Consider the following 57,671-nt stretch of genomic DNA (forward strand, 5'->3'; position numbering starts at 1 on the left):
GTCTTAACTTAATGACATTGCGCACAAACGCTTAATCCTCTTTTTAATTACAAACTTAATCAGTATATTGATCCAAGATTGCATTCAATTTTTCTTTTGGGGTGTAACCAGTCAAACGGTCAACAATCTTGCCGTCCTTCTTGATAAGCAAAGTTGGAATAGCCATAATACCCAACTTCTTAGCAGTATCTTGGTTATCATCAACGTCCATCTTAGTAAATTTAACATCTTGACGTTCTTCAGCCAATTGATCAATAACTGGTGATTGCATCTTGCATGGACCACACCAAGTTGCCCAGAAATCAATTAAAACAACGCCATCTTTAGTTTCATCTTCAAAATTTTGGTCAGTAATTGCATCAACCATCGTTTTTACCTCTCTTAATCAATAATCTTTTTTCTTTATAAAAATACTATAGCAAGTTTACTTACTTTTTACAAGTTGATTGCTTGCTTTTATTTTAAATGGACAATCGTTGCACCATTGCCGCCTTCATTAGCCGGTGCATAATTAAAACTTTTAACGTGATTGCTTGAACGCAGGTATTGCCATACACCTTTACGAATAGCACCTGTCCCGATTCCATGAATAATTGTGACATAGTCAAGTCCGGCTAGCAAAACTGAATCAATATAACGATCCAAGTTCGTCATTGCTTCATCATAACGCTGACCACGCAGATCGAGTTCGCTATGAGCATTATTTCTTCTCAAAGTACCACTGGTTGCACGTACTTGCTTCTTTGGCGTGGTTTTTTCACCCGTTACTTTTTCAATATCGCGATCGGAAACTTTGGTCTTGATAATTCCAATCTGAACTTCATATTCATGCTCAGAAAGTTTCTTGGTAATCGTCCCAGTTTGCCCATATGAGAGGACTTTTACCTTATCGCCAACATTCACATGGTGGCGACGCTTCTCACGCTGCAAGACTTTATTATGGGCTAAATTGTTTGCCTCCTGCCGTTCAAGCTTATTAAGCTGACCTTTAGCATCAATAATCTCATTTTCTTTAATATGTTGCCGGCTGTTTTCGAGCTGCTTAATAATTTGATCAGCTTTTTTACGACGCTTAGCAACAACTTCATTAGCTCGTTCCTGGGCAAAATCAAGCTGCTTTTGAACTCGCTGATTGTACCAGTCCAGTGCCTCTTGCAGTTTTTCTTCTAATTTTTGACTGCGATCCAAACTAGTTTGCAGCCGATTACGGGCCGCCGTTGCAGCCTTTGTTTGTTCATTCAAGCGTTCAATCATCTTATTGATGTCAGAGTCACTGTCTTTCATTAATCCTTGGGCATTTTGAACGACGTCTTCACGCATCCCCAATCGACGTGCAATAGCAAACGCATTACTATGCCCCGGAATACCGATCTGCAAATGGTATGTCGGCGACAGCGTCTTGAGGTCGAATTCCATTGAAGCATTTGTTGTTCGCTCGCGATTGTAGCCATACAGTTTTAATTCAGGGTAGTGCGTGGTAACCATGATTTTGGCATCTTTTTTGCGCAAAAAGTCCAAAATGCTTATTGCCAAACTAGCCCCTTCTTCTGGATCAGTTCCCGCACCAATTTCATCAATTAAAACTAAAGTATCGGCATTGACATGCTTCATAATGTACACAATATCGTTAATGTGTGAAGAAAAAGTACTCAGTGATTGCTCAATCGACTGTTCATCACCTATATCAGCATAGACCTGTTTAAAGACGCCTACCGTGCTGCCTTCTTCAGCTGGAATAAACAGACCAGATTGCACCATTAATTGCAACAGTCCGGCAGTTTTTAAAGTAATAGTTTTACCACCAGTGTTGGGGCCAGTAATCAGCATTGTATCAAACTTATCACCTAAGCGAATATCATTTGGTACTACCTTTTCCGGATCGATTAATGGGTGCCGCGCTTTAAGCAAATTCAAAGAATGATCTTTGCTCAGTTTTGGCTGCGAGGCCTTCATTTGCTTTGCCAACTTCGCTTTAGCCTGCAAAAAATCTAATTCAGTCAGAGCTGAAGCAATCGCATTTAAGCGATCAATTTCAATCCGTGCTAAATTTGAAAGCGACTTTAAAATGCGGTGAATTTCTTGTCGCTCTTGCGCTACCAGATTTTGCTGCCGATTATTTAAATTCAAAACTGCTTCTGGTTCCACAAACAAAGTTTGACCACTGGCACTTTGATCATGAACAACGCCACCAAATTTTCCACGATATTCTTGCTTGACTGGAATAACATAGCGATCATCACGGATAGTTACAATTCCTTCAGACAAGTACTTACTAGAATTGCCTTTGGTGTAGCCTTCCATTTTTGCTTTAATTTCTTCTTCATTGCTGCGGATATCATGACGCAGTCTGGCTAAAGCAGTAGAAGCTGTATCCAGTACTTCACCGTCATAGTCGACCGACTTTTTTAATTCATGAAACAAAGTCTCCGGTACATCAAGTTCTGTCAAAATTTCGTCAACTGAACTTAGATCAATTTCATCATCGACTTCTTCCATAAAGCCGTTAACATCATTAGCTAAAGTCAAAACCAGCAACAAATTGCCTAATTCTTTTGCATTTAAATTTGCTTTTACACCTAATCTTTTGGTACTTGGACCAACATCTTCAAAGTCTGTTAATGGTAAATTGCCCTTCACTCTCAAAAGACTGCTTAAAGCAAAAGTTTGATCCAATTGTTTTTGTACCTGCTCATAATCACCACTTGGCAATAATTGTTCTGCCCTCTTTTTAGCAGGAGCTGTGATTGCCAAACCCTTTAAACGAGCAGTGATCCGTTGAAATTCAAGTATTTCTAAAATTTTTTTGTTCATCATAGCTATTTATCTTTACATTCCAAGTAAGACAAAAAGAGACTGGCAATGCCAGTCCTTTTTGTTTTATTCACCACTTAAACGATCATCGCTCAAGAATGTATTCAATACTCCTTGAACCATATCCCATTCTTCATCTGATTCAATCTCATGCAAGTCGCTGCTTGTAACGTCGCCTGCATCATCAGCATCATAACTAAATGCTTGCACTTCAATATCGTCATCATCACCTACTGCTGCAGGATACAGAAGTACGTAAGACTTATTGTAGTCATCAGAATGGAAAGTGAATAAGATCTCATATAATTCTTCATTGCCCTGATCATCAATCAAGGTAATTTGACGGTCCTTATCACCATCACCATTAATGTTTGCTGCCATTTTAATCCTTTCGGTGTAAGTCTAAATAATTTTGCAAGATAAGTACTGCAGCCATCTGATCAATTACCTGCTTACGCTTCTTGCGATCATGAACGCCAGCTTCTTCAACTAGAACTCTTCGTGATTCCACTGTTGTTAATCGTTCATCATCATAATAAACAGGCAGATTAAACTTCTTTTTCAGACGTTCGCCATAAGCCTTGCTCCGATCTACTGAATGCCCACTTGTTCCATCCATGTTCTTTGGCAGACCTAAGACAAATCCTGCAGGATCATATTCGCGCACAATTTTCTTCAGTGGACGCATTCCAAAGTTAAATTTACTTTCATCAATTGGAATCGTCTCTAATTTTTGCGCAGTAATCCCCAATTCATCGCTGACCGCAACTCCAACTGTTTTGGAGCCGATATCTAAACCGATTAATCTCATTTACTTATCTTTGCCAAGGTAGCTCTTTACAAGCTCCTCAATAATTTCATCACGCTCATGCTTAAGAATTAAATTACGAGCATCATTATGCCGTGGGATATAAGCAGGATCCCCAGAAAGCAAGTATCCAACAATTTGATTAATTGGATTGTAGCCCTTTTCTTCGAGCGCATTGTAAACATCTTGTAGAGTATCATACACGTTTTTGCCTTTATTTTGGTTAAAGTCAAAATGCATGGTTTTATCTAATGAACTCATAATTATTCCTCCTGTCACAATTCTACTTGAAATAAGAGCCAAACTCAATTATTTAATTCTTAGAAATTTCACTAATTACAGTCTTAATAGCCTCATCGATGCCCTCTGGCTTCTTACCGCCGGCTTGAGCCATGTTTGGACGGCCACCACCGCCACCACCAAAGATTGGAGCGACTTTCTTAATCAAATCGCCAGCCTTAAGACCTTTATCAAGAGCCTTCTTATTCAAGCTAATAATCATGTTAGCCTTGCCATCATTCTTGGCAGCCAATACCAAGACATCAGACTTGTTGCCACTTTTCCAGCTATCGGCAAGTTCACGCAAGTCGTTCATACCGCTAACGTCTGCTGTTGCAGCAATAACTGTTAAATCGCCAGCCTTTTGAACATTGTCAAAGATTTCTCCAGCCTTTGCTTGGTTGATCTTCTTAGTTAAACCTTCAACTTGCTTTTGGGCATCATGCAAGCTGCTTTCAAGTGAATCGATCTTGTCCATAATGCCATCTGGCTTAGTAGCCTTAACATGTTCTTGAATATCATCAAGTAAAGTTGAGCGGTAAGCTAAGTATTCATAAGCCTTCTTTGAAGTTACGGCTTCAATTCTGCGCATACCTGCACCAACAGCGGATTCAGAAGTAATCTTGAAAATACCGATTTGGTTGGTATTGTCACAGTGAGTACCACCGCAGAATTCTGATGAGAAGTCACTTACTTGAACAACACGAACTTTATCACCGTATTTGCCATTGAACAAAGCTAAGGCACCCATCTTCTTGCCTTCTTCTGGTGTAGTGACAGTAGTCTTAACTTGAATTGCTTCCCAGATCTTTTGGTTAACCAATTCTTCAACTGATTTAATTTCACGTGGAGTCATTGGTTCCATAGCTGTGAAGTCAAATCTCAAGTAATCAGGTTCAACAAGTGAACCAGCCTGGTGAGTATGTTCACCTAAAACTTGACGAAGAGCTGCGTGCAATAAGTGAGTTGCAGTGTGAGAGTGACGCAAACCTTCACGACGTTCACGATCAATCTTTAAAACATATTCTTGGCCCTTTTCAAGTGGCAAAATGATATCAACAAAGTGCAAGTTTTGATCATTAGGTGCATGTTGAACATCTGTAACTTTAGCAACTAATTCGCCATCTTGGTTGTAAATATTACCATGATCGGCAACTTGTCCACCACGTTCAGCGTAAAATGGCGTCTTATCAAATACTAAAGTTGCTTCTTCACCATCAGCCTTGTTGACCAATTTGTCATTAACAACAATGTCAATCAATTTAGCATGGTCTTCTTCATACTTGCCATATTCAAATTCTGACTTGTCCTTGATATTCATCAAGGTTACATCTTGACGACCCATTGATTGCAGGTCACCACGAGCTTTACGAGCACGCTCTTTTTGAACTTGCATTTCTTTATCAAAGCCCTTCTTGTCAACCTTAAGACCTGCATCTTGAGCTGATTCGAATGTTAATTCATAAGGGAAGCCATAAGTATCAAACAACTTGAAGGCATCCTTGCCTGAAATAGTCTTATTGTCTGACTTCTTAGCCTTGGCAATTAATTCATTAAGCAAAGTTAAACCAGAATCAAGAGTTGCTTGGAATCTTTCCTCTTCATTTTGAATAACATTTTCAATGAAGCCTCTTTGATCCATAACTTCTGGGTAGTGGCTTTGCATAATTTTACCAACAACTGGAACAAGTTTGTAAAGAAATGCACCTTTAATGCCCAAACGTTGACCATTCAAATCAGCACGACGAATTAAACGACGAAGAACGTAGCCACGACCATTGTTAGAAGGAAGAGCACCGTCAGCAACAGCAAAACTTACGGCACGAACGTGGTCGGCAATGATCTTGAAAGCAGTAGTATCTGCTTTGTTAACGCCGTATTTCTTGCCTGGAGTCATCTCTTCAGTTGCATGAATAATTGGCAAGAACAAGTCAGTTTCAAAGTTTGTTGGTGCGCCTTGCAAAATTGAGAGCACACGTTCAAGACCCATACCAGTATCGATATTCTTATGTGGCTGATCAACATATTTGCCATTTGGAAGGTGGTTGTATTGTGAGAAAACAATGTTCCAAATTTCAAGGTAACGAGCGTTTTCACCACCTGGGAAGTTTTCAGGGTCATCTTCAGCAACATCATTGTTTTCTTGACCACGGTCATAGAAAATTTCAGTATCAGGACCACATGGACCTTCACCAATATCCCAGAAGTTGTCTTCTAACTTAACGATATGATTTTTAGGCATTCCTGCCTTTTCCCATACCTTTTGTGAATCAATGTCTTTTGGATAAACAGTACAATAAAGCTTGCTCTTATCAAGGCCTAACCACTTAGGACTTGTCAAAAATTCCCAAGCCCAAGTAATAGCTTCATTTCTGAAGTAGTCCCCAACTGAGAAATTACCAAGCATTTCAAAGAAGGTTTGGTGACGAGCAGTTTTACCAACGTTTTCAATATCATTAGTTCTGATTGATTTTTGTGAACTAGTAATTCTGCGGTTCTTAGGAACAACTGAACCATCAAAGTACTTCTTCATTGTGGCAACACCAGAGTTGATCCAAAGAAGAGTTCGGTCATCTTGTGGAATAAGTGATGCACTTGGCATAATCATATGGCCATGTTCTTTAAAGAAGTCTAAGAACATTTGCCGAAACTCTGAACTTGTTAGTTTCTTCATTTTTATCTCCTAATCCAAAATAAAAAACGCCATTGCAGTTTCAAGGACGCTACGTGCGCGGTACCACCTTGATTGCAACAGTGTTTGTTACCTCTTGATTATCTTTAAAATTAATACTTAAAGGAGCATCCCCTAAAGCGAATTAAGCTTTTCTCACCAATTAGCTCTCTCTTTGAAATTCAACTTTAAAAGACATATCTTAAGCTGAAAATAATTGTACTACTTAGACGAAGTTTGTCAACGTCCCTGCTCACGCCGACGGCAACGTTGCCGCTTAGCCTTGCGAACCTCATGCCGCTGTTCAAGCTTGCGCTTTTGACGATTGTCTTCTTGAATAGCACGTTTGATTTTCTCCTTGTAGCCTGGCTTGCGTTTACGTTTTTCTTTTTTAACATAACCAACCAGTTTTGTATCAAGGTTGCGATTCTTAGCTTCACGGTTGTCGCGACGGCGATAATGTTTACGAGGAACCAGTTCGCCCTTTTTAATTTCAACAAAATCAAAATGAACGCCCATCTTTTCCAGCTCTTCAATTCGGTTCATCTCTTCTTCGCGAATCAAAGTAACTGCATGACCTGGCAAACCGTTGCGACCTGTTCTGCCAATCCGGTGAATGACGAATTCCAAATCGCGCGGAACTTCATAATTGATAACTAAACTTACGCCATCAATGTCAAGACCGCGGGCTGCCAAGTCGCTGGCAACTACATATTGGAATTGCCCCTGTTCAACTTGGCGCAAAGTCCGTTTACGCTCACGTTCAGTGATGCCACCGTGAATTTTAGCGACCTTTAATCCTTGATCCTGCAAAAACTTGTTTAATTCATCAACTTTTTGCTTTGTATTGGCAAAAACCAAGGCCAAATATGGCTGCCCCATCGTTAATAATTGATAAAGAACGTTCTTCTTATCTTTTGAACCAACATCCAAAAGATCGTTTTTTATTGTTGGCGCAATAATTGCTGGATTATCAATGATAATTTCGTCAGGATGCGCCATATACTTACATAAAAAGTTGGCCAGCTTCACTGGAATAGTTGCTGAAAAGGCTGCAAAAAGCACATCCTTTGGCAACTTAGCAGCTACTTGATCGATATCATTTAAAAAGCCCATATCCAAAGTCATATCAACTTCATCAATGATAAAGTCCTTCACGGCATCAACAGCGAAGATCTTCTTTTGGACAAAATCCAGCAAACGACCTGGCGTTGCAATAACCAGTTGCGGTTTTTTATTTTCGATTTTTTCTAATTGACGTTCCCGGTCAGTTCCTCCAGCCAGGTGCATGATTGAAATATTCAATCCTGAAGCCTTGCGCAGGCTCTTGGCAACCTGATAAAGCTGATCGGCTAATTCGCGACTAGGTGCAGTAATAATTGCTTGAACATAGTCAGAAGACAGATCAATATCATTAAAAACCGGTACTAGATAAGCATGCGTCTTACCAGAACCTGTTGCTGACTGTACAATCACATTTTGCCGTGAAAGCATGGTCGGGATAACTCGTTCCTGAACTTTAGTTGGCTTAGTAAAATGAATTTTTTCAAGTCCGGCCTGCAGTTCAGGTTTAATTCTTGAATCAGTAAAAGTATTATTCATGTTCTTCCTTGTATTTCTTAGTTACTTCAACAACTTCGGCGAAGATTTGCTTTACTTCATCCATATCTTTGGCATTAGCGCCTGAAGCCAAAGCATGACCACCGCCATCATGTTTTTCAGCTAATTTGTTGATTACAGGACCCTTTGAACGGTAATGAACGCGGAAAGTACCATCTGGTTTTTCAACAAAAACATTCCAAGCTTTGATATCTTTAATTCTTCCTGGAGTAGAAACAGTAACTGATGCTTGATCATCAGTAATGCCAAGTTTCTTCAAATCTTTTTGCATTAAAACAGCATAAGCTGCGCCGCATGGATCAACTGTCATATAGTCAAGAACGGCAGCTTGAAGTTTAGCTTGAGCAAAGGTAACATCACTGATATTACGAGCAATCTCAGTAATATTAATGCCTGTTCTGGCAAGTTGAGCTACTACATCAAAAGTATGAGCGGAAGTTTCTGGATACATGAACCGTCCTGTATCACCAACAATTCCAGCATAAAGCGGATAAGCAACTTCTTCAGGAAGAGGCAATTTTTCAGCATTAATAAAATCAACAATAATTTGAGAAGCTGCTGGTGCATCTGGATCGACATAACTCATATCGGCATATGGATCGACATCAGGGTGGTGGTCAATTTTAATTAAGAAAGAACCTTCACGGTAAAGCTTGTTGGAAATTCTAGTGGTGTTGGCAGTATCAGTTGTAATTACCAAAGCACCTTCATAATCTTTCTTAGTGACCTTATCCATAGTATTAATCCAGGCTAAATCTCCTTCGTCATTTTCGCCGGCACACAAAATACGTTTGTCAGGGAATTTTTCTTGCAAGCTTCTAGCAAGACCAGCTTGTGAACCAATTGCATCTGGATCAGGACTGGCGTGACGATGCAAGATAATAGTAGGATATTCTTTAATTTTTTCGTAGATTTCATCAAAAGTACTCATAATCGTTAACTCTCCTTAATTTTCTCACCCTCTAGTGTAACAGACAACCGTCTTTTTTATAAAGTTGAAAACAGATTAGTTTCACGATAAGTTTCTTGTTCCAAATTGGTAGCCGAGATACCGAGCAGCCGAATTCCTTGATCTAAAAATTCCGGCAAAGTCTCAAATAATGCCTTTGCCTCACTATAAATCAACTGTTCATCCTGCGTCTTTTGCCGCAGCATGCGTCGCCGGGTAACCGTATGAAAATTGGTATTGCGCAATTTTAAGACGATGCAATTGGTTTGCAGATTTTTTTCTTTAAGCATCTGACTGACATCTCGTGCATAATTTCTTAATAAAGTCAGCGCTTGCTGCTGGTCAAAAATGCTAGGCTCAAACGTCCTTTCCTTGCCAATCGACTTCCGTTGTCTCTTGGCTTCAACTGGACTTAAGTCTATGCCACGTGAATGCATTGCTAATACGTAACCCATCTTTTTAAAATGATCAATTAAAAATTTGACGCTTTTTTGCTGCAAATCGGCACCAGTATTGATCCCCATTTCTCTTAAAACGGCCTGCATCTTTTTCCCGACTCCAGGGAACTTCTTGATATCCTGCTGTGCTAAAAAGGATTGGGCTTCACTGGGCAAAATGACCGTTTTTCCAAATGGTTTGGCATATTCAGAACCCATTTTTGCCAAAAACTTATTATAAGTCACGCCATATGAACAAGTTAAACCAGTCGTGCGATATACTTTTTGCTGCATGTAATTGCCTAACTGAATTGAAGAGTAATCGCCTAGTTTATTCTTCGTAATATCAAGATATGCCTCATCCAAAGAAACTGGCTCAATGATATCTGTTACTTCGTGCATAATGGCATGGACTTGATCAGAAACCGCATGATACTTGTCAAAATTGGGCGGAATAAAGACTAATTTATCTGTTGGAATAAGCTGCACTGCTTTAATTGCCGGCATAGCACTGCCAACGCCATATTTGCGCGCGATATAATTTGCAGTCGTAATCACGCCATGACCATTGAAATCCCGCGGATCATGAGCAACAACTACTGCCTTATTTTTTAATTCGGGATGGTCCCGCATTTCCACTGAAGCGTAAAAAGCATCCATATCCAGATGAATAATCCGGCGATGGATGTCGTTTTTAGGTAATAAATTCTCGTTATTATTCATAAATCCAATGTTCAGTTGGAGATTCAAAAATATGGTTGCTTTCAGTTGGCCCCATCCGATATGGTGCGTATTGGATGATATCTGGGTTGCCAGCTTCGTTTTCCTTTTGCCAAGCATCTTCTATTGCATCAATGAACATCCAGTAACGTTTTAATTCGCTCCAGTGGGTAAAGTTAGTGGAATCATTGACAAAAACATCATGGAGAAGGCGTTCATAACCATCTGGCACTTCTGCTAATTCAGACTTAGAGAAAGTGTAGTCAAGCTTTTCTCTTCTAATTCCTTCTTCACTAATCTTTTTACCGTTGATGGTAATAAAAATTCGACTTTGTGGATCAATTTCAATCGTAATATTGTTGGAATAAGCTTGACCATATGGAGTGTTGATATGCTTTAGCACTATGTCAATTCGGTTCTTCTTTTCTTTGAATTCCTTACCAGTTCTGAAGTAAATTGGAACACCGGCAATTGGTCCTCTTTCAAACTTAACCTTTCCTGCGACATATGTTTCAGTTACAGAATCAGGGTTTACCTTCGGTTCTTTCTTATAAGCAAAGGTGGTGTCACTACCAGCATATTGGCCTCGAACAAAGTCCTTTTTTACTTGTTCAGCATTTGGAATAATCAAGCTTTCCAGCAATTCTTGCTTTGCCTTGTGAATGGCTTCTGAAAAAATATTCTCTGGTTCTGGCATTGCCAATAAGGTAATGATTTGGAAAATATGATTTTGCACCATATCACGCAAAGCACCTGAAGTTTCATAATATTCACCACGAGCTTCAACGCCGAGTCTTTCAGCAAAAGTAACTTGAATATTCTCGATATTGTCCTTGTTCCAAATATTCTTAATCAATGGATTGGTAAAACGCATTGGCAAAATATTTTGAATCATTTCCTTGCCAAGGTAGTGATCGATTCTAAAGATTTCATTTTCAGAAAATGAAGCGATAATTTGCTTATTTAATTCTTCAGCACTCTTAAGATCACGACCAAATGGCTTTTCAACAACAATCCGGTTAAAGCCGCTGCCAGTCAAATGCTGATCGTTAATATGGGTGGCAATTGTTCCGAAGAATCTTGGTGCCATGGCCATGTAGAACAAGCGATTTCCTTGGGCACTGTAACGATCGTCCAGTTCTTGAGCCAATTCTTTTAAAGTAATATAGTGTTCAACATTAGTTACATCATGAGATTGATAGTAAAAATGACTTGTAAAGTCTTTGACATCATTTTCATCAACTTCAGTATGAGTTTCATGAATTGCATCGCTTACTTGTCCACGTAAGTATTCATGCGACCAAGGACGACGTGCAGTTCCAATAACAGCAAAATTGTCGTGAATCAAGCCTTGTTCATAAAGATTGAATAATGCAGGATAAAGCTTACGGTGTGCCAAGTCACCACTACCACCGAAAATAATCATGACAACTGGAATATTTTTCATTTTGTACCTCCACTTCATAGTCAACACATTTATTTTACAACAAGGAATTTTTTAGCAAAATAAAAAGCGCCTTTCAAAGGCACTTTTATTCATAAAATTATCTTATGATTAATCTTTCTTTTCTTCTGAATTGTCATCTGCTGGCTTTTCAGTTTCAGGCTTTGCTTCAGGTTCTTCCTTAGTTTCAGTCTTTTCTGCTGATTTTTCTTCTGCAGGAGATTCTGACTTTTCAGTTTCAGCTGATGCTGGCTTTTCTGCTGCGGCTGGCAAAACTTGACGAATAGCCATTCTGTTGAAAGTCAAGTAGATACCATCAGCGTCAATAACAACAGTATTGTCTTTGCCATTGATTGAATCAACTTTTCCGTGCAATCCGTCAACTAAAACGACACGGTCGCCCTTCTTCAATTGATCCATCATTTGCATTCTCTTTTGTTGTTGCTTCTTTTGCGGGCGAATCATGCCAAAGTACATGAATCCGATCAAAATAACGAAAACAACAATCATCATAATATTGCCGCTGCCACCTTGAGCATTAGCCAAAAATAAAGTATTCAAATTTTTCACCTCATAAAAATATCAATGTTAATGTCAATTACTTTTATTATACAAAAAGCAGACCTAAGATGCACTCTAATCTGCCTTATTCTTCATTTGGATTTGGTAATCCTAATTGAGCATAAGCTTTGTCAGTTGCCATTCGACCACGCGGCGTTAATAAAATAAAGCCATGCTGCAGCAAATATGGTTCATACAAAGATTCAATCGTATCAATATCTTCACCGACATTTGCTGCTAAAGTTCTGATGCCAACGGGGCCGCCACCATAGCCTTCGATCATCGTACGCAAAAGTTTGCGGTCAGTCAGATCCAGGCCTTCATCGTCAACCTGCAATTGCTTCAAAGCATGCTCCGTTGTCTTTAAAGAAATGGTATCTTCACCTTTAACTTCGGCGAAATCACGCACCCGTTTTAACAAACGGTTGGCCACTCGTGGCGTTCCCCGAGACCGACGAGCCAATTCATGAGCTGCTTCAGGAGCAATAGAAGTATGAAAGACATCGCCGGATCGTTGAATAATCTGCTCTAACTCATCTACAGTGTAATATTGCATATGCTCAACAATACCGAAACGATCACGTAGCGGCGCTGAAAGCTGTCCCGCCAAAGTAGTTGCCCCAATTAAGGTAAATGGAGGAAGTGGAACATGAACGGCATGCGTCGTTTCTCCCTCACCGATCATAATATCGACATAGAAATCTTCCATAGCAGAATAAAGTACTTCTTCAATCGGTTTAGGCAAACGGTGAATTTCATCAATAAACAAAACATCGCCAGGATCCAGTTCTGATAAAAGTGCCACCAAATCACCGGCTTTTTCAATCGCTGGCCCAGATGTACTTTTAAGATGAACGCCTAACTCATGCGCAATGACAAAAGCCAATGTAGTTTTACCAAGACCTGGTGGGCCATAAAGCAAAACATGATCTAATGCTTCATCCCTTTGTCTGGCTGCCTTGATATAAACTGCCATTTCTTTTTTTACTCGTGCTTGTCCCAAATATTGATTCAAACTTTGCGGACGCAGCGACATTTCAACTTGTTCTTCTTCCGCATCTTGCGCTTCACTTAAAGTTATCGCGTCTTCCTTGTCTACCACAAAATTCACTTCCTCACTTTTTACAAACTAATGTTCATTATAACATTACTTCTTTAATAAAAGGGCCAATCCCTTCTTAATATATTTATCTGCACTATCGGTATCAATTTTTTCCAGTTTCGGAGTAATGCGATCGACCTCTTTTTGAGTGTAGCCTAAGGCAATCAAAGCTAATAAGGCATCGTGCAATTCTGGTGAAATCTCTTCATTATCGGCAACCGTCCGATCCAAACTATTAACATAATCGCCTAACTTTCCTTTCAAATCAAGCACAATTTGGGAAGCCGTCTTTTTGCCCACGCCCGGAAAACGCGTCAAATACTTAACTTCACCCTGCTCAATTGCTTCAGCCAAGGAGTCGCTGTCTTCAGCCGCCATGATAGCTAAAGCAGACTTGGGACCAATTCCGCTGACACTCAACAATTTCAGGAAAAGACCTTTAGCATTTTTGTCTTGAAAACCATAAAGAGTAAAGCCATTGTTATCTGAGAAATTCTGCTCAACATAAACTCTAGCCTTTTGCCCTTGATGATAAGCAAAAGGAGTCGGACTGAAAACTTTATAGCCAACGCCATTAACATCAACGACGATATAGCTTGGCGAAATTTCAGCAATCGTTCCATCTAAATATTCAAACATCTTTTATTCATCCTTTTTAAACATCTTCCGCAAGTCATTTTGACTTATTCTGACTAAAACAACTTTGCCATCGGCGTCATGATATGGATCACTGCTCTTGCGCAAATCCGCTAGAAGACTGACATTTTCTCCAGCCGATAAATCAACATGACCGGTAATTTCTTTTCGAGCCTGCAAAGCAGCAATTTTAGCAAACAAGGTCGTCTCAGTCTGGTGTGCGACCGTTAAATAGCTATCCAAAATTCTTCTAACTGAGCCTTCAACATCACCATGAATCCATGTTGGATAGGAGCGCATAATAAAACTGTCTTGACCAAAATCTTCCAGAAAAATTCCGATTTTTTTAATCTCGTCAATTTTGCTTTTTATCTGTAAAAAGTCCAAGTTGCCAAATTCAAGAACCAAAGGCGTTAGTAAACCTTGCTGCACAATCTTTTTTTCAAGCAGTGTCTGATAGATTTTTTCATAAGTTAAACGGCGCCGTGCTGCTAACTGATCAATCAAAAACAGATCACCATTATCTTCAGCAATAATATAGGTTTTAGTTTGACCCAAATATTGCAGTTCTGGCAAATTGGTAGCCAGCGTTTCATCCCCAGTTGAAATAACTTCCTTGTCAGACTTGCCTTTGCCAAAGGGCGTTAATTGTGTTTGTTTGGCAATATTGTCTGCCCATGTCGTGGTAATTACGTAACGATCATCCTCACGTGGAATACTTAAATCCACGTATTTCGTCTTAGCCTTTTTAGGTGTTAATTCAGTTGGCGTTACTTTTTCATGAATTTCTGGTGTTGGTTGCCTAGTGGTATTAACCACGTTCTGGTTTAAATTAAACTTTAATTGATCAACCAAGGTCTCCTGCCGATTAGTTTTTAAATTGGCAAAAGCATCGCTTTGTTCGGGATGACTGATTAAGTTATCGCTAATAGCGGCCGTGATCAAACGGCTTAGTTCTTTTTCTTTAGACAATCTTACTTCTTGCTTAGTTGGGTGAACATTGACATCAACTAATAAAGGATCGACCTTAATTGCAACCACCACAATTGGATAATGACGTGCAGTTAATTTGGAACCATATCCTTCCATAATCGCCGTGTTCAGGTGAAAGTTCCGAATATAGCGACCATTAAGCAAAATGGAAATAAAATTGCGGGTTGAACGCGTCAATTCGGGACGAGACATTAAACCCGAAACCTGAAAATCACTGTCTGCATTTTTAAAGGGAATCATCTTTTCAGCAATATGGCGGCCGTAAACATTAGCTACGGTTTGGGCTAAATTGCCATTACCCGGCGTTCTCAATAATACTTTGCCGGCATTAGACAAAGTAAAAGAAATTTGCGGATAGCCTAGTGAAATGCGGTTGACAATATCGACAATTTTCATCATCTCAGTTCGCGGACTACGCAAGTATTTCAATCGCGCCGGGGTATTGAAGAACAAATCTTTAACTGTTATATTTGTTCCTTTTCTTGCAGCTGCATCTTCTTCAGTCTTTTTATTTCCGCCCACAAAAACTGCTTTAGTACCAATCTCATCAGCAGCTGTCGTAATTATTTCAACATGAGCAACCGCAGATATAGAAGCTAGTGCTTCTCCTCTGAAGCCTAATGTAGAAACGTTAAAAAGATCACGCTCATTATTGATTTTGCTAGTTGCATGGCGAGTAAATGCCAAATCAATCTGATCGCGTGCAATTCCTGTACCATTATCCTGAACAACGATTTGCTTTAAACCGGCATCCATAAAATCAATTCTGATTCTGCTTGCACCAGCATCAATTGAATTTTCAACCAATTCCTTAACAACACTAGCCGGTCGCTCAATAACTTCTCCGGCGGCAATTTGATTAGTTAGGGTCTCGGATAATTCATGAATTTTAGGCATTTTACTCGTTATCCTTTAAATCTTGTTGCCAATCAGCAACCATTTGCATTATTTGCAGTGGTGTCTTGTCTGCTAAATAAAGGTTAGAAATTTGATCCAGCACATCTTTTTCAGCATTTGAAACTGTTTCTGCTTCATCGTCAGTTGTCTCTTCTGCTTCTGGAGCATTTTCCATAAACAAATTCAGCTGTTCACTGGCTGGTCCCAATTCGCTTGCACCCTGTGCTTCAAGTCGTTTAAGCAATTTAGTTGCTTCACGCAAAACGCAATGCGGCAAGCCAGCAAGTTGAGCAACGTGAATCCCATAACTCTGATCGGCTGCGCCAGGCAAGATCTTGTGCAGAAAAATCAATTTGCCATTTTCTTCAGTTGCTCCAACATGAATATTCTTCAAGTGATGCAATGTCTTGTCTAAATCAGTCAATTCATGGTAGTGCGTGGCAAATAAAGTTTTCGCACCGACTTTATCATGCAGGTATTTAACAATGGCGCCGGCTAAAGCCATTCCATCATAAGTGGCTGTTCCACGACCAATTTCATCAAATAGTACCAAACTGCGTTTGGTAGCATATTGCAGTGCTTCATTTGCTTCACTCATTTCCACCATGAAAGTACTCTGACCAGAAATCAGATCATCGGCCGCACCGATTCGCGTAAAGATTTGGTCAAAAATTGGCAAGTCTGCACTGTCAGCTGGCACAAAGCTGCCCACTTGCGCTATAATCGCAATTAATGCCATTTGTCGCATATAGGTACTTTTACCAGACATATTTGGACCAGTAATCAAATAAATATCCGTACCATCGGCCATTTTGACATCATTAGGGATGTAAGAACCAGCCGTCATTACCTTTTCTACAACTGGGTGGCGGCCACCAACGACGTCGATATTCTGGTTGGCACTGTGAAAGCTTGGGCGACAATAATTATTTTCTTCTGCAACGGTAGCAAAGCCTGTATAAACATCTAACGCAGCCAATTGATTGCCCAATTTTTGCAGAGCTGGAATATACTTTTTAACTTCTTCACGCAATTTAACGAACAAATCATATTCCAAATCAGTTGAACGAGTCTGCGCCTCCATGATGAGGTTTTCATGTTCTTTCAATTCAGGCGTGATATAACGTTCGGCATTAGTCAGCGTCTGCTTGCGAGTATAACGATCCAAGGGGACTTTGCTCTTATTGCCATTAGAAACTTGAATATAGTAGCCAAATACTTTGTTATAGCCTATCTTCAAGTTCTCAATTCCGGTTTTTTCTCGTTCATCAGCTTCCATTTGTGCCAGCCACTTTTTACCGTTGTTCATCGCATCACGGTAACGATCAAGCTGAGCATCTACGCCATCCTGAATTAAGCCGCCTTCTGTTGTTAAAATTGGCGGATCCTTAACTAAAGTGGTTGATATCAATTCAGCAACACCTTTGAGTGGATCAATTTCATCGGCAAAATATTTTAATTCTGTACTGTCTGATTGCTTTAAAGCATCTAAAATCACTGGTACAGCTTGCAAGGAACGTGATAATTGCAAAAGTTCACGAGCATTGACATTGCCAAAAGCAATCCGTCCGGTCAATCGTTCAAGGTCATAAACGCCTTTTAAAGCATCAATAACATTTTCTCGGGTAAAGTAGTTGTCTAACAAGGATTGAACCATCTCTTGCCGCTTATTGATTTCTTCAATTGAAAGAAGCGGACGCGATAGCCACTGCTTAAGCAAACGACCACCCATTGCCGTATGAGTTTTATCCAGCACCCAGAAGAGCGAACCCATCTTTTTACCGGTTTTTGCAGAAGAGATTAATTCTAGATTATTCTGCACAGTATGCGACATTTGCAGATATTGATTTACTTCATAGCTTTTTGCAATCTGTAAGTGGGCCAGGCTGCGTTTTTGTGTTGTTAATAAATAACCTACTAATTGTTCAGCTGCCTGTCTTTCTGCATGATTCTTTAAGTTTTGTTCAACGTATGAAATTTCGGCATGTTCGCCTTCAAGCGGCGTTGGTTTAGAAACCGTGATATTTGACTTGTGCATAAAATCTTGATTTTGTGCCGTTAATGGTCCGTTATACACAACTTCACGCGTTCTTAAAGATAAAAGTTCGTTTGAAACTGCTGCAAAATCTTTTAAGTGGGTAGTATAAATTTCACCTGTGGACAAATCACTATAGGCTAAACCAAATCCACTATTGGTCGTCACTACAGAAGTTAAGTAATTAGACTCTTTTGCCTCATTAGGTCCTTCAGCCATCATAGTACCGGGCGTAACCAACTGAATGATCCCTCGCTTCACCATGCCCTTGGCCTTTTTCGGATCTTCTAGTTGTTCACAAAGTGCAACTTTGTAGCCTTTTTCAACTAAAGTATTCACATATGAATCCACAGCTAAGTGAGGCACACCTGCCATTGGAATTGGATTTTTAGTTTTATTAGAACGGTGAGTCAAGGTTAACTCAAGAATCTGCGCACCTTTGACTGCATCGTCTTCAAATAATTCATAGAAGTCGCCTACGCGATAAAAAAGGAAGGCATCGGGATATTGCTTTTTTATGTCATAATATTGCTCCATCATAGGAGTAGTACTGCTTTTAGCCAAATGAAATTCCTCTTTCTTTTTAACTCTTTTTCACTGTTAACTATTATACGCTAAAGATGTGGACAAAAGAAAAAAGACCGCAAATGCGATCTTCTTTCTATGTGTATAACTTTTATTGCAATGTTTTAAATTATATTCTCAAACATAAATGTTTGAGAATTGAATCTCTAAACGCTAAAGCTTTAAGAGATGAACTAGATCATTTCATGATCTAGAAATGTATCCGTAAGCGCTAAAGCGCTAACGGCTACATTCCCATATCTGGAGCTGGAGATTGTGGCTTATCTTCAGGAATATCAGCTACAACAGCTTCAGTAGTAAGAAGAAGTGCAGCAATAGATGCAGCGTTTTGAAGGGCTGTACGAGTTACCTTAGTTGGGTCAATGATACCTGCGTCAACCATGTTTTCCCACTTATCAGCAGCTGCGTTGTAACCAACTTCATTGTCTTGGTGTTCCAACTTATCTAAGATTACTGAACCATCTTTACCAGCGTTTTCAGCAATTTGACGAACAGGTGCACTCAAAGCTCTCAAAACAATGTTGATACCAGTTTGTTCATCAGCTGAATCACCCTTAAGATCCTTAACGGCCTTTTCAACGTTAACAAGTGCAGTACCACCACCGGCTACGTAACCTTCGTCAACAGCAGCACGGGTTGAGTTCAAAGCATCTTCGATTCTGTAACGACGTTCCTTAAGTTCAGTTTCGGTAACAGCACCAACGTGAATAACAGCTACACCACCAGTAAGCTTAGCAAGACGTTCTTGCAACTTCTTCTTGTCGAAGTCTGAAGTAGTTTCTTCAATTTGCTTTCTGATTGAGTCTTCACGTTCTTGAATAGCATTCTTTGAACCTGCACCGTCAACAATAGTAGTTGAATCCTTAGTTACAGTGATGCGACGAGCTTGACCTAATTGATCAATCTTGGTGTCCTTAAGTTCAAGACCCAAGTCATCAGTAATAACTGTACCGCCAGTTAAAGCAGCGATATCTTGAAGTTGAGCCTTGCGACGGTCACCAAAGCCAGGAGCTTTAACAGCTACAACATTGAAAGTACCACGAATCTTGTTCAATACAAGAGTTGGAAGAGCTTCACCAGAAACATCATCGGCAATAATCAACAATGCCTTGCCTTGTTGAACAATTTGTTGCAACAATGGCAAAATGTCTTGAATGTTTGAGATCTTCTTGTCGGTAATTAAAATGTATGGATTATCAAGGTCTGCTTCCATCTTATCGTTATCAGTTACCATGTATTGTGATAAGTAACCGCGATCGAATTGCATCCCTTCAACTACTGATAATTCAGTGTTGATACCACGCGAATCTTCGATTGTGATAACACCATCCTTGCCAACCTTTTCCATTGCATCGGCAATCAAATCACCAATTTCTTTTGATCCTGATGAAACAGCAGCAACTTGAGCAATTTGATCCTTTGAAGAAACGCTGTGGCTAATCTTGTGAAGTTCATCAACAGCAGCCCTAGTGGCTTTTTCAATACCGCGACGAATACCAACTGGGTTAGCACCGGAAGTAACGTTCTTCATACCTTCACGAACAATTGCTTGAGTCAAAATAGTAGCAGTAGTAGTACCGTCACCAGCAATATCGTTAGTCTTTTGTGCAGCTTCAGCAACAAGCTTAGCACCCAAGTTTTCAAAGTGATCTTTTAATTCAATGGACTTAGCAATAGTAACACCATCGTTAGTGATGTCTGGGTTGCCATAAGTTTGTTCCAAAACAACATTTCTACCCTTAGGACCAATAGTGGTCTTAACAGTATCAGCTAATTTATCAACGCCCTTTAAGAGTGAACGTCTTGCGTTTTCTGAGAATTTAATATCTTTAGCCATAGATTATATCCTCCTTATTTCGATTTATTTTAAAAGATTTGACTTATCTAATTACTTAACGATTGCTAAAATATCTTTTTCGCGAAGGACTAAGTACTTTTCACCTTCATATTTAACATTAGTGCCAGAGTACTTATCGTATAAAACTACGTCACCTTTCTTAACCGTCATTGGCAGCTTTTCGCCATTTTCAGCATAAGCGCCGTTGCCAACTGCAACAACTTCACCTTCAGTTGGCTTTTCCTTAGCATTGGAAGCAAGGACGATGCCTCCAACAGTCTTTTCTTCTTCTTCTTTAACTTTTACGATCACGCGATCACCGATTGGTTCTAACACGTTTGTCCCTCCTATAATATTAGTTTTTTAATTTTTATTATCATATTTGTGAGTTANNTAACTCACAAATATGATAATAACGTGTTTTCAATAAAAAAGCAAGAAAAAATTAGCACTTTTTATAAAAGAGTGCTAATTTTACTTTTTCTTTATTTTTCTAGAGGAGTATAAGATTTTTTAATTATGAGCAGTAACAGCGATTAATTTATCACCATGCTTAACGCCTGCATCGCTAATTCTTTGAACGTTAGCATAGTTGGCAGTATTAGTAATAATTTCCATTACTGTTGTATCATAGCCAGCCTTCTTGACGGCTTCAAGGTCAACCGTACCCAACTTATCTCCTTTGTTAATACGTTGTCCTTGCTTAACAAAGCTTTCAAAGTGCTGACCCTTTAAGTTAACTGTATCAAGACCGATATGAATCAATACTTCAGCACCTTTATCAGATTTAATGCCATAAGCGTGCTTGGTCTCATAAGCAATAGTAACAGTACCTGTCACTGGTGCGTAAATCGTGCCATCACTAGGAACGATTGCTGCACCGTCACCCATTAATTTAGCGGAAAATACTTTATCGTTTACTTTAGTTAAGCTTTCAGGCTGTCCATCTACCGCAGCCGCAATAACTTCATCCTTTAAGCTTAATTGTTCTTTAGATACCTTTTCGGCTTTTTGATTATCTTCAGCAATTGAAGTTGCATCATTAACTGGAACATCTTGACTAGCAACTTCTTCCTTCAAATGACCTTTACCGTAAACATAAGTCAAAATAAAGGCAATGACAAAACTAATTGCAACGGAAACAACCCACATTGGAATCGTCTTTGGATAAATTGAAAGGAAGCCCAGGAAGCCGGCTGAACCTAAAGCAGCAGCAGTAACATGCATCAAGCCCGCAAAGGCAGCAGCAACACCAGAACCGATTAAAGCACAGAAGAATGGGAATTTGTACTTCAAGTTAACGCCGAAAAGTGCAGGTTCAGTAATACCAAGAAGTGCAGAAACAACAGCTGATGAAGAAAGGCCCTTCATCTTTTTGTTCTTAGTTAAGAAGTAAACTGCGAAAGTAGCAGCACCTTGAGCTACATTGGCCATACATGCGGTAACGAAGATAAAGTCACCAGAGCTTGCACCGTGAGTTTGAGCAAATTGAGCCAAAAGCTGAGTTTCAACAGCTGGAAAGCTTTGGTGCAAACCAGTAGTAACAATTGCTGAGTAAGTTAAACCAAAGACACCCATTCCGAAGGCACCAGTTGTATTGTAGAGCCATACGATGGCATTAGTAATCGCATCAGATACGCCTTTAAAGACAGGACCGATGATCGTGTAAGTAAGAAAACCGGTAATCATCAATGACAGAAGTGGTGTGAAAGTAAAGTCAACGGCTGATGGCAGCCACTTGTGCAATCTCTTTTCCAGAATAGAAAGTACCCAAACAGCAACCAATACTGGAATAACTTGATATTGGTAGTTGGTTTGAGCAACATGCCAACCCCATAAGTCCCAGAACTTAGCTGCACCGCCTAAGTTAGGCGTGGTCATAATCATACCGACGGCTGCACCTAATAATTGGTTAGCACCAAATCTCTTGGCTGCCGACATACCAACCAAAATTGGCATAAAGATAAATGGAGCAGCGGACATAATTTGAATCATACTTGAAAGTCCGGCAATATTTGGTGCCATTTGAACAACTGACTTGGAGCCAAACAAACCTGGCGAAGTCAAGAAGTTGTTCAATGCCATAAGCAAACCACCAGCAACTAAAGCTGGAATAATTGGAACAAAGATATCAGACAAGAGCTTAATGAAGTCCATTACTGGGTTCTTCTTTTGACCCTTGGCAGCAGCCTTCTTTAAATCATCAGTTGATAATTCTTTCAAGCCAGTAATTTTGATTAATTCATCATAGACGTCATTAACGTCCCCTGGCCCAATAATTACCTGATATTGACCATTAGTCTTAAATGTCCCTTTAACATCAGGATCATTATCTAAGGCCTTTTGGTCAATTTTTGAATCATCCTTTAAAACCAAACGCAAACGAGTAGCACAATGCGCAGCGGCAATGATGTTATCTTGATGAACATCTTTGATAACTCGTTCTGCTACTTTCCTGTGATCCATAATTTTCCTCCCTCAAAATTATGTAAACGCTTTATTTCTGAATTCACTAATTATGATAGCGTATTCTAAAAATATGTCAATCGTTTATCATATATTTTCATCTTTTTTGCTATGATTTTGTATAAGCACTGATTCTTTAGCAATTAGCTTAGCTGATAATCGTTTGACATAGCTTACTGTTTTTAATAAAATAGTCTTAAAAAGATACCGCTTTCATGGAGGATATTATTATGGAATGGACTCGAGAAAAACGTTACTTGCCTTATAATCAGTGGAGCGCTGAAAAACTATTGGATTTGCAAGCAAAAGCAGCCAATTCGCCTGTACAGATGCATTATCACTTGCATCCCATCTCAGGATTAATCAACGATCCGAATGGCTTTTCTTATTTTAATGGCGAATATCACCTCTTTTATCAATCCTATCCTTTTGGGGCCGTTCATGGTTTGAAATCCTGGTGGCACTTCAAGTCTTCAGATTTAGTTCACTGGGAAAATTTGGGTTTGGCAGTTAAACCTGACTGTAAAGCCGATTCTCATGGGGCTTATTCTGGTTCTGCAATGCAAATTGGCGATCGTCTTTTCTTAATGTATACTGGAAACCACCGCGATGAAAACTGGATAAGAACGCCATATCAAATTGGAGCTTGGATGGATAAAAATGGCAATGTCAGTGATAAGCATGTTTTATTCGAAAAACCAGCAAACATCACTGAGCATTTCCGTGATCCACAAATTATTAAGAAGAAGGGACATTATTATGCAATTTTAGGTGCACAGGATCAGGCAGAAAAACATGGACACATTGATGTTTGGAAATCTGACAATTTAACTGATTGGCACGAGTTAGGATTTTTACATTTTACTGATCAAACAATGGGCTATATGATCGAATGTCCAAACATCGTCAACGTTGACGGCAAGGCTGTCGCCATTTTCTGTCCTCAAGGACTAGATCAACAGGTCGCAAACTACCGCAATATTTATCCAAACATGTATGTAATTGCCGACCAAGCTGATTTTGAAAACACGCAATTAATCAATCCTGGTCAATTGCATAATCTCGACGAAGGCTTTGATGTTTATGCCAGTCAAGCATTTAATGCACCAGATGGTAAAGCTTATGTTATCAGCTGGGTAGGCTTGCCCGACACAACTTATCCAACCGATAATGAAGAATGGGCTAACTGCTTGAGTCAAGTTAAAGAACTTTCCATTAAAGATGGCAAATTGTTACAGCAGCCTGTTTCTTCAATTAAAAGTTTGCGCGGTCAAGAAGAACAAACCAACTCACAATTAATTAAAGAAAAAACCAACGGACAATATGAATTAGCAATTACCATTAAAGCTGGTCAAAATGGTAAACTTTATTTAGCAGCAAGCGACGATTTAAGTCAGAATGTCACTCTCAGTTTTGATACTGCCAAAGGCTCATTAACTTTAGATCGTTCACATAACGCTCAATCCGTTTCAGAAAAATATGGTCAAACACGTAGCATTTTGCTAAAGCAGGATGCTGATCTTAAACTAGACATTTTTGTTGACCATTCTTTAATCGAAGTATTTGTTAACGATGGTGAACATGTTTTAACCGGAAGATTCTTTAATGATCCTGACAAGCAAAAGATTTGTTTCGATCACAAGATTGACTACACAGGCCACTTCTGGGAAATGAGAACCATCCTTTAAAGTAAAGGTGATCAAAAAATGGCAGTAAAACTCATCGATGTAGCTAAAAAGGCCGGAGTTTCTGCAACCACAGTTTCGCGTGTAATTAATAATTACGGATATTTAAGCGAAGCAACAAAAGAAAAAGTATTCGCAGCTATGCGTGAATTAAATTACCAGCCCAATTCCTTGGCTCGCTCTTTGCAAGGCAAAAAGATGAAGCTAATCGGTGTAATTTTTCCAAGCATTGCTAACCCATTTTTTGCGGAATTGATTCAAGATATCGAAGCTGAACTTTTTAAAAAGAACTATAAAATTATCCTTTGCAATGCCGGTAAGGATAAAGAAAAAGAACGTGAATACATTAAAATGCTGTTAGCTAACCAAGTTGATGGCATTATCGCTGGTGCCCACAATTTAGGAATTGATGAATATCAACGCTTAGGTTTGCCAATTGTTTCTTTTGATCGCAAGCTTTCCGATAATATTCCGATCGTTAGCTGCGATAACTATCAAGGCATTCAATTGGCTGTACATGATTTGATTCAAGCCGGCTGCAAAAATATTTATTTCCTGGGAAACAAATTAACTAAAGGCAATCCAACGGACAAACGTCTAAAGGCTTATTTGGATACGATTAAATCATTAAAAATGACGCCTCATCTTTGTTCAGTAGCATTTTCCGATTCTCCTCTTTTAAAAAAGATGACAATCCATAAAATGCTGACGCATGATCATCCGGATGGCGTAGTTTGTACAGATGATCTAACGGCAATTTTGGTTTTGCAAGAAGCAGTCGAGCTAGGTATCCAGGTACCAAAGGATTTAAAAGTGATTGGTTTTGATGGGACAAAAGAAATTCAAACTTATCATTCCGAATTATCTACAATTGCTCAACCGATTTCGGACATGGCTGTCCTGCTTGTTAAATTATTGCTAGAACGCATTAATGATCCACAAAAACCACTTAGCCAGCACCAATATCAACTACCCGTTCGCTTAATTAAAAGTAAAACCACAGCATAAGAAAAACGCCTTAGCAATGCTAAGACGTTTTTTAATACCTTTAATTACCAAAGCCTTCAATCTTGTAGACTCTATTCTTTAAAGTCTTAAGATCACTCTTTCTATGATATGCGACAGTCAAATAAATTTCATTTGGACTTACGACCTGTACACTCTCAAATTCGGTAACATAGCCCAAAGTATCAACTGTATGATCATGATCAAGGTTGGCTACTTCCCATTCATCAGGATTGCTTGAACCCCATGGAATCTTGACAATCTGACGTGGATGTCCTTCTTTAGCCATCCCTAAGAAATTAGCTTTTGGCCCTAATTGACAAGAAACATAAACATTGTTGTCTTGATCAATATCATAGCCCTGAATTGATGGAATTGTTTGATTAAAACTAGGAATTGTAAATGCACCTAAACAATGCAAATTTTGAATATTGACATCAGACGCACTAGATTCGGCATTATCCAAAGCTTCATTAACTTCATTCAAATCATAAAGAGCAAAATGACCTACATGATTTAAATCAATGCTTGCAATCAATAAACGCTTGTAATCAGGGGAAATGGCTGCCTCAAGACGTTCTAGCTCTTTGCCTGGGTAAGCAACGCTGCCATCGCCAAAGCCTGAACCGACACGGTTTAAATATGACAGACGTGGCAGTTCGGTATTGCTGTCATACTGAACGCTACCGCCATTAATGTTTACTCGTGCAATTTGCGTATCCCATAAGATATGACCATGTTTCTTAGGCTTGGTTCCGATAAAGTAGTTGCCTGGCTTTCCTGAGTAAACCCAAGTCTGGGTATGACCGCCAGCCATCCCTGATAAGCAAACAATTGGATTATCTTCATCAAAGAAAATGTGCTTCCGGTTTGCTTCTGCTTGATAGACAATGATATCTGTTTGTTTATGCAAAAGCTGCAAAGCAAAGATTTGATTATTGACTAAATTAGTTGCTTGCACTACGACATGATGCAAATTTTCCAATTCATACATTAAGCTTAGATTGACGTTTTTTTCGATCATTAATCTGCTCTTTCTATATTTAAAACAAATATACCAATATTATATTCTAAATGTATCTAACATCAATATCGCTCATGCTAGCACGCCCTTGAATAATCAAGGTAGGACCGCCACCATTGGAAGTTCCCTCAATTTGAATATTGCCAAATGTTTTACCCAAGTTGTCTTTTACCTGCCAAGACAAAGGCACATAAATATTCAGTTCAGTCATTGTAACGTTTAAATCCATTACTACCGTATCACCAGCAGCCTGTGCATCATCTAAGTAGAGGTTGATATCACCCAACTTGCCATTGACTTCAATCGTCTCTAATTCTTTTGAGTGAATGTAGCGCGAAGTATCGGATAAAGTCTGATCAACAACCACGTGAGACCCTTTTTCGTTACTCACCGTATCAGTAAAGATATGATCTGAAATACTTTCTCTTTTGTTCCTAAAGTCCTTAATTTTCTTATTTGCGTAAACCACCGTATGAAATCGATTGCGAAAAATAATCCCCAATCCGATTGAAATAAGAACCGCGGCAAGCAAAATCGTCCATGGTACTAAACGTTCAATATGCAATGGCTTAGCATAAACTATCAATAAAAAAGCAATAGAAAAGACGCCTTCCGTAATTCGCCGATTAATCACGCTGTCAATTAAGCCTAAAGCAAAAATAATTGTTCCTACAATAGCCCAAAAACCAATTTTGTAGCTCAAAATTCCCATTTGGTTAACAACTACCAATGCTGCAGCTGCTAAAAAGAAAATGCCCCAAAAAGAGCGCCAAAGCTTGTTTCTCATGATAATTGCCTTCTTTCTTCTAATCTGTCTCTTAAGTCGCGATAATAATGTCTTGAAACGTATACTGTTTTATATGAATTTTGAAACCTAATCTGGCAATTTGAAATTGATCTGGTTAAAGAATATATCTGATCTAAATTTAGAATTGTAGATTTAGCAACACGCATAAAATTGCTGCCCAACAGTTGTTCTAGTTCATATAATTTATACTTTACTTGATACGCTTGCGTTGTAGTATGCGCTATCACGACCTTGCTATCAGTCTCAAAGAAGAGAATCTGATCTAGATTTAAATAATAAGAAGTATCGTCCTTAGTCGCTTCAAGCTGTTCAGGAGATTCCTCATCTGCCTGCAGCCGTTTGTACAAGCGTTCAATTTTCTCATTCATTTTAGGCGCAGTGATCAAAATCTCAGGTTCTTTTTGATTAGGATCGATTTCCAATCTTATTTTCAAATCTTCTCCCCTCCTTTTTTCGACTTGATGATATTAAAACAGCTTTAATCATGGAAAACTAGCCTTTTAAACTAAGTGGTCATTTTTATCAACCAAGTGGTAAAAAAAAGACCGCCAAAAGTTTGGCGGCAATTTTTATTCAATTTTAAAAGTCACTTTTCTTGGCTTTATCAGAATCCAAGAAATAGATTAAAGTTTGCAATTCAGTTGCCAGGTCGACATTTTGTACTCTGACATCAACTGGTGCTGATAATCTAATTGGCGTAAAGTTCATAATTCCTTTAATTCCAGCCTCAACCATATCATCCGTTGTCTTTTGCGCAGCTGATGATGGCACTGTCAATATAGCAATTGAAATTTGCTGATCACTTAATTGCTGCTTTAAATCGCTCATATCGTAGACGGGCACGCCGCTTAAGATATGACCGGTGATTTCTTTATTAATATCAAAGGCACAAGAAATTCTAATATTATTGCTGCGTTTAAAGTTGTAGTTCAGAAGAGCTCGACCCAAGTTACCAACACCAACCAAAGCTACGTTGGTTAAAGTGTCTTGGTTCAAAATCTTCTTAAAAAAGGTCAGCAAGTTTTTTACATCATATCCGTATCCACGTTTGCCTAAAGCACCAAAATAAGAAAAGTCGCGTCTGATAGATGCGCTGTCGACTTGCACAGCTTCAGATAATTCAGTTGATGAAACTTTTGCCTTGCCTTCTTCATTTAAAATGATCAGGTAACGGTAGTATAACGGCAATCTCTTTGCTGTTGCTTTAGGAATTTTAATTTTGTCCATTAATGAAGCCCCCAATGTGTTTCATGTTTGTGAATGAATAATCAAACATCTATATCATACGCGGAAATATAGGAACTTTGCAAGTGGATTTTTCACAAACAAGCTTTTTTCTGCTTATGGTAAAATAATGACAGGTGAAGAATTATGATTATTGCACAAGGGCACGATCTTGAACAGCAATTCGGTGCCAATACTTTATTTAAAAACGTTAATTTCTCAATTGATTCAAATGCCAGAATTGGCTTAGTCGGTCCAAATGGTGTCGGTAAAACTACTTTGCTTAAAATTATGACCGGTCAGCAAGAGCCAACTCATGGCGAATTTACTGTTAATAAAAACATTGAGGTCGGTTATATTGCTCAGGAAAATGCATTAGATGAGGACAAAAGCATTTGGGATGAAATGGAAACCGTCTTTTTGCCATTAATTAATCAGGGCAAAAAATTAACTCATATGCAAGAACAAATCGCTGATCATCCTGAAGACAGCGACCTGCTTAAACAATATGATCAAATGCAGTTTCAATTTGAACAAAATGGCGGCTATACTTACCAATCAGATATTAAAAGTATTTTGAATGGGTTTAAATTTCCAGAGGATACTTGGCAAAAGCAAATCGGCAGCCTCTCTGGTGGTGAAAAGACCAGATTGGCATTTGTTAAACTATTGCTGAAAAAGCCGCCATTGCTTCTGTTAGATGAACCTACCAACTATCTTGACTTAGATACTTTAGACTGGTTGGAAAGCTTTCTTAAAAATTATGAAGGCGCAATCCTTGTCGTTTCCCACGACCAATATTTTTTGGACCATCTGGCAACGCAAATCTTTGAACTTGAATTTGGCAAGCTAACTGCTTTTAAAGGCAATTATTCTCAATACCAGGAGCAACGCCAAGAACGCGATAAAGAGCAAGAAGCAGCTTACGAAAAGCAACAAGAAGAAATCAAAAAGGACGAAGAGTTTATTCAAAAGAACCTCGTTCGGGCTACAACCACTAAGCGAGCACAGAGTCGGCGCAAAAAGCTGGAAAAGATTGAACGAATTAAGCCGCCAAAACATAAAAACAAGGTTAGAATTCGTTTTAGCAGTGATCGCCCATCCGGAAAAGAAGTCTTGATTTTAAATAATTTAACGATTGGTTATCCCGAAAAGACCATGGTGCAAGATATTTTCTTCCAAGTAAACAAGGGAGATCGCGTAGCGATCATCGGTTCTAACGGTATCGGCAAATCAACTTTGCTTAAAACAATTATGAAGCAGCTCAAGCCTAAGGGCGGTTCAATCAAATATGGTGCTTCCCTTGACATTGGCTACTATGATCAGGAATTGCAACGTCTTGATCCTGGTAAAACAGTGCTAGATACTGTGTGGGATCGCCATAAGACAATGCCAGAGCGTGATGTGCGGTCAATCTTGGCTAGCTTTCTTTTCACAGCAAAAGATATTGATAAGACTGTCGGCCAGTTATCTGGTGGACAAAAAGCTCGACTAACATTAACAGTGCTTTCACTTGAGCATGACAATTTTCTGTTAATGGATGAACCAACGAACCACTTGGACATTGAAGCCAAAGAAGTGCTCGAACAAGCCTTAAAAGATTACGATGGCACCCTGCTCTTCGTTTCTCACGACCGTTACTTTATCAATCAACTGGCAAACAAGATTGTTTCCGTTCGCTACGGTCATGCTAAAATCTATGAAGGAAACTATTCTTACTACCTTGACGAAAAAGCAAAACAAAACGCAGGACTAACTCCAAAACAAGATGGAACCACTCCTCACGAAACTGAGCCAGTAAAGAAGATCAGTGAGCAAAAATTATCTTATCAAGAACAAAAACAGCGTGATTCGCAAAAACGTAAATTGCAACGCGCGATGGAAAATGCCGAAAAGGAAATTGAAAAACTGGAAAAAAAGCAACAAGAGATTCAAAATGAAATGGCGAAACCAGAAATTGCTACTAATTTTGATAAATTAGGACCTTTGCAAGAAAAATTATCTGCAATCCAGGAAAAACTTGATCAAGCCAATAGTGATTGGGAACAAGCAATTACAGATCTTGATAATTTTGAATAAAACAAAAACGACTTCACTTCTGAAGTCGTTTTTGTTGTCTAAAAATTAGTTCAACATACTATCAGCATATGGCAGTTCAAGCGATGGATCAGCATTCAAAGTTAAATCCGCGAACTTGCCAGCATTGTAAAGATTGTAAGCAGCCGCTCCAATCATTGCTGCATTATCGCCACAAAGCTTAATATCTGGCAAAATCACCTTAGGCTGCATTGTCTTTGGCAACTTGGCAATTTCACTACTCATCCGGTCGCGCAAACCATGGTTGGCGGCAACCCCACCACCCATAATGAAAGTCTTAGGCCGATATTGCTTCAATGCCCGAATGGTTTTATGAGCTAAAACATCAATTACTGATGCTTGGAAACTTGCAGCTAAATCATACTTATTCAATTGTTGGTGAATTTGATCAGCATGGTGACAAGTGTTGATAAAAGCACTCTTAAGACCTGAGAATGAGAAGTCATAATCATCGTCTTCCATCATTGCACGTGGAAAATGGAAAGTATCTTTGCCTTCGTGAGCCCAAGCGTCAATTGTTTTACCTGCTGGATAGTTAACCCCAAGTACACGACCGATCTTGTCATAAGCTTCACCTGCTGCGTCGTCACGGGTATCGCCAATGATTTCAAAATGAATTGGATCTTTCATTAAAACAATCTCGGTATGACCACCAGAAACTTGTAAAGCCAAAGCTGGATATTCAATTTCATCTTTTAATTGGGCAACCATAATGTGTCCCATAATATGATCAACACCAATTAAAGGAATACCAGTTGCCATTGAAGCTGCCTTTGCTGCACTAACGCCAATTAACAAAGCCCCAACCAAGCCGGGACCATAGGTAACGGCAATTGCATCAATATCATTCCAACTGGCATTTGCTTCAGCTAGAGCTTCTTTCGTAATTTGACTAATAACTTCAATGTGGTGCCGACTAGCGACTTCTGGAACAACGCCGCCAAAACGCTGGTGACTTTTAATCTGCGTAGCAACGATTAAGCTCTCAATTTCACGACCATTTTTGATAACCGCCGTTGAAGTTTCATCACAAGAACTTTCATAGGCTAAAATGCGAACGTCTTTTTTCTCACTCACATTGTAAACTTCCTTTTTCTAATTCGATGAGGTTTTAACCATAAAACCATATTGACTGCATCGGTATGAGTATCCTGATAATAATTTTTTCTAACAAAAGTTGCTTCAAAACCTAATTCTGAATACAGTCTTTTGGCCCGATCATTATCAATTCTTACTTCCAGACTAACACATTCACAGTTATTCTGTCTTGCCCTTTCAATCATTAATTCCAATAGCATATGACCAATGTGCTGGCCTTGATATTTAGGAGCGACCGCAATATTGGTAATATGCGCCTCGCGGGGATGGAAACGCGCTCCGATAAAGGCAACTAAGGTTGAGGCCTCATATACAACCAAATAGAGTGAATTTTTGCGTTTTCTTAATTCCGTTTTAAAGGAAAAACTGCTCCAAGGGGTTTGACCAGAATAGACTTCTTTTTCCAAAACCAATAAGTCCGGAATATTTTCATCTGAAGCTAGCATTACCTGTAGACGATTATTCCCTACTGTCGTGACAAAAGGAGTAAAATCCATCGAGATTTGATTGCTTTCCGGATGAAAGAATTGGTTTAATGTTTTAAACTTCTTCAACATAATCACTATCTGGACCGAAAGGCTTCCCCGTCTTCTTATGCCAATCTACTTCAGCTTGCGTTCTGCGCAAGTATTTCGGCAACAATTTATCAGGGTCAACTGGCTCTGCAGTTTCAGCTAATTGACCAATTAAACCAGCATGAACACCATTTTGCTCATCTTTACCATAGGCAAAATCAACGCCTAAGGCTTTAATTTTATCTTCCTGCTTATCTAAACCGCTGCCTAGCAACAAAAGATGCCTATCGTTTTCCTTCAAATAATCCTTAATGGCTTGCAATAAGGTATCAATATGATAATGACCATCTGGAATTACATTTTGCGGAATTTGATTTTTATCTAAAACATATGCACCGGCAAAATAATTATCGTTGCGGGCATCAAGTGCAGTCACAATTAAATCATCGCCAGAAGCTGACTTGGCCAATGCTTGCAAAGTGGAAATACCAACAACATCCTTATGCAAGATGCTGGCAAACATCTTAATGGTTGTTATTCCGATTCTCAATCCAGTATATGAACCTGGCCCAATTGCAACAGCAAAGCGGTCGATATCTTGCAAAGTTAACTGATTATCTTTTAAAATTTCATCAATTAGCGGATCAAGGTGTTCGCTGTGGTTGCGCTTATCTACTTCATTTTTTTCGACAATAATCTTTTGACTGTCATTTAAAGCAACGCTCAAATTGCTGGTTGCTGTAGAAACACTTAAGATTTTCACATTATTCTTTCCCTTTTATTTCTAAAATCACTTTTTTATTTTAATACGAGAAACGGACTGCAAGACAAAGTAGACGACGATCATTTGAATCCAAGGAACGATAATTTCTTTAGGGGCGCGCTGAATCAAAGCTGCCTTAAGATCCAGGCCATACATTATGTGAATCCACATTGTATTCATGCCAATATTGACAATGAGGTCAACTAATAAAGTCGCAACTATAATCCGCCAGATTTTCACTGGCTGCTGGTAGAAAAACAAACCATATATAAATGGTGCGACCATTGCTGTTAGCGTAAAACCAATAAAGAAGCCGCCCTGATCCCCAAAAATTGCGGAAGCAATCAAGTCACTAATACCGCCACCAACGGCTCCCCAAATTGGGCCAAACAGATAAGCAAGCAAAACACTGCCGATAAAACCAAGACCGACTTTTACCGTAGCTGGGCCTAATGAAAATCGTGTCAAAACAACTTGCATGGCTACGATTAATCCCAACAAAATCAATTCACGCAAATCGATCTCAAACCATTTTTTAATACTCATTGTTGGCCATCCTTTTCATAAAAAAAACATAACCATTTTATCATGCTTTAATTTAATTATATCTTACGCCAGCCAATTTCGCAAACAGCTTGCTCTTTCCCGTCCTCATTTTCAATAGCGTGATAGGACTTAACTGGCTCTTTGCTTAGTGTCATGCAGGAATAAGGTACTTGACCATAGCGAACTTCTTTATCAAATTTAATGTCAATTGTCTGAATCAGATGCGTTTTTAAAAAGTCGCGATCAAACATATCGATAAACCAGTTAAAATAATGGCTATTGGTCAAGTGATGGTTTGTATCCAAATCATCATAACGTACGCGATACTGCCGCTTTTCATCATATTTATCTAATGGACGCAGGCGCGGAAAACGTGGCATCTTTTGCAGAAGCGGAACGTCAAAATCATGCATCATTTTCTCATCAGCCACAGTCAGCTTTCGCTTCTTCAAGTCAAACATGACCCATTGGCTATGAACTTGAACTAGAGAATTGCCATCTTGATCAGCAATCCCGAAATCACGATATTCAAAAAAGTGGTTATAACCGACTGCTTTGGTGCTCAAAATTACATGTTCGCCTGGTTTGGGCAAAGAAGAAATCTTAATTTGATATTGAGTTACTACCCAACCTAGTCCGCGCTTGCGCAAATCCTCAGTTCCAGCGTGTCCTTTATCAAGCTGATGTTCGGAAACCTGCATCAACAAGTCGATCATGACGGGAATTTTTAAATGCTGATTTTCATCGCAATCACTATATTCAATTTGATATTTTTCCGTGTACTTCATTTTTCCTAGCCTTGATGATATTGATCATACAATTCGTTTTTAGAAACATGATGCTCTTTGGCAACTTCCTTGATCGCATCTTTCTTGCTTTCGCCTTTTTGTACCAAATCATTAACTAATTTGATTAAATCTGGCCAAGAAAGCTGTTTAGGAGCTTCAGTATTAGGTGAGATCAAAATAACAAACTCGCCTCGTGGAGCATTTTCGGCAATATAGCTGCTAACTTCCGCAACTGTGCCGCGAATAAATTCCTCATGAATTTTCGTCAGTTCTCTAGCAGCCACAATTTGACGCTCTGCTGGCAAAACTTCCGATAATGTTTTCAAAGTTTTTGCCAAACGATGCGGTGCTTCATAAAAAATAGAGGTTCCACGAAAATCCCGCATTTTTTCAAAGTAGCCCTTTTGCTCCGTTGCTTTGCGTGGCAAAAAGCCATAATAAGTAAACGGCTGCGCATCAAAACCAGAAGCAATCAACGCCGTAGCAAACGCAGATGGTCCTGGCAAAGGAACAACGGGGATATTATTCTTAATGCACTCTTGCACCAAAATATAACCAGGGTCGGAAATGACCGGCATCCCTGCATCACTAATTTCCGCAATCGTAGCACCATCTTGCATTAATTTAATTAATTCAGGCGCTCTTTCTTTTGAATTATATTTATGAAAAGAAATCATATGATTGTGGACACCAATTTTTTCAAGCAAAATGCCACTCGTTCTCGTGTCCTCGGCTGCGATGTAATCTGCATCCGTTAAAACTTTTTTTGCCCGAATCGTGATATCTTCTAAATTTCCAATTGGAGTCGGTACTAAAAAAAGTTTACCGCCATCTTTGGTATAACTACTTTGCCGTTGCATTGTCTCCGTCCTTTTTAATGCTTCTTCTTTTCACCAAAATTATCTAGAATATCTAAACAAAACATGCAGTCCGAACTAGGGTCACGGTGAGAGCCATAGTACATATTGCAAATATGGTAACCTGAATTATAAATTTGCTTTAATGATTCAAGTCCACTTTGCGTTTTTGCAACTGGTTCGCCACGTTTGGCTATCAATTTATCTAGTTTTTCACGTAAAAGCTGATTTTCAACTTTTAGTTCTGTGTTTTCCTTCAGCGTATCTAACATATCATTTTCAAGGCTTTCAATGGTTTTGGTCATTTTTTCCATTGAATCGTGGAGCTGCTGCAGCTTGGAATATGGATCCATTCTTTTCAACACCTACCGTTTCCACTGTAAAGCAAGATAATCTAATGAATTGCGAAAATTCACGTTACTGAACCGCATTTTATCAACTTCCATCAGCCATTTTAGCATACGTGTACCAGCCAATCTGCTGCTTTCGCTTTGCAAATCCTGCTGGGCCATAATCTTGAGCCGCAGCAAAATATAATGCTGATAAGTAACTGTATTAGCTTCATCTGCTAATTTATGTGCACTCACTAAAGCAAGACTGCTGCGTTCAAGCATTTCTTGATAAAAATACTTCACTTCTTGATCAAGCTTGGTCGTATCGCCTAACTCTTCAATTTCTTCATTGGTAAAACCATTGTCTAAAAGAATGGCAGTTTTACCATGAACCTCTTCGCCCTCATTAAAGTTAATGATCTGCGTTCTTGAACGCACTGTTGGCAATATTTGATCCGCATTATTTGTGATCAAAATTGAAACTACTGGTGCGATGGGCTCTTCAAGCAAATTAAGCAAAGCATTAGCTGCTGGCAAAGTTAATTTTTGTGCTTCATTTATGAAGAAAAAGCGACAGGTGCTCTCAACCGGACTTTTTGCCAGTTCTTCCTTTAACGGACGAATCTGGTCGATACTCAAAGTTTGTTTTCCTTCAGTTTGAACAAGCAAAACGTCAGGATGGTTGCCTGATAAAATCTGCTTACAGTTGCGGCAAGTGCTATCGGGCTTTTTTTCACCAGTACAATTAAATAAACATGCCAGCCAATATGCAGTATTTAATGCACGCGTTTCATCTTTATCCACAAATAAATAGCTGTGAGCAAGCTGCTTTTTTTGATAAGCTTCGCGTAAAAAGGTCGCTTGCTTTTGGCCAATGTTTTTTAGATCTACCATTTAAAATCGTTTAAACTCATCTACATTTACGACAAAGCAAGTTGCTCCGCCAACTGTTACTTTAACCGGAATACTTATGTCCATGTCGTTAGGAATTAAATTAGGCCGAACATATTCTTCTCTGGCCTCAGATTTAGATTTGATAACATCCAAAACCTGCTCCACTTGATCATCTGGTGTTCCGATTAAGAAAGTGGTATTTCCTTCGCTTAAAAAACCACCGGTTGTTGCCAATTTAGTCGCACGAATATTTGCCTTAATAAAAGCGTGCTGCAATTTATTGGAATCTTCTTTTTGAACTATGGCAATTACTAATTTCATATAATCATTCCTTTAAAAAAGATCAGGCAGCCGTTTTTTAATAATAGCAATTGTTTCAGCTACCACTTGATCAAACGGCTGACTAGCATCAATTTTTACAATTCTGTCAGGATTCTGGCGAGCAATTTTTTGATAACCAGCATAAACCTTTTCATGAAAGGCTAGTTTTTCTTGTTCCAAGCGATCTTCCTGATCAGGACGCAGTTTTTGAATTCGGGCTAAGCCAATTTTAGGATTGAGATCAAAAAACAGTGTTAAGTCTGGTTCTAGTCCTCCTGTTGCAAACTCATTAATTTGCTTAACTTGGTCAATGCCAAGATCACGACCGGCACCTTGATATGCTAAAGAACTATCGACAAAACGATCTGAAAAGACAACTTTGCCTGCTGCCAAAGCTGGCCGTACAATTTCTTCCACATGTTGGCTTCGCGCTGCAGCATACAAAAGTGCTTCGGTACGATCATCCATTTTTACATTGGCAGGATCCAGAATGATTTGCCGAATCTTTTCTGCAATTCGTGAACCACCTGGTTCTCTAGTCACAAGATATTGTGTCTTCAATTGTGGTCCGATTTCATTCAAAACCTGCTCTAATACACTGCTTTTCCCCGCACCATCGGGACCTTCAAGACTAATAAAATAACCTTTCATAAAATCCTCCATGCCTTTATTTTACAGGAGTTAGCTTTGGAATTACAGTCCCAGTATTTGATTAAAGGAAAAAATAAAAAGCTTGCCCAACGGGCAAACTTTTATTGCGTAATAGCATTTGTGATACCACTAAATCTTGTATGACGATAACGTGCCTCGCTATACAAAAAGCTGTACTTAGCGCGCAGGATTTCGTTAGCAACCACATTATCATCTGACAAATCTAAAGTAGTTTGATCTAAATCTTGTTGCAAAGCAATTTGATTTTGCAATTTTTCAACGAGAGTGATCAACTTTTGGTCGCCCTCTTCTTTGATCTTATCTCTTTTTCTTTTAACCATTATAATGATGTTCTCCCTTGTACAGCACGTTTTAAAGTAATTGAATTAGCGTATTCAATATCGCTGCCGACAGCTAATCCAGCTGCCAGACGGGTAACTTTAATTCCAGCCGGTTTAATCAATTTGCTAATGTACATTGCAGTTGATTCACCTTCTGGAGTTGAGTTAAGCGCTAAAATTACTTCTTTGACTTGATCCTGCTTTTGAAGACGAGTAATCAGCGACTTAATATTAATCTCTTCTGGACCTACTCCATCCATCGGTGACAAGACACCATGAAGGACGTGATATAAGCCGTTATATTCGCCCATTTCTTCAAAAGCCATGACATCTTTTGGCTGCTCAACAACCATAATCGTTGTTTGGTCACGCTCCGGATTCGAGCAAATCGCACATGGATCCTGTTCCGTGATATTGCCACAAATTGAACATTGATGCAAATCCTGTTTGACTTCCGTCAATGATTTGGCGAATTCTTGCACATCCTGTTCAGGCATATCCAACGTATAAAAAGCTAAGCGAGTAGCTGTTTTTTCACCAATTCCCGGCAACTTCATGTAGGAATCAATCAAATGAGCAATTGGTAATGGATATTGCAATTACATCAAGCCTTTCGTATATTTGCCCAAACTTGCTTGAGTAGCTTCATCAATTGCAGAAAGTCCTTTGTTAACTGCGTCGATGACCAAATCTTGCAACATATCTGGGTCATCAGGATCAATTGCTTCTTTATCAATCTTTAATTCTTTTAACTTGCGATCACCGCTAAAAGTTGCAACAACCATATCATCTGCAGATTTGCCAGTAAATTCTTGAGCTGTGATATTTTCTTGCTCTTCTTGCATTTGGGCTTGAAGCTTCTTAGCTTGCTTCATCATTTGTTGCATATTCATGCCACCCATACCACCAAAATTAGGTCTTCTACTCATTTTTGTTTTCCTTCTTTGTTTTTCTTTTATTTTAATCCTTAATATGAACTGCGTCGCCAAATAAATCTTTAGCTTTATCGATTATCTTGGAATCAGCCTCTGACTGAGCGTCATTTTTTTCTTCTTGAATTGCTTCAATCTTCTTTTTTTTCTTAGCCAACAGCTCTTCTTTGTGACTTTGCACAAATTCTTTTCTGACTTCAAGCCAATCATTATCTGGCACAAATACAATACCATAAGAATGTTTGGCAAATTTTTCAATATAGCCAGTTAACTTATCAAGCAAGTCACTGTCCGAACTAGCCTTTTCAAACCATAGAGCATACTTGCATTTCATTACTACTTGCTCGGGACTGGCAGCAACTGGTTCAAGCACGTCCAGCAATGCACGTTCAGAAACAGCCAATACTGACTGCAAATCCGGCCAGACATTCTTGATTCGAGTAAGATCTTCACGAGTAGCATTCTCAAGAACGTGATAAACACGCTTGCGATTTTGCTGATCGCTTTCTTTAATTCGCTTAACTGGCTTCTTTTTTGCCTTAGTTTCTGCGGCTTCTACTCGCGTTTGTTGCGGCTTATTATTTTTCTTGGTCGAATCCAAATGAAAGACATGATCTTTGTCAAAAGTCTTCGGTGACTGGACAAGATTATTAACCTGCTGCGTTAAATCAACAACCTGCTTCTTAAGTGCCGCAATTTCAGCTTGCAAATCATTATTAGCAGGAGCTGGTTGGTTAGCGGATTGAGTAGCTACCTGTGTTTGAAGCTCTTCTTTCTGACTTGCTTCTACCAAAAATACTTCAAGTGGAATCTGTTGCTGATTGGTATAACGCAAATCATTCAAAGCGTTATTAGCCAATGTAATTAAACGAAAGTAGCGTGCACTTGGAATTTGGCTGATTTTTTGACTAAAATCTTTGGTTAAAAAACTATTGTCATCAACGGCCCCATTGGCCTTGCTAATCATCAAACTGTTAGTGGCTAGATCAATGAGCTCATCTAAAATATTTTTGGAACTAGCACCATCCGCTAAAGCAGATTGGGTTTCTTTTAAGGCTGCACCAGCATCTTCACTTAACAAAGCCAGCAAAATTTTTTCAATATTTTCACGAGCCGTAAAACCAGTAATTTTCAGTGCATCGTCATAATTGACTGAACCTTTTTCATAACTGAGCAACTGATCCAAAATACTAAGTGCATCCCGCATCCCACCATCAGCAACTTGGGCAATCACAGCTAGTGCTTTTTCATCATATTTGATTTTTTCTTGATCAAGAATATATTTCATTCTCTGTTCAAGATCTGCTTTTGAAATTCGTTTAAAATTGTAGCGCTGCGTCCGCGAAATAATAGTTGCCGGAACTTTTTGCAATTCCGTTGTCGCTAAAATGAAAACGACATGCTCTGGTGGCTCTTCCAAAGTTTTCAATAAAGCATTAAATGCACCCATTGAAAGCATATGAACTTCGTCGATGATATAAACTTTGTATTTTCCTTGAGTTGGTGCATATTTTACCTTATCACGAATATCGCGGATCTCATCAACGCCGTTGTTAGATGCGGCATCGATTTCCATAATATCCGGCATTGATCCGGCATCAGCCGCCTTACAATTTTCACATTCATTGCAAGGTTCACCATCTTGGAGATTGGTACAATTCAGTGCTTTAGCAAAAATTTTGGCACACGAAGTTTTACCCGTTCCTCTTGGTCCTGCAAACAGAAACGCATGTGAAATTGTATTTCGTTTTATCGCATTTTTAAGAGTATCGGTAATCGCGGTTTGGCCAACTACACTATCAAAAGTGCCTGGACGCCATTTCCGATAAAGTGCTTGATAAGCCATGAATTCTCTTTCCCTAGTAAAAAACTCTTAACTCTTTTAAAGAGTTAAGAGTTTGTAATTGTCTAATAAAAGGCACATGCCTGAACAACCTTAGTGCTGCTACCTTCCGGTCCTGACACAATTCAGAGGTCAGACATTGCCCAACAAATATAATAGCGTATTTCGCGTGAGATTTCTACTATTGACTATTTTTCTTCTGAATTATTTTTGGCTTCCTTTTGCTTTTTGCGAATTGCCCGAAAAAAGTCTGTCAGTATCTGACTGCACTCATCTTGATATAGTCCCCGAATAACCTGAGGATGATGGTTAAATTTTTCTACGGTAAACAGGTCAACTACACTGCCGGCAGCTCCTGCTTTTGGGTCCATCGCTCCAAAATAAACATCCTTGATTCTGGCGTTGATAATCGCACCGGCACACATGGGACAAGGTTCGAGTGTTACGAATAAACTGCAGTCGATCAATCGCCAAAAGCCAATATTTTTGCAAGCTTCACGAATGGCAATCATTTCTGCGTGCTGCGTTGCATCTTGATCAAGCTCACGCCGATTGTATCCTTTACCAACCACTTGTCCATCAGGTGCAACCACAATTGCTCCGATTGGCACCTCATCTTGTTTCTCAGCTTTTTTAGCTTCAATAATGGCTAACTGCATATACTTCTTTTTTTCGTCATTAGAAAGCAATAATTCTCCCCCTCAGAAGATTGATTACTACTCATCATAACAAAAAAACAATCGCTTGGTTAACGATTGTTTTTCATTTTAACTTATAAAGTACTAATGTTGCGATTTCTAAAGTAATGGTAGAAAAAGATTCCTTCTACAATCATGTAGAGAGCAGTTAAACCTGCTGGAGTAGCTGTTTCGTTATCGCCTAAAATCCAACCAAACATAAAAATACCACCAATAATGAATAAAACTGCGGCTAAATACTTAATAAACTTTTTCATAACAATTCACCCTTATAACTTTATTCTTGTTTCCGCTACCATTATAAAAAGCAAAAATATGAAAACAAAGCATTTTTGCAAAGTCTAATACTACTCTAATGATGGCTTCAGCGCTTTTTATTTAATTCATTATTTAATTATTATTTTTTTGCTTTTAAGATGTAATAACCCTTATCTCTTTGCAAAATTTCGCAGTTGCCAAAAGTAGCTTTTAATAATTTGCGTGCGCTTGGTTCGCCCTGCTTTTTTTGAATTACCACAAGTAAAATGCCGTCTTTTACTAAATGATCAGCTGCACCCGCTAAAATTGCAGAAACGACTTTTTTACCGGCACGGATTGGTGGATTAGTGATAATTAAGCCAAATTTTTTGCTTTTATCCACCTGTGCATAAACATCTGAAGAATAGATTTCTACATTATCGATGTGATTAAGCTGAGCATTTCTTTTAGCCAATTTAAGGCCACGCTCATTAACGTCGACCATTTCTACGGTCTGGTTTGGCCAAAACTTTGCCGCAAATAAGCCTAGTGGACCATAGCCTGTCCCGACATCAAGAATTCCGGCATCCGGAAAAGTCACATTGTGCATAGCCTTGATGAGTACGCCTGAGCCATAGTCAACCCGCATTTTTGAAAAAACGCCTGCATCAGTATTGAATTTTAAATCCACATCCGCCACGTGGTAATCCACAACATGTTCATCATGGGCAGCATCAGGATTTACGGCAAAATACATTTGATTCTTTTCTGCACTCATTTTCTATCTCCTTTATTTTTAAGCCAGTCCTTAAAATGATGCCATTCACTGCTGTTTTGTTGTTCTTTAATAGCCTGAATTTGTTCCTTCAAGTCTTCGTTTTGTTGAGCTAAATCATCATTTTTTTCAAGTTGATTTAATTTTTTAAGGATTAAATTTAAACTTTTTTGTGTTTCGCTCTGCGTTGTGACTGAATTTTTTCTCATAAAATATGTCGTCAGAGAACTGGAAACCATTCCCATCATGCCAACGCCAATGATAATCATGACTAAAACAACGAATTGTCCCATCATTGTATGCGGTACAATTGTATGCGTTGAAATATCGCCATAACCTACTGTGCTGGCAGTTGTTATTGCCCACCAAAATGCTCGATTAAGAGGAACATGTTCAGTAATTGAAAAAGCAACTGCACCCAGCATCATAAAAGCAATACTGAAATAAAGCATGTACAGGATGCCATTGGTGTGCAATACTTCACGTAATTTTCCAATCAACCCGGCCAATCTGATTAAGCGCAAAAGTCGAAAATAGAGATAGACATCGCTTACTTGAGCAAATTTCATCCAGCTAAACGCAACTCCTACTGGAATGATTGCCAGCAAATCAAAGATATTGTCGCGAACAAAAGCTCGCTTATCCTTAGCAAAATGAAGTCGCCAGAAATAATCAATCGCAAAAATCACCAAAATTAGGTTATTAACCCAAAACCATTTGCTATTCTCACCATTGATATCAATAACTGAAGCAAAATCCAATATAATCAGGACAATTGCAACTACTGCCAAAGCAGCCATTGTCCATTTATAAGTTTTAGCTTGAGTATAGGTATTATCTTTAAACATACTTTTATTTTAAAGAAAAGAATGGACTCTGCAAAGAGCAGAGTCCATTCTTTTTATAATTTTGCCTAACGGCATCAATTATTTAAGGGTTACAGTTGCGCCAACGCCTTCAAGTTGTTCCTTGATCTTGTTAGCGTCATCTTCTGAAGCGCCTTCCTTAACGATAACTGGAGCACTGTCAGCCATCTTCTTGGCATCAAGCAAGCCCTTGCCAGTGATGTCACGAAGTGCCTTGATAACCTTAACCTTTTCTTGACCTGCTTCAGTCAATTCAACGTCAAAGCTTGACTTAGATTCAGCAGCACCTGCAGCACCTGCAGCTGCAACTGGTGCAGCAGCTGAAACGTCAAATTCATCTTCAATAGCCTTTACAAGGTCGTTCAATTCAAGAATTGAAGCGCCCTTTAAATCTTCAATAATCTTATCCTTATCTAAAGCCATTATAAGTATCCTCCGAAATTTTAGAATTTAGATATTTATTTACAATAATAATTATTCTGCTGAGCCTTCGTCTTCAGACTTAGAATCAGCAACTGCCTTAACAGCATATGCAACCTTGCGAATAGGATCTTGTAAGCAAGAAACAAGCATTGAAAGCAAACCTTCGCGGCCTGGAATAGCAGCGAGTTCTTTGATTTCGTCTTTTGAAGTTAACCTGCCTTCAAGCATACCACCCTTGATTTCGATAACGTCGAAATCATCTTCGTACTTAGAAACGATACGAGCTGGTTCAGTAACATCATCAGCGTTATCAGTGTAGATAACAGCAGTAGGACCAACGAAAGTATCGTCAAGGCCTTCGATGCCAGCCTTAGCAGCAGCACGCTTCAAATAAGTGTTCTTGATAACTCTCATCTTAACGTCGTTATCACGAAGTTCCTTACGCATGTTGGTTACTTCTTCAACAGTCAAACCTAAGTAGTTGATAACCAAGATAGCCTTAGCATCCTTAAGTTCATCGGCAAAAGCATTAACAAGATTTTCTTTTTCTGCAATAGCAGCTTTACTCAATTGATTTCACCTCCATGATGACATTAATAAATTCTATAAGGCCTAAAAAAACTCCATGCCGAAAGACATGGAGCATTAAAATCTTCATTATCTTCTGGCCTCGGCGGGATTTTGAGGCGTCATGCCACCCGAGTCTTAGGTAGAATTTACTTTAAATAGTATAACAGCCTATTTTGCTTCTGGCAAGGAAATCTTTTAAAATTCTAGATTGTTTTCTCTTCGGTGGCATTAGTTAATTCATTTAATTCACCAGTAGTCTTGTAAACAACCCACATTGCCAAATTAACAATATGATCACCAATTCTTTCAAGCAATCTTGTTACGACAAAATAGCTTGAAGAAGCAACTGCTGCCGAAGGATCGTTTTCAATTCCGTCAACAATCAGTTTTCTAGCCTTAACATAATCCTCGTCAATAGCTGCATCTCTTGATGCAACATCTTTGGCCATCTTTTCGTCATCCTGGACATATGCAGTTAAAACTTGAATCAACATGTGTCTGACATTATGAGTCATGTTTGAGATGATCTCCTCAACATCCGGAATTCGTGGATTGCCTTTTACTCTGATTGTTTCAAGAGCAATACTCATCGCATTTTCCCCGATTCTTTCCAAATCAGTTGTTGCTTTCAAAATACTGATCACTACTCTAAAATCGGTCGCAACAGGTTGCTGCAGAGCCATTAGCTTCAATGCTTTCTTTTGAATATCCAAAGATTCATGTGGGATTTTTTCTTCATCATCGACAATTGACTGTGCTCGCTTTTTATCGTGAGCGACGAATGCTCTAGTTGCATGATCAATTTCATCATTAACTAACACACCCATTTCCATAAATTGGGTATTCAATTTCTTTAATTCATCTAAAAATATTTCGTGCATCTTATTTCTCCATTGGTTTAACCAAAACGACCGTTAAGGTAATCACTTGTAATTTGCTTTTTAGGTGCAATGAACATTTCTTCAGTTTTGCCTGCTTCAATTAAATTGCCGTTCATCAAAAAGGCTGTTTGATCCGAAATTCTACCGGCTTGCTGCAAGTTATGCGTAACCATGATAAACGTATATTTACGCTTCAGGTCCATTAAAGTTTCTTCAACCTCAGAACTTGAAATTGGATCAAGAGCACTCGTAGGCTCATCAAGCAAAACCACTTTTGGCCGAATCGCCAACGCGCGTGCGATACAAATTCTCTGCTGTTGTCCGCCGGAAAAAGCTTGTGCATTGCGTTTTAAATTATCTTTAGTTTCTTTCCAAATTGCGGCCTGTTTAAGACTTTCTTCTACTCGCTGATCAATTAATTCTTTATCTTTAATACCGGCAATTCTCAAGCCATAAGCAATATTGTCATAAACTGAGAACGGAAACGGAGTTGGTTGTTGAAATACCATGCCAACTTCTTTACGCAATTCAACTAAATCCATTTTAGGGCTATAAATATCTTGTCCTTCAAACAGAATTTTTCCAGTAATGTTGATATTTTCAATATCATCATTCATTCGATTCAAGCAGCGCAAAAAAGTGGATTTTCCACACCCTGAAGGTCCAATCAAAGCGGTCAATTCATCTTCATGAAAGTTCAAACTAATGCCATGTAATGCTTCATAGCTGCCATAACTCAGTTTGACATCTTTTGCAGTAATAACGTCCTTCATTATCTTTCCTTTATCCAAAACTACCCTGAATGTAATCTTCTGTTAACTTGCCTTTAGGATTGGTAAAGATCTCATCTGTTGAATTATACTCAATAACATGTCCTAAATGGAAGAAAGCAGTATACTCACTGATTCTTGAAGCCTGCTGCATATTGTGCGTAACCATGACCATCGTATAATTGGAACGCAGTTGTTTCAAAGTATCTTCCAATTTTGAAGTAGATACGGGATCTAACGCACTAGCTGGCTCATCAAGTAAAAGAATCTCAGGTTTGACTGCTAAAGCCCGAGCAATGCAAAGGCGTTGCTGCTGACCGCCGGAAAGGGCCAATGCGCTTTTATCAAGCTTATCTTTTACTTCATCCCAAAGAGCAGCAGCACGTAAACTTTCTTCAACAATTTGATCCAATTCCTGTTTATCGTTTTGACCATTAGCCTTTAGGGCATAGGTAATATTTTCACGAATTGATTTTGGAAAAGGATTTGGTCGCTGAAAGACCATGCCGATATTCTTCCGTAATTCATAAACATTGATATTCTTCTGATTTACGTCTAAGCCATGGAACATAATTTTGCCATCAACTCTAGCTACCTGATCATTCATTCGATTTAAGCAACGTAAGAAAGTCGATTTCCCTGACCCAGAACCACCAATTAAAGCGGTAATCGTATTTTTCTTAAATTGTAAACTGGCATCAAACTGTTTTTGAATCGTTCCTCCATAAAAAACACTTAAGTTTTCGGTATAAAGGGCACGATCTTTTTTATCAAAAGTTTTAATATAACTTGGTTGATCGATAATTTCCATTCGCACCACCTACTTTGCTTTAGCTGCTGTCAGCTTTTGGTACAGCTTATTACCTAAATAACGTGCACCTAAGTTGAACAAAATAACTACAATCACTAATAAAGCTGAAGTTGCAGCTGAAACAACGGTTGCATCTGGAATAATACCTTCGGTATTTACTTTCCAAATATGAACCGCTAAGGTTTCGGCTGGACGCATAACATTTAAAAAACTGGTTGGACTAAATGGATTCCAGTTAGAGTAATCAACAGTTGATCCACTTTGTCCGGCTGTATAAATTAAGGCAGCTGCTTCACCAAAAATTCGGCCGGCACTCAAAATCAATCCAGTTAGTATTCCTGGCAATGCTGCTGGAAGAACAATGCCTCGAATCGTTTTCCAATTAGACAGACCTAAAGCAAGCCCCGCTTCACGCTGAGATTGTGGTACGCCATTTATTGCCTGCTCCATGTTGCTTGTCAAAATTGGCAAATTGAAGAAGGTTAAAGCTAGTGCACCAGAAATAATTGAGAAGCCTAAACCAAATTGAACGACAAATAGTAAATAGCCGAATAAGCCCACAACAATTGATGGCAATGAACTTAGAATTTCAATCGTCGTTCTAATCAAACTGGTAAACCAATTATCACTTGCATACTCAGATAAGTAGATTGCGGCTCCTAAAGCAATTGGAAAAGAAATGATTGTCGTCAAAATCAACAAATAAATTGAATTAAACAGCTGATCCCGAACGCCGCCCCCTGCTTGATAAGAAGAAGCCTCAAATGTCAAAAAGTGCCATGAAAGATGCGGAAGGCCGGTCCATAAAATATTTCCAAGGATGCCTGCCAAAATCAAAACTACAATGGCTACCAACCAGTAAATAACCCAGGTAGCGATTTTATTAGTATTTTTCGCCTTCATTATTTGCTGACCTTTCTACCAACTAATCTAACCAAGAAATTAAACACTAATGACATAATAAGCAAAAGCAGAGCTAATGACCATAAAGCATTATTCGGCAAAGTTCCCATTACTGTATTGCCCATTTGACTAGTCAATTGACTTGTTAAAGTAGCTGAAGGACTAATCAAATTTGCTGGCATGAGAACCGCATTACCAATAACCATTTGAACAGCTAATGCTTCGCCAAATGCTCTCGCCATTCCAAAAATTACCGCCGTTAAAATCCGCGGCGTAGCCACCTTTAAAGTTACTTTATGAATTGTCTGCCATTTTGTTGCTCCTAAGGCAGATGAAGCTTGACGAAATTGCTTAGGAACTGCCTTTAAGGCATCAACCGTTAAGGAGGTAATCGTTGGCAAAACCATCACAAATAAAACCAGAGTAGCCGCTAAAATACCAAACCCGGTTCCACCGAAGATTTTTCTAATCGTTGGCACAATAATGGTTAAACCCAAAAATCCGTAAACCACGGACGGAATCCCTACCAACAGTTCAATGACAGATTGCAAAAAGCCGGCACCCTTTTTGGATGTATATTCAGTCATAAAGAGTGCTACTGCGATTGCAAATGGTGTCGCCACAATTGCAGCCAGCAAGGTAACGGCAAATGATGTGACAATCATTGCAGCAACGCCGACGTGATTTTTACCTTCACTTGGATCCCAGTCAGTTGAAGTTAAAAAGTGAAATACATTGACATGATCACTAACAAAAGTAGATAATCCGTGGACACCAATAAAACCAATTATAGAAATAACCAACACGATAATGAGGCCGATTGCTGCATAAGTTAAACCTTTGCCCCAATATTCTTGGTGCGTTTCTTTAGAAGGTTGCGTTAGCTTTTTGATATTGACATCGTTAGGACCAATTTGATTTATCTTAACGTGTGGTACTTGTTGTTCAGCGATTGCTTGATCAACAACTTGTTTTAATTCGTCTTTTTTCTTCATTTTCCTTTAGTTGCCTATCTTAGTAACTTGATTGTTGCTATCTCTTTCTACCTTCATATCCTTAATACTTAAATAGCCGATCTTCGGAATTAAATCCTCCTGTACTTTGCTTCCTAACATGTAATCAATAAAGTCTTGCGTTGCTTGGCTTGGCTTTAGCTTCGTGTACATATGCTCATAACTCCAAAGTTGCCATTTATTCGTCGTGATATTTTGATTGGTGGGTTGGATGTTATCAATACTCAATTTTTGAATATTTTGATCATTTGCATAAGGGAAAGAAATGTAGCTAATTGTTCCCGGCGTTGAAGCAACAATCTTTTTTACTGTTCCATTAGAATCTTGTTCTTGCGCAGCAACCGGCTTTTTGCCTTTAAGGACGATATCTTCAAAAGTAGTCCGAGTCCCGCTGCCTTTGGAGCGATTAATAACAGTAATTGACTCATTTTTGCCGCCGACTTGTTTCCAATTAGTAATTTCACCAGTAAAAATCTTTTGCAGCTGCGTTAAAGATAAGTTTTTAACACCAACATCTTTATTGACTATTGGAACAATTCCAACGACAGCGATTAAATGATCCTTAAGCTTTTTTGCATTAATTCCACTTTGCGTTTCGGCAAAAACATCGGAAGTTCCAATTTGGACTGCACCGGCTTGAATTTGACTTAATCCAGTACCAGATCCTCCACCTTGAACTACAATATTGCTGCTTGGATGTGCAAGGCGATAATCATTGCCGGCCTGTTCAGCAAGCAATTGCATCGCACTTGAACCAACAACCGTAATTCGTGAACTATTATTTTGGCATCCAGTTAAAAAAAACAGCAGTAATAAACAAACTGTAATTATTCCGCCAAAGTGATGTTTATGCATGAGTGGCTCCTTTTTACTTACTTAAATTCAATTAATGATACCATAGAAAAAAAGCGCCTCGCAATATACGAGACGCTTTTATTGACTAATTTTATTAAACTAGTTCAAGTTTAATGGATCAAGCTTGATCCCTGGGCCAAAGGTTGCTGAAACAGCAACACTCTTGATGTATTGGCCCTTAGCTGATGCAGGACGAGCACGTAAGATTACGTCACGTAAAGCATCAAAGTTTTCTACTAATTGATCAGCAGTAAATGAGACCTTACCAATAGCAGCGTGAATAGCAGCTTGACGGTCTAGACGGTATTCTACTTGACCAGCCTTAACGTTCTTAACAGCCTTTTCGATGTCCATAGTTACAGTGCCAGTCTTAGGGTTTGGCATCAAGCCCTTAGGTCCAAGGATACGACCTAAACGACCAACCTTAGCCATCATCATAGGGGTTGCTACAACAACATCAAAGTCCAAGTAACCGTTTTGAATCTTTTCAACTAATTCATCAGAACCAACTTCGTCAGCACCTGCGGCCTTAGCTTGTTCAGCTTGTGGACCTTCAGCGAATACGATAACCTTTTGGGTCTTACCAGTACCGTTAGGTAAAACAAGTGAACCACGAATTTGTTGGTCTGCTTGCTTAGGATCAACACTCAAGTTGTAAGCAACTTCAACTGAAGCGTCAAAGCCTGCATATGAGGTTTCCTTAACAAGTTCCATAGCTTCTTTTACTGAGTAAAGCTTATTTGAATCTACTTTTTTAGCAGCTTCTAAATATTTCTTACCATGCTTTGGCATGTGATTTCCTCCTTGTATATGTGGTCAAACGAGTTTTCTCTGAACTCTCCCACCTAATGTGTTACTTAAGTTCCTAAATAACCGGATTAGTCTTCGACTTCGATACCCATACTTCTAGCGGTACCTTCAACCATGCGCATAGCAGCTCCAACATCAGCAGCGTTAAGGTCTTTCATCTTAGTCTCGGCAATTTCCTTGACTTGGTCCTTAGTTACCTTACCAACTTTCTTGGTATTAGGTTCACCAGAAGCCTTCTTGATCTTAGCAGCTTGCTTAAGCAAAATAGCTGCTGGTGGAGTCTTAGTAATGAATTCGAACGAACGATCTTCATAAACTGTAATAACTACAGGGATAATCATGCCTTTTTGGTCAGCAGTTCTAGCATTGAAGTCCTTAGTGAAACCTACAATGTTAATACCAGCTTGACCCAAAGCAGGACCAACTGGAGGTGCAGGTGTTGCAGCACCAGCTGGGATTTGTAACTTAACTACGTTAATAACTTTCTTTGCCACGGTCAAAACCTCCTTGATTCCGTGATGCGGTTAAAATGGGGAATTTACCTACTTCTCCTCCCACAATAATAAACATACTTTAGTATCTTACCATGGTTTAACCGCAATTACAACAACTAATTATCTAGTTTATTCTTCATCAAGCTTCTTTACTTGATCGTAATCTAATTCAGCTGTCGTTGCTCGACCAAACATGTCTACTGAAACATAAAGCTTGTATTTATCTGGTTGAATATCGGTGATCTTACCAACTATGCCGTTAAAGGCACCTTCAGTAATCGTAACTTGTTCACCCAATTCGAAGTTGACAGTTGGCTTCTTCTTTTCTGGTTGACCTTGTTGGTTAAGCAAACGTTCTACTTCTTCTGGAAGAAGTGGTGAAGGTTTGGAACCACCACCATGAGAACCAACGAATCCAGTAACGTTTGGGGTATTTCTAACGACGAACCAGCTTTCATCAGTCATTACCATTTCAACCAAAACGTAGCCTGGGAAAATCTTTTCTTCAACTTCTTGTTTTTTGCCACGAACAGTTTCAACCTTTTCTTCTTCTGGAACCATTACGCGGAAAATGTAGTCTTGCATTCCCATACTTTGTGCACGTGACAATAAGTCAGACTTTACTTTGTCCTCATAGCCAGAATATGTGTGTAAAACATACCATTGTTTTTTTGCTGTTTCGACCATTTAAATAATTCTCCTTAAATTATTGCAAACAAAAAAACCTCGCAAATGAGGTTTTCTTAATCAGTTAACCATATTATACCACGGTCTGATTTTGTTAGCTATTATTATCTGCTTTACATAACTGCTTGAGTCAATGCACTGAAAGCCCAGTCAAGTGCACCTAAATAAATGGCAAACAAAATTGAACTCACAATAACAGTCATAGTATCGTGACGATTTTGTTTGTAAGTTGGCCATGTAACTAATTTCATTTCATGTCTCACACTCTTAATGAACTTAAACATTCTCTTACCTCGTTTCTTTATGTAAAGTCATCTTGCCGCAATGTTTGCAAAACTTTTTCAATTCAAGTCGCTGAGTGCGATTTTTGCTTGCGGTGATTGAGTAATTACGTGACCCACAGACGCTGCAGGCTAGGGCTGCTTTTCTAACTGCCATAATCTCACTTCCAAACTTAAATTATTTTAACAGGATTAATTCAATAAAGCAATTAGTCTTAATTTGTAAACAAATCTGGATGCCGAGTTTGAAAGGCTGCGATTTTTTGATAACTATGACTAATTTCTTTTTCTACCTCACGATAGATAGGGATCAATTCTTGATAAATTTTTACATCTTTACCATTTGGAAAATAAACTTTATCTTCTTTAACAAAATTGCCAATTTCATTTAGCTCATGATTCATCCTTAGAGCAAGACGCGCTAAAAACGTGGCCGCCAAAGTACCACTTTGATTGTTTTTCAATGCGGTGACTGTCAGATTAAAGACGTTAGCCAGCATTTGTCTAACAAAATTGCTTTTTACAAAACCACCCGTAACTCTAATCGTTTGTGGCTTGCCAATATTTTCCGTGATAGCATGTGAGGCCCCTAACAGATTAAAAACAATACCCTCGATAACGCTGCGTGCTATCTGCGGTTTAGTATGATTACGCGTTAGTCCGACAAAAGAGCCTTTAGCATCAGCATTCCAAATGGGTGCCCTTTCTCCACCTAAATATGGATGAAAAATCAGACCACCACTGCCAGCAGGAACAGTCTGAGCAATATTCAAGAAATCTTTGGCTGTTTCATCAGCATTAAAAATTGTTTTGCGTGCCCATTCAAAAATAATCCCGCCGTTATTTACCGGTCCGCCAATTAAATATGAATTATTATTTGCCGGGTAGCAAAAAAATCTGGTCTTTTTATCAATCACTGGCTTGTTTACTAGCGTTCTGACTGCTCCTGATGTGCCGACATTAAGGGCAAAATTATTTTTATTTAAAACACCGACACCGATTGTAGACAAGTAACCATCGCTCGCTCCTAGTACGATTACCGTGTTGAAATTTAAATTTAATTTTTGACGATATTCATCATTTATCCAAGAAATAATTTGGGTTGGGGTGGTTAATTTGGGCAATTGTTCTGTATCCAAATCTAACTGAGCTAGAATTTCTTTATCCCATATTAAAGTTTTTAAATTAAGCATCCCGCTGCCGGCCGCCATAGGAATGTCTTCCCATATTTCACCAGTTAAGCGATAAATTAAATAGTCTTTTATTCCTATCCAGTATTTTGCTTTTTTATAAAGCTGATGATTATTCTCCTTAAGCCACAACAATTTATAAACTGGTGCCATCGGATGAATCGGCATGCCGGTGTGTAGATAAATTATTTTTGCAAGGCCAGTTGCTTTGGCCTTAGCAACTGTCTCTTCGGCACGATTATCCGCCCAAGTGATGCTGTTAGTTAATAATTTTTTATTTTCATCTAAACCAATCAAGGAATGCATCTGGCTTGACCAGGAAATTGCCAAAATTTTGCCATTCGCTTTTTGGGAAAGTTTATAAATAATTTGCTGAACAGCATCAAAAATCACTTCTGGATCTTCTTCGGCCTGACCAATTTCATCTTGAATCAAAGGATATGGAATGCACATTCCAAAAATTTGACTGCCATTTTCATCATAAAGCACGCCTTTGGTTGCGGTCGTGCCAACATCCATGCCAATTATGTAGTTCATATTTTTTGAATAAAACTTCTTCCAATATTTAGATAATTAATTTTCAAAATTATAGCAGATTATAAAAAAGAGCACAAAAAAACAGCTACTAATCAGTAGCTGTCATGGTGGTCAAACAAAGCGTAACCACTGTGCGTAGAACATTGTTTTTAGTCGGATTTACTTCTTAAGATTTTCGTTGACGAAGGCTTTAACTTTATCGTCAGAGTCTTTCAAAAATGGAAGCATATCTTCCTCCGTCTTCATGGTATCTCTACCATTCTTTTCCATGAAATAGTCCCAAAGGGCATCTCTAACTGGTAACTTTGAATCGCTCCAGTCAAAAACTTCGTTCATGTGACGGTCTAACAATGCAGTCTTAATAATTTCGTCTGTCATCTTAAATTACCTCCTAAAATATTCTACGAGATATATTATACCAAAGATAGCAGTTATCAGCTAGCGATTACTGTCCATTTACTTAACTTGATCAAAGACTGCTTTCAATAATTTTTGATAAGCACGTTGACCTGCGCGCTTGATTTTCTCAATTGACATATTATATTTTTCTGCTGCTTCTTCAATTGTGTAATGACCTAAAAAGACCTTCATCGCAACCAATTCAGGATCAGACAAATTTCTGAAAAAATCAGCTAAGTTCTCCATATTCGCAACCGTAGCAATTGGCTGTTCAATCGGCTCAATTATTTTGTTGCTATCACATTCAATTAAAGCCTCAAGTGATAACATAATTTCATTTCCAATTCTGCGGCTGGTTGTACGGTAGCGCAATAAGTCAACTGCTCGATTGTATAATCGCTTCTTATAAAAAGTTCCAAACTTGCCTCGATTTGGATTGTAGCTGTCAACTGCATCTAAGCAAACAATCAGTGCTTCTTGTTCCCAGTCGTCATCATCAAAGTCGCGGAAGTAGAATTTTCTTCTACTCTTTACAACTAACGGACGATATTTTTCAAATAATTGCAATAATGCTTTTTCATCGTCTTGACGTGCTGCACTGATTAATTTTGCTTCTTTCTTTGCATGGATCATAATTATTTACCCTCGCTTTTTTATTTTTCTTAAAACCTCTGAGTATTAGAATACGGGATAAATAATGACAGAACCACACTTCGGCAATTGTAGGCAAACAAAAAACGATTTTTGTCTTTGCTGCCGCTCACAAAAATCGTTACTTGTATCTGGTCAAATCCTTATTTTAATGGATTTCTGCTATTTAACATTTGATATAGCAGAATACCGGTTGCAACACTGGCATTTAAGGACTGCACATGCCCTACCATTGGCAAAGTCAGAGTTTGATCCATCTGCTTTTTTAACAGTGGAGCAATCCCCTTGCCTTCATTGCCAATAACTAAAACTGTTTTGCCGTTAGCGTTCCACTGACGGTAGTCCGTTCCTTTCATGTCGGTGCCAAAAACCCAATAACCGCGCTTTTTCAAATTTTTTGTTGTTTGTACCAAATTATTAACTCTAGCTACCGGTACATAATCTATTGCTCCGGTTGATGTTTTTGCAACTACCGATGTCAAGCCAGAAGCATGGCGCTTAGGAATAATAATCGCATCTACTCCAGTTGCATCAGCTGAACGTAAAATCGAGCCAAGATTATGAGGGTCTTCAATTGAATCTAACATTAGCAAGAATGGTTCCTTACCTGCTTGATCAAATTCATCCAGCAATTGATCAAGGTCAGCATATTCAAAACTAGAAACAGCCAGCACCAGGCCCTGATGGTTTCCGCCAGCTACCAGTCGATCCAATTTATTCTTAGGTGCTGTCTGAACAACTAATCTTTTTTTCTTAGCTAAAGCATAAACTTGATTGGCAAAATCTTCTTGAACCCCATGCTGCAAAAAGACTTTATTAATTCGATCTGCTGATTGTGTTTTTAAAAAGTCTAGTCCGGCATGACGGCCAAACACGAAATCTTTATCATTCGAAGTCATATTTTTCTAAATCTCCATTTTCCACAGCATTAATGCACCAAAAGACCAATTGATCAACTCGCTCATATTCACCAGCCAAGTCAAGATAACCCAACATCGCTTCAAAGCCAGTCGATAATTGATAGGTTTTCAAACTAGTATGCTTAGCCTTAGTGTGAGTTTTGGCATTACGCCCACGACGGAAAGCTGTCAGCTCAATTTCTGACAGCATTTGCTCAGCTCTCATCTTGGTGATCAAACCAGCCTGAGCTTTAGCGGAAACATAATGCGTAGCTTCTAGCTGCAAAACTTGTGGTCGCACAATTCCGCCTTTAACTAGGTGCCGCCGAATATAAACTTCATAAACGGCATCCCCAAAATAGGCCAAAGTCTGACCATTTAAAGTATCTGGATTGACATCTTTTTCAGTTAACTTCTTTACTTTAATCACGAGTCCACCTTGTTCCTTGAGGAGTATCTTGAATCGTAATCCCCATTTCTTTTAATTGATCTCGAATTTGATCACTTGTAGCCCAATCTTTATTTTTACGGGCTTCATCACGCTTTTTAACCAACGCATCAATTTGCTCATCTTCTGCACTAGCTTTAGTTGCAACCAGCTTATCACAATCGATGCCAAAAATATTCAGCCATTGGCAAAGCAGCTTCTTGAACTGCTTTAGTTCAGTTTTGTCTACATTAGCAAGATTAGTATTTGCGTTAACCACTGGCAATAATTCATAAATTGCTGTTAAAGCATTTTGAACATTAAAATCGTCATCCATTGCCTGTTCAAATTTAAGTTTGGTTTGAACAACGGCCTGCTTCAAGGCAGCATCTTCTTGGCTAGCTGTGTCTTCTTCCAAGCGATAATTAATGTTAGTCAGTGTATTCTTAAACCGCTCCAAAATAACCTGAGCTTGCTTTAAATTATCTTCTGAATAATTGATTTGTCGACGATATTGAACACTGGCCATAAAGAAACGCAGAACTTGTGGATCTACCTCTTTGATAATATCGTGCACAGTCACAAAATTATGCAAAGATTTTGACATCTTTTCTTGGTCTTTACCTACAGTGACAAAGCCATTATGAAGCCAATAATTAACAAATTTCTTGCCGGTTTTGGCTTCACTCTGCGCAATTTCGTTTTCATGGTGTGGAAATTCCAAATCTTGTCCACCACCATGAATATCGATGGTGTCGCCTAAATATTTGGTTGACATAACTGAACATTCAATATGCCAGCCTGGACGGCCTTTACCCCATGGTGAGTCCCAAGCAATTTCATTAGGTTCCTTTTGTGCCTTCCAAAGAGCAAAATCGATCGGATCTTCCTTACGCTGCTGCTCAGTATCGTTAATATGCTCTGAAGCACCTTCTTCAAGTTGCGCAATATTTTGATCACTCAATTTGCCATAATCGGCAAACTTTTTAGCACGGTAATAAACATCGCCATCAACTTCATAAGCATAACCCTTAGCAATCAATTCTTTTACAAAGGCAATAATCTCTTTTATTTCATGAGTAGCACGAGGATGGAGCGTCGCTGGTTCAACGTTAAGTGCCTCTGTATCCTCTAAATAAGCATTAATATATCTTTCAGCAAGCTTAGGAACAGTGGTATTTTCAGCCCTTGCTTCATTAATCATCTTGTCATCGACATCAGTAAAGTTAGAAACGTATTTAACTTTATAACCCCGATATTCAAAATAGCGACGAATCGTGTCAAACGCAATTACGCTTCTGGCATTGCCGATATGAATGTAGTTATAAACCGTTGGTCCACAAACATACATGCTAATTTGTCCGGGAACTAATGGTTTGAACTCCTCTTTTTTACGCGATAAGGTATTAAAAACTTTCACAGCTTGCTCTTTCCCTTCTTTGTAATCATTACCCATATTTTACCAAAGAAAAAAGAAGCTGCAGTCATTTACAGCTTCTTTTTAGATTTTATGGTTTTAAAAAATTAAAGACCATTCTCTTCCATTTGCTTTAAGGTCAAGCCCAAGTGCTTAATTACCTTTTCCTTGCCTAAAAGTTCCATGGCTTCACCGATACCAGGGCCTACCATTGATCTAGTAGTAGCAATTCTGATTGGCATAAACAACTTTCTACCCTTGATGCCAGTAGCATGACGAGTAGCTTGGATTGCATTCATGATTTGAACTGAAGTGAAGCGAGGAATCAAATCTAATTGCTTCTTGAATTCTTCAATTACTGGACGGGCATCGTCCTTCTTGATTTCCTCAAGTTCTTCATCTGACAGGTTTTCTGCATCAGTGAAGAAAATCTTTGCCATATCAACAATTTGTTTAGTATATGACATTTGAACTGAATAAATGTTTACCAATTGGCGAACCC

At 38.8% G+C, this 57,671-nt stretch carries 63 protein-coding genes, 1 other RNA gene and 1 other annotated feature (1 of these 65 running past the window's edge); of the genes, 3 read left to right on the forward strand and 61 right to left on the reverse strand.

Annotated features, from left to right (window positions below; translation table 11 throughout):
- Positions 1-55: 55 nt before the first annotated feature.
- From trxA to B2008_RS06415, 18 genes are all read right to left on the reverse strand, one after another.
- Positions 56-367: a thioredoxin gene (gene trxA / locus B2008_RS06330; RefSeq protein ID WP_281829210.1), complete on the reverse strand. Its 312-nt coding sequence runs from the start codon at positions 365-367 to the stop codon at positions 56-58.
- An 89-nt stretch (positions 368-456) separates the two neighbouring features.
- Entirely contained in the window at positions 457-2,811 is a 2,355-nt protein-coding gene (locus B2008_RS06335) for an endonuclease MutS2 (protein ID WP_281829215.1), read from the reverse strand.
- Between the two features lie 66 nt (positions 2,812-2,877).
- Positions 2,878-3,192 (reverse strand): DUF1292 domain-containing protein, encoded by a 315-nt coding sequence (locus B2008_RS06340; protein ID WP_281829207.1) that lies wholly within the window; start codon positions 3,190-3,192, stop codon positions 2,878-2,880.
- A gap of 1 nt (position 3,193) precedes the next feature.
- Positions 3,194-3,622, reverse strand: a complete 429-nt coding sequence (ruvX, locus tag B2008_RS06345) for a Holliday junction resolvase RuvX (RefSeq protein ID WP_080881193.1) — start codon at positions 3,620-3,622, stop codon at positions 3,194-3,196.
- The gene (locus B2008_RS06350) at positions 3,623-3,880 is read right to left on the reverse strand and encodes an IreB family regulatory phosphoprotein (RefSeq protein ID WP_004045418.1); all 258 of its coding nucleotides are present in this window, start codon (positions 3,878-3,880) and stop codon (positions 3,623-3,625) included. It abuts the gene before it with no gap.
- 52 nt (positions 3,881-3,932) lie between these two features.
- Positions 3,933-6,572, reverse strand: a complete 2,640-nt coding sequence (gene alaS, locus B2008_RS06355; protein ID WP_281829203.1) for an alanine--tRNA ligase — start codon at positions 6,570-6,572, stop codon at positions 3,933-3,935.
- Between the two features lie 237 nt (positions 6,573-6,809).
- Entirely contained in the window at positions 6,810-8,171 is a 1,362-nt protein-coding gene (locus tag B2008_RS06360) for a DEAD/DEAH box helicase (protein ID WP_281829202.1), read from the reverse strand.
- A complete protein-coding gene (locus tag B2008_RS06365; protein WP_281829200.1) occupies positions 8,164-9,120 on the reverse strand; it encodes a DHH family phosphoesterase in 957 nt (318 codons plus the stop codon). The genes B2008_RS06360 and B2008_RS06365 overlap by 8 nt, the downstream gene beginning before the upstream one ends.
- 56 nt (positions 9,121-9,176) lie before the next feature.
- Entirely contained in the window at positions 9,177-10,298 is a 1,122-nt protein-coding gene (dinB, locus tag B2008_RS06370; protein WP_281829198.1) for a DNA polymerase IV, read from the reverse strand.
- Positions 10,291-11,742, reverse strand: a complete 1,452-nt coding sequence (gene zwf / locus B2008_RS06375) for a glucose-6-phosphate dehydrogenase (RefSeq protein WP_281829197.1) — start codon at positions 11,740-11,742, stop codon at positions 10,291-10,293. Before zwf ends, dinB begins: the two co-directional genes overlap by 8 nt.
- 108 nt (positions 11,743-11,850) lie before the next feature.
- Positions 11,851-12,252 carry a preprotein translocase subunit YajC gene (gene yajC, locus B2008_RS06380; protein ID WP_414671998.1) on the reverse strand — a complete coding sequence of 134 codons (402 nt, stop codon included), beginning with the start codon at positions 12,250-12,252 and terminating at the stop codon, positions 11,851-11,853.
- Positions 12,253-12,385: 133 nt separating this feature from the next.
- The gene (ruvB, locus tag B2008_RS06385) at positions 12,386-13,402 is read right to left on the reverse strand and encodes a Holliday junction branch migration DNA helicase RuvB (RefSeq protein WP_281829195.1); all 1,017 of its coding nucleotides are present in this window, start codon (positions 13,400-13,402) and stop codon (positions 12,386-12,388) included.
- Between the two features lie 45 nt (positions 13,403-13,447).
- Positions 13,448-14,041, reverse strand: coding sequence for a Holliday junction branch migration protein RuvA (gene ruvA, locus B2008_RS06390; protein WP_281829193.1), 594 nt, complete (start codon positions 14,039-14,041; stop codon positions 13,448-13,450).
- A gap of 3 nt (positions 14,042-14,044) precedes the next feature.
- Positions 14,045-15,928, reverse strand: a complete 1,884-nt coding sequence (gene mutL / locus B2008_RS06395; RefSeq protein ID WP_281829192.1) for a DNA mismatch repair endonuclease MutL — start codon at positions 15,926-15,928, stop codon at positions 14,045-14,047.
- 1 nt (position 15,929) lies between these two features.
- Entirely contained in the window at positions 15,930-18,503 is a 2,574-nt protein-coding gene (gene mutS / locus B2008_RS06400) for a DNA mismatch repair protein MutS (protein WP_281829213.1), read from the reverse strand.
- Positions 18,504-18,774: 271 nt separating this feature from the next.
- Positions 18,775-20,385, reverse strand: a complete 1,611-nt coding sequence (gene groL / locus B2008_RS06405) for a chaperonin GroEL (protein WP_281829190.1) — start codon at positions 20,383-20,385, stop codon at positions 18,775-18,777.
- A gap of 51 nt (positions 20,386-20,436) precedes the next feature.
- A complete protein-coding gene (groES, locus tag B2008_RS06410) occupies positions 20,437-20,721 on the reverse strand; it encodes a co-chaperone GroES (RefSeq protein ID WP_281829188.1) in 285 nt (94 codons plus the stop codon).
- A 177-nt stretch (positions 20,722-20,898) separates the two neighbouring features.
- Positions 20,899-22,851 (reverse strand): sucrose-specific PTS transporter subunit IIBC, encoded by a 1,953-nt coding sequence (locus B2008_RS06415; protein WP_281829186.1) that lies wholly within the window; start codon positions 22,849-22,851, stop codon positions 20,899-20,901.
- 230 nt (positions 22,852-23,081) lie between these two features.
- On the opposite strand from B2008_RS06415, the gene B2008_RS06420 reads away from it, so the two are divergent.
- Both B2008_RS06420 and B2008_RS06425 read left to right on the forward strand, forming a co-directional pair.
- The gene (locus tag B2008_RS06420; RefSeq protein WP_281829185.1) at positions 23,082-24,539 is read left to right on the forward strand and encodes a sucrose-6-phosphate hydrolase; all 1,458 of its coding nucleotides are present in this window, start codon (positions 23,082-23,084) and stop codon (positions 24,537-24,539) included.
- Positions 24,540-24,557: 18 nt separating this feature from the next.
- Entirely contained in the window at positions 24,558-25,544 is a 987-nt protein-coding gene (locus B2008_RS06425) for a LacI family DNA-binding transcriptional regulator (RefSeq protein ID WP_281829183.1), read from the forward strand.
- A gap of 40 nt (positions 25,545-25,584) precedes the next feature.
- Here the strand turns inward: B2008_RS06425 and B2008_RS06430 are convergent, their stop codons facing one another.
- From B2008_RS06430 to B2008_RS06445, 4 genes are all read right to left on the reverse strand, one after another.
- Positions 25,585-26,565, reverse strand: a complete 981-nt coding sequence (locus tag B2008_RS06430) for a class III bacteriocin (protein WP_281829181.1) — start codon at positions 26,563-26,565, stop codon at positions 25,585-25,587.
- Between the two features lie 46 nt (positions 26,566-26,611).
- Positions 26,612-27,352: a LiaF transmembrane domain-containing protein gene (locus B2008_RS06435; RefSeq protein ID WP_281829179.1), complete on the reverse strand. Its 741-nt coding sequence runs from the start codon at positions 27,350-27,352 to the stop codon at positions 26,612-26,614.
- Complete coding sequence (locus B2008_RS06440; protein ID WP_281829178.1) at positions 27,349-27,807, reverse strand: LytTR family DNA-binding domain-containing protein; 459 nt, start codon at positions 27,805-27,807, stop codon at positions 27,349-27,351. Before B2008_RS06440 ends, B2008_RS06435 begins: the two co-directional genes overlap by 4 nt.
- Before the next feature lie 145 nt (positions 27,808-27,952).
- Positions 27,953-28,600 carry a redox-sensing transcriptional repressor Rex gene (locus B2008_RS06445; RefSeq protein ID WP_281829177.1) on the reverse strand — a complete coding sequence of 216 codons (648 nt, stop codon included), beginning with the start codon at positions 28,598-28,600 and terminating at the stop codon, positions 27,953-27,955.
- Positions 28,601-28,744: 144 nt separating this feature from the next.
- On the opposite strand from B2008_RS06445, the gene B2008_RS06450 reads away from it, so the two are divergent.
- A complete protein-coding gene (locus B2008_RS06450) occupies positions 28,745-30,676 on the forward strand; it encodes an ABC-F family ATP-binding cassette domain-containing protein (RefSeq protein WP_281829175.1) in 1,932 nt (643 codons plus the stop codon).
- Between the two features lie 45 nt (positions 30,677-30,721).
- Here the strand turns inward: B2008_RS06450 and tsaD are convergent, their stop codons facing one another.
- The 39 genes from tsaD to gltX all read right to left on the reverse strand — a co-directional run.
- Positions 30,722-31,771 carry a tRNA (adenosine(37)-N6)-threonylcarbamoyltransferase complex transferase subunit TsaD gene (tsaD, locus tag B2008_RS06455; protein WP_281829173.1) on the reverse strand — a complete coding sequence of 350 codons (1,050 nt, stop codon included), beginning with the start codon at positions 31,769-31,771 and terminating at the stop codon, positions 30,722-30,724.
- Entirely contained in the window at positions 31,768-32,349 is a 582-nt protein-coding gene (rimI, locus tag B2008_RS06460) for a ribosomal protein S18-alanine N-acetyltransferase (RefSeq protein WP_281829172.1), read from the reverse strand. Before rimI ends, tsaD begins: the two co-directional genes overlap by 4 nt.
- Positions 32,333-33,070 carry a tRNA (adenosine(37)-N6)-threonylcarbamoyltransferase complex dimerization subunit type 1 TsaB gene (gene tsaB / locus B2008_RS06465; RefSeq protein ID WP_281829170.1) on the reverse strand — a complete coding sequence of 246 codons (738 nt, stop codon included), beginning with the start codon at positions 33,068-33,070 and terminating at the stop codon, positions 32,333-32,335. Before tsaB ends, rimI begins: the two co-directional genes overlap by 17 nt.
- A 27-nt stretch (positions 33,071-33,097) precedes the next feature.
- Positions 33,098-33,616: a folate family ECF transporter S component gene (locus B2008_RS06470; protein ID WP_281829169.1), complete on the reverse strand. Its 519-nt coding sequence runs from the start codon at positions 33,614-33,616 to the stop codon at positions 33,098-33,100.
- A gap of 56 nt (positions 33,617-33,672) precedes the next feature.
- A complete protein-coding gene (locus tag B2008_RS06475) occupies positions 33,673-34,404 on the reverse strand; it encodes an acyl-[acyl-carrier-protein] thioesterase (RefSeq protein WP_281829168.1) in 732 nt (243 codons plus the stop codon).
- Between the two features lie 5 nt (positions 34,405-34,409).
- Entirely contained in the window at positions 34,410-35,264 is an 855-nt protein-coding gene (rsmI, locus tag B2008_RS06480; RefSeq protein WP_281829166.1) for a 16S rRNA (cytidine(1402)-2'-O)-methyltransferase, read from the reverse strand.
- A 14-nt stretch (positions 35,265-35,278) separates the two neighbouring features.
- Positions 35,279-35,614, reverse strand: coding sequence for a DNA replication initiation control protein YabA (gene yabA, locus B2008_RS06485; protein WP_281829164.1), 336 nt, complete (start codon positions 35,612-35,614; stop codon positions 35,279-35,281).
- Between the two features lie 12 nt (positions 35,615-35,626).
- Entirely contained in the window at positions 35,627-36,487 is an 861-nt protein-coding gene (locus B2008_RS06490; protein WP_281829162.1) for a DNA polymerase III subunit delta, read from the reverse strand.
- The gene (locus B2008_RS06495) at positions 36,488-36,808 is read right to left on the reverse strand and encodes a cyclic-di-AMP receptor (protein WP_281829161.1); all 321 of its coding nucleotides are present in this window, start codon (positions 36,806-36,808) and stop codon (positions 36,488-36,490) included.
- A gap of 12 nt (positions 36,809-36,820) precedes the next feature.
- Positions 36,821-37,459, reverse strand: coding sequence for a dTMP kinase (tmk, locus tag B2008_RS06500; protein ID WP_281829160.1), 639 nt, complete (start codon positions 37,457-37,459; stop codon positions 36,821-36,823).
- Between the two features lie 101 nt (positions 37,460-37,560).
- Positions 37,561-37,800, reverse strand: a complete 240-nt coding sequence (locus B2008_RS06505; protein ID WP_281829158.1) for a YaaL family protein — start codon at positions 37,798-37,800, stop codon at positions 37,561-37,563.
- On the reverse strand, positions 37,800-38,399 hold the full coding sequence (gene recR / locus B2008_RS06510) for a recombination mediator RecR (protein ID WP_006351468.1): 600 nt from the start codon (positions 38,397-38,399) through the stop codon (positions 37,800-37,802). The genes B2008_RS06505 and recR overlap by 1 nt, the downstream gene beginning before the upstream one ends.
- Complete coding sequence (locus B2008_RS06515; RefSeq protein WP_281829157.1) at positions 38,400-38,729, reverse strand: YbaB/EbfC family nucleoid-associated protein; 330 nt, start codon at positions 38,727-38,729, stop codon at positions 38,400-38,402. It abuts the gene before it with no gap.
- A gap of 31 nt (positions 38,730-38,760) precedes the next feature.
- The gene (gene dnaX / locus B2008_RS06520) at positions 38,761-40,578 is read right to left on the reverse strand and encodes a DNA polymerase III subunit gamma/tau (RefSeq protein ID WP_281829155.1); all 1,818 of its coding nucleotides are present in this window, start codon (positions 40,576-40,578) and stop codon (positions 38,761-38,763) included.
- A gap of 53 nt (positions 40,579-40,631) precedes the next feature.
- Positions 40,632-40,731, reverse strand: an RNA gene (ffs, locus tag B2008_RS06525) — signal recognition particle sRNA small type.
- A 32-nt stretch (positions 40,732-40,763) separates the two neighbouring features.
- Positions 40,764-41,264: a tRNA adenosine(34) deaminase TadA gene (tadA, locus tag B2008_RS06530; RefSeq protein ID WP_281829154.1), complete on the reverse strand. Its 501-nt coding sequence runs from the start codon at positions 41,262-41,264 to the stop codon at positions 40,764-40,766.
- Between the two features lie 83 nt (positions 41,265-41,347).
- On the reverse strand, positions 41,348-41,530 hold the full coding sequence (locus B2008_RS06535; protein ID WP_281829152.1) for a hypothetical protein: 183 nt from the start codon (positions 41,528-41,530) through the stop codon (positions 41,348-41,350).
- Positions 41,531-41,670: 140 nt separating this feature from the next.
- Positions 41,671-42,288 (reverse strand): class I SAM-dependent methyltransferase, encoded by a 618-nt coding sequence (locus B2008_RS06540; protein ID WP_281829150.1) that lies wholly within the window; start codon positions 42,286-42,288, stop codon positions 41,671-41,673.
- A complete protein-coding gene (locus tag B2008_RS06545) occupies positions 42,285-43,133 on the reverse strand; it encodes an ion transporter (protein ID WP_281829148.1) in 849 nt (282 codons plus the stop codon). Before B2008_RS06545 ends, B2008_RS06540 begins: the two co-directional genes overlap by 4 nt.
- A gap of 78 nt (positions 43,134-43,211) precedes the next feature.
- Positions 43,212-43,574, reverse strand: a complete 363-nt coding sequence (rplL, locus tag B2008_RS06550; RefSeq protein WP_281829147.1) for a 50S ribosomal protein L7/L12 — start codon at positions 43,572-43,574, stop codon at positions 43,212-43,214.
- A gap of 51 nt (positions 43,575-43,625) precedes the next feature.
- Positions 43,626-44,144 carry a 50S ribosomal protein L10 gene (gene rplJ / locus B2008_RS06555; protein ID WP_281829145.1) on the reverse strand — a complete coding sequence of 173 codons (519 nt, stop codon included), beginning with the start codon at positions 44,142-44,144 and terminating at the stop codon, positions 43,626-43,628.
- Between the two features lie 36 nt (positions 44,145-44,180).
- Positions 44,181-44,302, reverse strand: a sequence feature (ribosomal protein L10 leader region).
- Positions 44,303-44,347: 45 nt separating this feature from the next.
- Positions 44,348-45,025 carry a phosphate signaling complex protein PhoU gene (gene phoU / locus B2008_RS06560; RefSeq protein ID WP_006351869.1) on the reverse strand — a complete coding sequence of 226 codons (678 nt, stop codon included), beginning with the start codon at positions 45,023-45,025 and terminating at the stop codon, positions 44,348-44,350.
- A gap of 17 nt (positions 45,026-45,042) precedes the next feature.
- The gene (pstB, locus tag B2008_RS06565; protein WP_281829143.1) at positions 45,043-45,798 is read right to left on the reverse strand and encodes a phosphate ABC transporter ATP-binding protein PstB; all 756 of its coding nucleotides are present in this window, start codon (positions 45,796-45,798) and stop codon (positions 45,043-45,045) included.
- Between the two features lie 10 nt (positions 45,799-45,808).
- Positions 45,809-46,606 (reverse strand): phosphate ABC transporter ATP-binding protein PstB, encoded by a 798-nt coding sequence (gene pstB / locus B2008_RS06570; protein WP_281829142.1) that lies wholly within the window; start codon positions 46,604-46,606, stop codon positions 45,809-45,811.
- Positions 46,607-46,615: 9 nt separating this feature from the next.
- Positions 46,616-47,509: a phosphate ABC transporter permease PstA gene (gene pstA, locus B2008_RS06575; protein ID WP_281829141.1), complete on the reverse strand. Its 894-nt coding sequence runs from the start codon at positions 47,507-47,509 to the stop codon at positions 46,616-46,618.
- Positions 47,509-48,504: a phosphate ABC transporter permease subunit PstC gene (gene pstC / locus B2008_RS06580; protein ID WP_281829140.1), complete on the reverse strand. Its 996-nt coding sequence runs from the start codon at positions 48,502-48,504 to the stop codon at positions 47,509-47,511. Before pstC ends, pstA begins: the two co-directional genes overlap by 1 nt.
- 6 nt (positions 48,505-48,510) lie before the next feature.
- Positions 48,511-49,377: a phosphate ABC transporter substrate-binding protein gene (locus B2008_RS06585; protein ID WP_281829138.1), complete on the reverse strand. Its 867-nt coding sequence runs from the start codon at positions 49,375-49,377 to the stop codon at positions 48,511-48,513.
- 99 nt (positions 49,378-49,476) lie between these two features.
- A complete protein-coding gene (gene rplA, locus B2008_RS06590) occupies positions 49,477-50,169 on the reverse strand; it encodes a 50S ribosomal protein L1 (protein WP_281829137.1) in 693 nt (230 codons plus the stop codon).
- An 86-nt stretch (positions 50,170-50,255) separates the two neighbouring features.
- A complete protein-coding gene (rplK, locus tag B2008_RS06595) occupies positions 50,256-50,681 on the reverse strand; it encodes a 50S ribosomal protein L11 (RefSeq protein WP_281829136.1) in 426 nt (141 codons plus the stop codon).
- 129 nt (positions 50,682-50,810) lie between these two features.
- Positions 50,811-51,368: a transcription termination/antitermination protein NusG gene (gene nusG / locus B2008_RS06600; protein ID WP_281829134.1), complete on the reverse strand. Its 558-nt coding sequence runs from the start codon at positions 51,366-51,368 to the stop codon at positions 50,811-50,813.
- A 113-nt stretch (positions 51,369-51,481) separates the two neighbouring features.
- Entirely contained in the window at positions 51,482-51,652 is a 171-nt protein-coding gene (gene secE, locus B2008_RS06605; protein ID WP_281829132.1) for a preprotein translocase subunit SecE, read from the reverse strand.
- A gap of 4 nt (positions 51,653-51,656) precedes the next feature.
- Complete coding sequence (gene rpmG / locus B2008_RS06610) at positions 51,657-51,806, reverse strand: 50S ribosomal protein L33 (RefSeq protein WP_006351880.1); 150 nt, start codon at positions 51,804-51,806, stop codon at positions 51,657-51,659.
- A 58-nt stretch (positions 51,807-51,864) separates the two neighbouring features.
- Positions 51,865-53,376: a gluconokinase gene (locus B2008_RS06615; protein ID WP_281829131.1), complete on the reverse strand. Its 1,512-nt coding sequence runs from the start codon at positions 53,374-53,376 to the stop codon at positions 51,865-51,867.
- 159 nt (positions 53,377-53,535) lie between these two features.
- Positions 53,536-53,754, reverse strand: coding sequence for a hypothetical protein (locus B2008_RS06620; protein WP_281829129.1), 219 nt, complete (start codon positions 53,752-53,754; stop codon positions 53,536-53,538).
- Between the two features lie 78 nt (positions 53,755-53,832).
- A complete protein-coding gene (locus B2008_RS06625; RefSeq protein WP_006351883.1) occupies positions 53,833-54,408 on the reverse strand; it encodes a sigma-70 family RNA polymerase sigma factor in 576 nt (191 codons plus the stop codon).
- A gap of 161 nt (positions 54,409-54,569) precedes the next feature.
- Complete coding sequence (gene rlmB, locus B2008_RS06630) at positions 54,570-55,325, reverse strand: 23S rRNA (guanosine(2251)-2'-O)-methyltransferase RlmB (protein WP_281829127.1); 756 nt, start codon at positions 55,323-55,325, stop codon at positions 54,570-54,572.
- Positions 55,312-55,755 carry a Mini-ribonuclease 3 gene (locus B2008_RS06635; protein WP_281829126.1) on the reverse strand — a complete coding sequence of 148 codons (444 nt, stop codon included), beginning with the start codon at positions 55,753-55,755 and terminating at the stop codon, positions 55,312-55,314. Before B2008_RS06635 ends, rlmB begins: the two co-directional genes overlap by 14 nt.
- Positions 55,748-57,172 (reverse strand): cysteine--tRNA ligase, encoded by a 1,425-nt coding sequence (cysS, locus tag B2008_RS06640; RefSeq protein WP_281829124.1) that lies wholly within the window; start codon positions 57,170-57,172, stop codon positions 55,748-55,750. The genes B2008_RS06635 and cysS overlap by 8 nt, the downstream gene beginning before the upstream one ends.
- Positions 57,173-57,276: 104 nt before the next feature.
- Positions 57,277-57,671, reverse strand: partial view of a glutamate--tRNA ligase gene (gene gltX, locus B2008_RS06645; protein ID WP_281829122.1) — the 3' portion only. It continues 1,105 nt past the right edge of the window; only the last 395 of its 1,500 coding nucleotides appear in the window; its start codon lies beyond the right edge, outside the window; it ends in the stop codon at positions 57,277-57,279.

Source organism: Lactobacillus sp. UBA5813, assembly GCF_002417895.1.
Classification (GTDB): domain Bacteria; phylum Bacillota; class Bacilli; order Lactobacillales; family Lactobacillaceae; genus Lactobacillus; species Lactobacillus amylolyticus.

Coding starts and splice junctions, on each gene's coding strand:
- trxA (WP_281829210.1), bottom strand. CDS start 367: ATGGTTGATGCAATTACTGACCAAAATTTTGAAGATGAAACTAAAGAT.
- B2008_RS06335 (WP_281829215.1), bottom strand. CDS start 2,811: ATGAACAAAAAAATTTTAGAAATACTTGAATTTCAACGGATCACTGCT.
- B2008_RS06340 (WP_281829207.1), bottom strand. CDS start 3,192: ATGGCAGCAAACATTAATGGTGATGGTGATAAGGACCGTCAAATTACC.
- ruvX (WP_080881193.1), bottom strand. CDS start 3,622: ATGAGATTAATCGGTTTAGATATCGGCTCCAAAACAGTTGGAGTTGCG.
- B2008_RS06350 (WP_004045418.1), bottom strand. CDS start 3,880: ATGAGTTCATTAGATAAAACCATGCATTTTGACTTTAACCAAAATAAA.
- alaS (WP_281829203.1), bottom strand. CDS start 6,572: ATGAAGAAACTAACAAGTTCAGAGTTTCGGCAAATGTTCTTAGACTTC.
- B2008_RS06360 (WP_281829202.1), bottom strand. CDS start 8,171: ATGAATAATACTTTTACTGATTCAAGAATTAAACCTGAACTGCAGGCC.
- B2008_RS06365 (WP_281829200.1), bottom strand. CDS start 9,120: ATGAGTACTTTTGATGAAATCTACGAAAAAATTAAAGAATATCCTACT.
- dinB (WP_281829198.1), bottom strand. CDS start 10,298: ATGAATAATAACGAGAATTTATTACCTAAAAACGACATCCATCGCCGG.
- zwf (WP_281829197.1), bottom strand. CDS start 11,742: ATGAAAAATATTCCAGTTGTCATGATTATTTTCGGTGGTAGTGGTGAC.
- yajC (WP_414671998.1), bottom strand. CDS start 12,252: ATGATGATTGTTGTTTTCGTTATTTTGATCGGATTCATGTACTTTGGC.
- ruvA (WP_281829193.1), bottom strand. CDS start 14,041: ATGTTTGAATATTTAGATGGAACGATTGCTGAAATTTCGCCAAGCTAT.
- mutL (WP_281829192.1), bottom strand. CDS start 15,928: ATGCCTAAAATTCATGAATTATCCGAGACCCTAACTAATCAAATTGCC.
- mutS (WP_281829213.1), bottom strand. CDS start 18,503: ATGATGGAGCAATATTATGACATAAAAAAGCAATATCCCGATGCCTTC.
- groL (WP_281829190.1), bottom strand. CDS start 20,385: ATGGCTAAAGATATTAAATTCTCAGAAAACGCAAGACGTTCACTCTTA.
- B2008_RS06415 (WP_281829186.1), bottom strand. CDS start 22,851: ATGGATCACAGGAAAGTAGCAGAACGAGTTATCAAAGATGTTCATCAA.
- B2008_RS06420 (WP_281829185.1), top strand. CDS start 23,082: ATGGAATGGACTCGAGAAAAACGTTACTTGCCTTATAATCAGTGGAGC.
- B2008_RS06425 (WP_281829183.1), top strand. CDS start 24,558: ATGGCAGTAAAACTCATCGATGTAGCTAAAAAGGCCGGAGTTTCTGCA.
- B2008_RS06430 (WP_281829181.1), bottom strand. CDS start 26,565: ATGATCGAAAAAAACGTCAATCTAAGCTTAATGTATGAATTGGAAAAT.
- B2008_RS06435 (WP_281829179.1), bottom strand. CDS start 27,352: ATGAGAAACAAGCTTTGGCGCTCTTTTTGGGGCATTTTCTTTTTAGCA.
- B2008_RS06445 (WP_281829177.1), bottom strand. CDS start 28,600: ATGGACAAAATTAAAATTCCTAAAGCAACAGCAAAGAGATTGCCGTTA.
- B2008_RS06450 (WP_281829175.1), top strand. CDS start 28,745: ATGATTATTGCACAAGGGCACGATCTTGAACAGCAATTCGGTGCCAAT.
- rimI (WP_281829172.1), bottom strand. CDS start 32,349: ATGTTGAAGAAGTTTAAAACATTAAACCAATTCTTTCATCCGGAAAGC.
- B2008_RS06470 (WP_281829169.1), bottom strand. CDS start 33,616: ATGAGTATTAAAAAATGGTTTGAGATCGATTTGCGTGAATTGATTTTG.
- B2008_RS06475 (WP_281829168.1), bottom strand. CDS start 34,404: ATGAAGTACACGGAAAAATATCAAATTGAATATAGTGATTGCGATGAA.
- rsmI (WP_281829166.1), bottom strand. CDS start 35,264: ATGCAACGGCAAAGTAGTTATACCAAAGATGGCGGTAAACTTTTTTTA.
- yabA (WP_281829164.1), bottom strand. CDS start 35,614: ATGGATCCATATTCCAAGCTGCAGCAGCTCCACGATTCAATGGAAAAA.
- B2008_RS06490 (WP_281829162.1), bottom strand. CDS start 36,487: ATGGTAGATCTAAAAAACATTGGCCAAAAGCAAGCGACCTTTTTACGC.
- B2008_RS06495 (WP_281829161.1), bottom strand. CDS start 36,808: ATGAAATTAGTAATTGCCATAGTTCAAAAAGAAGATTCCAATAAATTG.
- tmk (WP_281829160.1), bottom strand. CDS start 37,459: ATGAAAGGTTATTTTATTAGTCTTGAAGGTCCCGATGGTGCGGGGAAA.
- B2008_RS06505 (WP_281829158.1), bottom strand. CDS start 37,800: ATGGTTAAAAGAAAAAGAGATAAGATCAAAGAAGAGGGCGACCAAAAG.
- B2008_RS06515 (WP_281829157.1), bottom strand. CDS start 38,729: ATGAGTAGAAGACCTAATTTTGGTGGTATGGGTGGCATGAATATGCAA.
- dnaX (WP_281829155.1), bottom strand. CDS start 40,578: ATGGCTTATCAAGCACTTTATCGGAAATGGCGTCCAGGCACTTTTGAT.
- B2008_RS06535 (WP_281829152.1), bottom strand. CDS start 41,530: ATGAAAAAGTTTATTAAGTATTTAGCCGCAGTTTTATTCATTATTGGT.
- B2008_RS06540 (WP_281829150.1), bottom strand. CDS start 42,288: ATGAGTGCAGAAAAGAATCAAATGTATTTTGCCGTAAATCCTGATGCT.
- B2008_RS06545 (WP_281829148.1), bottom strand. CDS start 43,133: ATGTTTAAAGATAATACCTATACTCAAGCTAAAACTTATAAATGGACA.
- rplL (WP_281829147.1), bottom strand. CDS start 43,574: ATGGCTTTAGATAAGGATAAGATTATTGAAGATTTAAAGGGCGCTTCA.
- phoU (WP_006351869.1), bottom strand. CDS start 45,025: ATGCACGAAATATTTTTAGATGAATTAAAGAAATTGAATACCCAATTT.
- pstB (WP_281829143.1), bottom strand. CDS start 45,798: ATGAAGGACGTTATTACTGCAAAAGATGTCAAACTGAGTTATGGCAGC.
- pstB (WP_281829142.1), bottom strand. CDS start 46,606: ATGGAAATTATCGATCAACCAAGTTATATTAAAACTTTTGATAAAAAA.
- pstA (WP_281829141.1), bottom strand. CDS start 47,509: ATGAAGGCGAAAAATACTAATAAAATCGCTACCTGGGTTATTTACTGG.
- pstC (WP_281829140.1), bottom strand. CDS start 48,504: ATGAAGAAAAAAGACGAATTAAAACAAGTTGTTGATCAAGCAATCGCT.
- B2008_RS06585 (WP_281829138.1), bottom strand. CDS start 49,377: ATGCATAAACATCACTTTGGCGGAATAATTACAGTTTGTTTATTACTG.
- rplA (WP_281829137.1), bottom strand. CDS start 50,169: ATGCCAAAGCATGGTAAGAAATATTTAGAAGCTGCTAAAAAAGTAGAT.
- nusG (WP_281829134.1), bottom strand. CDS start 51,368: ATGGTCGAAACAGCAAAAAAACAATGGTATGTTTTACACACATATTCT.
- secE (WP_281829132.1), bottom strand. CDS start 51,652: ATGTTTAAGTTCATTAAGAGTGTGAGACATGAAATGAAATTAGTTACA.
- rpmG (WP_006351880.1), bottom strand. CDS start 51,806: ATGGCAGTTAGAAAAGCAGCCCTAGCCTGCAGCGTCTGTGGGTCACGT.
- B2008_RS06615 (WP_281829131.1), bottom strand. CDS start 53,376: ATGAACTACATAATTGGCATGGATGTTGGCACGACCGCAACCAAAGGC.
- B2008_RS06620 (WP_281829129.1), bottom strand. CDS start 53,754: ATGACAGACGAAATTATTAAGACTGCATTGTTAGACCGTCACATGAAC.
- B2008_RS06625 (WP_006351883.1), bottom strand. CDS start 54,408: ATGATCCATGCAAAGAAAGAAGCAAAATTAATCAGTGCAGCACGTCAA.
- rlmB (WP_281829127.1), bottom strand. CDS start 55,325: ATGACTTCGAATGATAAAGATTTCGTGTTTGGCCGTCATGCCGGACTA.